The organism is Pseudomonas sp. JV449 (assembly GCF_032424295.1).
GTDB classification, from domain to species: domain Bacteria; phylum Pseudomonadota; class Gammaproteobacteria; order Pseudomonadales; family Pseudomonadaceae; genus Aquipseudomonas; species Aquipseudomonas marginalis.
Window position 1 is genome coordinate 1 of sequence record NZ_VYKD01000013.1, and the last position, 57671, is coordinate 57671.

General features: G+C 63.4%; 32 protein-coding genes (1 of these 32 running past the window's edge). 20 read left to right on the top strand and 12 right to left on the bottom strand.

The window, feature by feature from the left end:
- Both F6S08_RS12270 and F6S08_RS12275 read left to right on the top strand, forming a co-directional pair.
- Positions 1–5201 (top strand): non-ribosomal peptide synthetase (locus tag F6S08_RS12270; RefSeq protein WP_315871650.1); only part of this gene is annotated, 5201 nt, incomplete at its 5' end.
- A gap of 10 nt (positions 5202–5211) precedes the next feature.
- Positions 5212–20172 (top strand): non-ribosomal peptide synthase/polyketide synthase, encoded by a 14961-nt coding sequence (locus F6S08_RS12275; RefSeq protein WP_315871651.1) that lies wholly within the window; start codon positions 5212–5214, stop codon positions 20170–20172.
- Between the two features lie 505 nt (positions 20173–20677).
- Here F6S08_RS12275 and F6S08_RS12280 read toward each other — a convergent pair.
- Positions 20678–23113 (bottom strand): TonB-dependent siderophore receptor, encoded by a 2436-nt coding sequence (locus F6S08_RS12280; protein ID WP_065927971.1) that lies wholly within the window; start codon positions 23111–23113, stop codon positions 20678–20680.
- Between the two features lie 101 nt (positions 23114–23214).
- Positions 23215–24867, bottom strand: a complete 1653-nt coding sequence (locus F6S08_RS12285; protein ID WP_065927970.1) for a cyclic peptide export ABC transporter — start codon at positions 24865–24867, stop codon at positions 23215–23217.
- Positions 24868–25067: 200 nt separating this feature from the next.
- Between F6S08_RS12285 and F6S08_RS12290 the strand changes: the two genes are divergently transcribed.
- Complete coding sequence (locus F6S08_RS12290; RefSeq protein ID WP_065927969.1) at positions 25068–25898, top strand: N(5)-hydroxyornithine transformylase PvdF; 831 nt, start codon at positions 25068–25070, stop codon at positions 25896–25898.
- Positions 25899–26021: 123 nt separating this feature from the next.
- Here the strand turns inward: F6S08_RS12290 and F6S08_RS12295 are convergent, their stop codons facing one another.
- The 3 genes from F6S08_RS12295 to pvdM are packed head-to-tail and all read right to left on the bottom strand — an operon-like array spanning position 26022 to position 29566.
- The gene (locus tag F6S08_RS12295) at positions 26022–26894 is read right to left on the bottom strand and encodes a formylglycine-generating enzyme family protein (protein ID WP_315871652.1); all 873 of its coding nucleotides are present in this window, start codon (positions 26892–26894) and stop codon (positions 26022–26024) included.
- A gap of 32 nt (positions 26895–26926) precedes the next feature.
- The gene (locus F6S08_RS12300; RefSeq protein ID WP_065947712.1) at positions 26927–28198 is read right to left on the bottom strand and encodes an aminotransferase class V-fold PLP-dependent enzyme; all 1272 of its coding nucleotides are present in this window, start codon (positions 28196–28198) and stop codon (positions 26927–26929) included.
- Positions 28199–28216: 18 nt separating this feature from the next.
- The gene (gene pvdM / locus F6S08_RS12305; protein WP_065927966.1) at positions 28217–29566 is read right to left on the bottom strand and encodes a pyoverdine-tailoring dipeptidase-like protein PvdM; all 1350 of its coding nucleotides are present in this window, start codon (positions 29564–29566) and stop codon (positions 28217–28219) included.
- 142 nt (positions 29567–29708) lie between these two features.
- On the opposite strand from pvdM, the gene F6S08_RS12310 reads away from it, so the two are divergent.
- Positions 29709–31340 carry a PvdJ/PvdD/PvdP-like protein gene (locus F6S08_RS12310; protein WP_315871653.1) on the top strand — a complete coding sequence of 544 codons (1632 nt, stop codon included), beginning with the start codon at positions 29709–29711 and terminating at the stop codon, positions 31338–31340.
- Here the strand turns inward: F6S08_RS12310 and F6S08_RS12315 are convergent.
- On the bottom strand, positions 31276–32559 hold the full coding sequence (locus tag F6S08_RS12315) for a methionine gamma-lyase (protein ID WP_315871654.1): 1284 nt from the start codon (positions 32557–32559) through the stop codon (positions 31276–31278). The genes F6S08_RS12310 and F6S08_RS12315 overlap by 65 nt on opposite strands.
- Positions 32560–32682: 123 nt before the next feature.
- Here F6S08_RS12315 and F6S08_RS12320 point away from each other — a divergent pair, with 123 nt between their 5' ends.
- Both F6S08_RS12320 and F6S08_RS12325 read left to right on the top strand, forming a co-directional pair.
- Positions 32683–33153, top strand: a complete 471-nt coding sequence (locus F6S08_RS12320) for an Lrp/AsnC family transcriptional regulator (RefSeq protein ID WP_065947715.1) — start codon at positions 32683–32685, stop codon at positions 33151–33153.
- A 100-nt stretch (positions 33154–33253) separates the two neighbouring features.
- Positions 33254–33691 carry a carboxymuconolactone decarboxylase family protein gene (locus F6S08_RS12325; protein WP_065947716.1) on the top strand — a complete coding sequence of 146 codons (438 nt, stop codon included), beginning with the start codon at positions 33254–33256 and terminating at the stop codon, positions 33689–33691.
- A 182-nt stretch (positions 33692–33873) separates the two neighbouring features.
- Here F6S08_RS12325 and F6S08_RS12330 read toward each other — a convergent pair whose 3' ends face one another.
- Positions 33874–36021 (bottom strand): TonB-dependent siderophore receptor, encoded by a 2148-nt coding sequence (locus tag F6S08_RS12330; protein WP_065947717.1) that lies wholly within the window; start codon positions 36019–36021, stop codon positions 33874–33876.
- Positions 36022–36212: 191 nt separating this feature from the next.
- Between F6S08_RS12330 and F6S08_RS12335 the strand changes: the two genes are divergently transcribed.
- Positions 36213–36992 (top strand): acetoin reductase, encoded by a 780-nt coding sequence (locus F6S08_RS12335; RefSeq protein ID WP_065927962.1) that lies wholly within the window; start codon positions 36213–36215, stop codon positions 36990–36992.
- 69 nt (positions 36993–37061) lie between these two features.
- On the opposite strand, the gene F6S08_RS12340 is transcribed toward F6S08_RS12335, so the two are convergent.
- Positions 37062–38921, bottom strand: a complete 1860-nt coding sequence (locus tag F6S08_RS12340; RefSeq protein WP_315871655.1) for a sigma-54-dependent Fis family transcriptional regulator — start codon at positions 38919–38921, stop codon at positions 37062–37064.
- A gap of 309 nt (positions 38922–39230) precedes the next feature.
- On the opposite strand from F6S08_RS12340, the gene F6S08_RS12345 reads away from it, so the two are divergent.
- The 3 genes from F6S08_RS12345 to F6S08_RS12355 are packed head-to-tail and all read left to right on the top strand — an operon-like array spanning position 39231 to position 42354.
- Entirely contained in the window at positions 39231–40208 is a 978-nt protein-coding gene (locus tag F6S08_RS12345; RefSeq protein ID WP_065927960.1) for a thiamine pyrophosphate-dependent dehydrogenase E1 component subunit alpha, read from the top strand.
- Between the two features lie 26 nt (positions 40209–40234).
- Entirely contained in the window at positions 40235–41254 is a 1020-nt protein-coding gene (locus tag F6S08_RS12350) for an alpha-ketoacid dehydrogenase subunit beta (protein WP_027606544.1), read from the top strand.
- Positions 41251–42354 (top strand): acetoin dehydrogenase dihydrolipoyllysine-residue acetyltransferase subunit, encoded by a 1104-nt coding sequence (locus F6S08_RS12355; protein WP_315871656.1) that lies wholly within the window; start codon positions 41251–41253, stop codon positions 42352–42354. The genes F6S08_RS12350 and F6S08_RS12355 overlap by 4 nt, the downstream gene beginning before the upstream one ends.
- Before the next feature lie 114 nt (positions 42355–42468).
- Here the strand turns inward: F6S08_RS12355 and F6S08_RS12360 are convergent, their stop codons facing one another.
- A complete protein-coding gene (locus tag F6S08_RS12360; RefSeq protein ID WP_065927958.1) occupies positions 42469–43356 on the bottom strand; it encodes a helix-turn-helix domain-containing protein in 888 nt (295 codons plus the stop codon).
- 138 nt (positions 43357–43494) lie between these two features.
- Between F6S08_RS12360 and F6S08_RS12365 the strand changes: the two genes are divergently transcribed.
- Genes F6S08_RS12365 through F6S08_RS12380 form a run of 4 tightly spaced genes read left to right on the top strand, consistent with a single transcriptional unit; the run spans position 43495 to position 47730 of the window.
- Positions 43495–44853 carry a glutamine synthetase family protein gene (locus tag F6S08_RS12365; protein WP_065927979.1) on the top strand — a complete coding sequence of 453 codons (1359 nt, stop codon included), beginning with the start codon at positions 43495–43497 and terminating at the stop codon, positions 44851–44853.
- Positions 44854–44875: 22 nt separating this feature from the next.
- Positions 44876–45964, top strand: coding sequence for a polyamine ABC transporter substrate-binding protein (locus tag F6S08_RS12370; RefSeq protein ID WP_065927957.1), 1089 nt, complete (start codon positions 44876–44878; stop codon positions 45962–45964).
- On the top strand, positions 45961–47256 hold the full coding sequence (locus F6S08_RS12375; protein WP_065927956.1) for an NAD(P)/FAD-dependent oxidoreductase: 1296 nt from the start codon (positions 45961–45963) through the stop codon (positions 47254–47256). Before F6S08_RS12370 ends, F6S08_RS12375 begins: the two co-directional genes overlap by 4 nt.
- A gap of 57 nt (positions 47257–47313) precedes the next feature.
- Positions 47314–47730, top strand: coding sequence for an SRPBCC family protein (locus F6S08_RS12380; RefSeq protein ID WP_065927955.1), 417 nt, complete (start codon positions 47314–47316; stop codon positions 47728–47730).
- Positions 47731–48052: 322 nt separating this feature from the next.
- Here the strand turns inward: F6S08_RS12380 and F6S08_RS12385 are convergent, their stop codons facing one another.
- On the bottom strand, positions 48053–49447 hold the full coding sequence (locus F6S08_RS12385; RefSeq protein WP_065927954.1) for a sensor histidine kinase: 1395 nt from the start codon (positions 49445–49447) through the stop codon (positions 48053–48055).
- A complete protein-coding gene (locus F6S08_RS12390) occupies positions 49425–50108 on the bottom strand; it encodes a response regulator transcription factor (protein ID WP_027606536.1) in 684 nt (227 codons plus the stop codon). Before F6S08_RS12390 ends, F6S08_RS12385 begins: the two co-directional genes overlap by 23 nt.
- Before the next feature lie 324 nt (positions 50109–50432).
- On the opposite strand from F6S08_RS12390, the gene F6S08_RS12395 reads away from it, so the two are divergent.
- Positions 50433–51338, top strand: coding sequence for a hypothetical protein (locus tag F6S08_RS12395; protein ID WP_115486280.1), 906 nt, complete (start codon positions 50433–50435; stop codon positions 51336–51338).
- Positions 51339–51561: 223 nt separating this feature from the next.
- Here F6S08_RS12395 and F6S08_RS12400 read toward each other — a convergent pair whose 3' ends face one another.
- The gene (locus tag F6S08_RS12400) at positions 51562–52470 is read right to left on the bottom strand and encodes a MurR/RpiR family transcriptional regulator (RefSeq protein WP_010211026.1); all 909 of its coding nucleotides are present in this window, start codon (positions 52468–52470) and stop codon (positions 51562–51564) included.
- Between the two features lie 284 nt (positions 52471–52754).
- Between F6S08_RS12400 and iolC the strand changes: the two genes are divergently transcribed.
- The 5 genes from iolC to iolD all read left to right on the top strand — a co-directional run.
- Positions 52755–54692, top strand: a complete 1938-nt coding sequence (gene iolC, locus F6S08_RS12405; RefSeq protein ID WP_065947721.1) for a bifunctional 5-dehydro-2-deoxygluconokinase/5-dehydro-2-deoxyphosphogluconate aldolase — start codon at positions 52755–52757, stop codon at positions 54690–54692.
- Positions 54693–54793: 101 nt separating this feature from the next.
- Positions 54794–55687, top strand: coding sequence for a myo-inosose-2 dehydratase (gene iolE, locus F6S08_RS12410; RefSeq protein ID WP_065927951.1), 894 nt, complete (start codon positions 54794–54796; stop codon positions 55685–55687).
- Positions 55684–56472 carry a 5-deoxy-glucuronate isomerase gene (iolB, locus tag F6S08_RS12415; protein WP_065927950.1) on the top strand — a complete coding sequence of 263 codons (789 nt, stop codon included), beginning with the start codon at positions 55684–55686 and terminating at the stop codon, positions 56470–56472. The genes iolE and iolB overlap by 4 nt, the downstream gene beginning before the upstream one ends.
- A gap of 23 nt (positions 56473–56495) precedes the next feature.
- Positions 56496–57311 (top strand): TIM barrel protein, encoded by an 816-nt coding sequence (locus F6S08_RS12420; protein WP_065927949.1) that lies wholly within the window; start codon positions 56496–56498, stop codon positions 57309–57311.
- Between the two features lie 10 nt (positions 57312–57321).
- Positions 57322–57671: the 5' end (the start) of a 3D-(3,5/4)-trihydroxycyclohexane-1,2-dione acylhydrolase (decyclizing) gene (gene iolD, locus F6S08_RS12425; RefSeq protein ID WP_065927948.1), read on the top strand. Its footprint extends 1582 nt past the window's final position; only the first 350 of its 1932 coding nucleotides appear in the window; its start codon is at positions 57322–57324; its stop codon lies beyond the right edge, outside the window.

The window sequence follows — 57671 nt, forward strand, 5'->3', positions numbered from 1 at the left end:
CCGCCGAACGTTTTGTCGCCCACCCGTTCATCCAGGGCGAGCGCCTGTACCGTACCGGCGACCTGGCACGCTACCGCGCAGACGGCGTGATCGAATACGCCGGGCGTATCGACCATCAAGTCAAGCTGCGCGGCCTGCGCATCGAACTGGGGGAAATCGAAGCGCGCCTGCTGGAGCACGCGTGGGTCCGTGAGGCTGCCGTGTTGGCGGTCGACGGTAAATACCTGGTGGGCTACCTGGTGCTGCAGGACGCTGGCGATGATTGGCGCGAGGTCCTCGGCGCCCACCTGGCCCAGCACCTGCCGGACTACATGGTCCCGGCACAATGGATGCTGCTGGAGCAAATGCCCCTGAGCCCCAACGGCAAACTCGACCGCAAGGCGCTGCCCAAACCCGAAGCCACCCACCACTACGAGGCCCCGCAAAGTGCCCTGGAGCAGCAGATCGCGGCGATCTGGGCCGAGGTGCTGGGCGTCGAACAGGTAGGCTTGAACGACAACTTCTTCGAGCGCGGCGGTGATTCGATCATTTCGATCCAAGTGGTCAGCCGCGCCCGCGCCGCCGGTATCCATTTCACCGCCAAGGCGTTGTTCCAGCACCAGACCGTGCGCAGCCTGGCGCGGGTGGCGCAGTTGCGGGTTGCCCAGGTGTTTGACCAGGGTCCGGTGCAGGGCGAGACGCCGTTGCTGCCGTTCCAGCAGCTGTTCTTCGAGATGGACCTGCCGGACCGCCACCACTGGAACCAGTCCTTGCTGCTGACGCCACGCGAGCCGGTGCGGGCAGATCGACTGCAAGCGGCCTTGCACGCCATCGTCCACCACCATGATGGGCTGCGCCTGAGCTTCAGCCAGCCCGCCGAAGGGTGGCGGGCCGAGCATGCAGCCGCCATCCCGGAGGTGTTGTGGCAGGCCGCGGTGGCGGATGCCGACGAACTGGCCGCGCTGTGCGAAAAAGCCCAGCGCAGCCTCGACCTGCAACAGGGGCCCTTGTTGCGTGCGGTGCTTGCCGAACTGGCCGATGGTTCCCAGCGCCTGTTGCTGGTCATGCACCACCTGGTGGTGGACGGCGTGTCCTGGCGGGTGTTCCTCGAGGACCTGCAAAGCCTCTACCGTCAACAGCCGTTGCCGGCCAAGACCTCGTCGTTCAAGGCCTGGGCCGAGCGTTTGCAGGCCCATGCCCGCAGCGAAGCGGTACAGCCGCAAAAACACTTCTGGCTGCAACAGCTCCAGGGCGTGCCTACCGATCTGCCCTGCCGTGATCCCCAAGGCGCGCGTCCTGGCCGCCTGGCGCAGACAGTGGTCAGCCGACTGGACGCCGAGCACACCCGGCAATTACTGCAACAGGCGCCTGCGGCCTATCGCACCCAGATCAACGATCTGCTGCTGACCGCCCTGGCGCGTGTCATCTGCCAGTGGACCGGGCAGGCTTCCAGCCTGATCCAACTGGAAGGCCATGGCCGTGAAGACCTGTTCGAGGATATCGACCTGACCCGCACCCTGGGCTGGTTCACCAGCCTGTTCCCGGTGCGCCTGACCCCGGCCGAATCCCTTGGCGCCTCGATCAAGCAGATCAAGGAGCAACTGCGCGCCGTGCCGGACAAGGGCCTGGGCTTCGGCGAGCTGCGCTACCTCGGCGACGAGGCCACGCGCCAGGCATTCAGCGCATTGCCGGTGCCGCGCATCACCTTCAATTACCTGGGCCAGATCGACGCCAGCTTTGACCAGCCGGACGGTTTGTTTGTACTCGCAGCGGAAAGCGCCGGAGCCGAGCAGAGCCCGGAGGCGCCGCTGGGCAACTGGCTGACCCTCAACGGCCAGGTATTCGGCGGTGAACTGCACATGGGCTGGACCTTCAGCCCGCTGATGTTCGAGGCGTCGCAGATCGATGCCTTGAGCCAGGCCTTCAGCCGTGAGCTGACGGCATTGGTGGAACATTGCTGCACCCCTGGCAACCACGGCGTGACGGCCTCGGACTTCCCGTTGTCACGCCTGAACCAGCAGCAGCTTGAGTCCTTGCCGCTGGCCGCCGATGGGATTGACGACATCTACACCTTGTCGCCCATGCAGCAAGGCATGCTGTTCCACACCCTGTACGAACAGGCCGCCGGCGACTACATCAACCAGATCCGCGTGACGGCCGAGGGCCTGGATGTGGCGCGCTTCCAGCGGGCCTGGGATGCCACGGTGCAGGCCCATGACGTGCTGCGCAGCGGGTTTTTTTGGGAGGGCCAGCTGGAGTGGCCATGCCAGGTGGTGTACCGCGAGGCACGGCTGCCCATCGAACTGCTCGACTGGCGCGCCATGCCGGAGCCGGAGCTGGCGTTGCAAGACCTGCAGCAAGCCCAACGTCGCCAGGGCTTTGAGCTGGCCAAGGCACCGCTGGTCCGTCTGGTGCTGGTGCGTACCGACGAGCAACGCCATGAGCTGATCTACACAAGCCATCACATCCTGATGGACGGTTGGAGCAATTCGCGACTGTTCGGTGAAGTGCTGCAACGTTACGCCGGCGTGGCAGTGCCCGAAGCGGCCGGACGCTATCGCGATTACATCGGTTGGTTGCAGCAGCGTGATGCCGGTGCGACCGAAACCTTCTGGCGCGAGCAGTTGAGTGCACTGCAAGCGCCGACTCGCCTGGGCCGCAGCCAGCCCATGGCGGCGGACGGGCATGGCGAGCACGCGCTGAGCCTGGATCGCCCCCTGACAGGGCGCCTCGAGGCCTTCGCCCGCAGCCATAAGGTCACGCTCAACACCCTGGTCCAGGCGGCGTGGCTGGTCCTGTTGCAGCGCCATAGCGGGCAGGCGGTGGTGTCGTTCGGTGCCACCGTGGCCGGGCGCCCGGCAGACCTCGTGGGGGTGGAGCAGCAGATTGGCCTGTTCATCAATACCCTGCCGGTGATCTGCGCAGTGGAGGGCGAGCAAACCGTGGCCGACTGGTTGCAAAGGGTGCAGGCGCAGAACCTGGCGTTGCGCGAGCATGAACACACCGGGCTGTACGATATCCAGCGCTGGGCCGGGCAGGGCGGTGAAGCCCTGTTCGACAACATCCTGGTGTTCGAGAACTACCCGGTGTCCAAGGCCCTGGAACAGAGTGGCGGCAGCGGTATCCGTTTTGGCCTGCCGGATTCCCGCGAGCAGACCAACTTCCCGCTGACGGTGCTGGTGGACGTCGGTGACACGCTGTCGGTGCAGTTCAGCTTTGCGCGTGCGCACTTCGATCCGGACACGGTGCAAACCTACGGCCGCCATCTGCTCAACCTGCTTCAAGCCATGCTCGAGGACGGCCAGCAGCGCCTGGGCGAACTGGCGATGCTCGATGTGGCCGAACGCCGGCAAGTGGTACAGGACTGGAACGCCACGGCGCGGGACTACCCGTTGCAGCACTGTGTGCATCAGCTGATTGAACAGCAGGTGACGCGCACGCCGGACGCCACGGCACTGGTATTTGCCGAGCAGCGCTTGAGCTACGCCGAGCTGAACCGCCGCGCCAACCGCCTGGCCCATCGCCTGATCGAGGCCGGCGTAGGGCCGGACGTACTGGTGGGCCTGGCAGTGGAGCGTTCCATCGACATGGTCGTCGGTCTGCTCGCGGTGCTCAAGGCCGGTGGCGCCTATGTGCCGCTGGACCCGGAATACCCGCGCGAACGCCTGGCCTACATGCTGGACGACAGCGGGGTGAAACTGCTGTTGACCCAGGCGCACTTGCGTGGACAGCTGCCGATTCCTCAAGGCCTGGAAACCCTGGTGCTGGGTGAGTCTGCCTTCGAGGGCTGCAGCGACGCCAACCCAGGCATCGCCCTGGACGGTGAAAACCTCGCCTACGTGATCTACACCTCGGGCTCCACCGGCCAACCCAAAGGGGCGGGCAACCGCCATTCAGCCCTGGCCAATCGCCTGCAATGGATGCAGGAAGCCTACCGCCTCGATGTCAGCGACACGGTGCTGCAAAAGACCCCGTTCAGCTTCGACGTATCGGTGTGGGAGTTCTTCTGGCCGTTGATGACCGGCTCGCGCCTGGTGGTCGCCGCGCCGGGGGATCATCGCGATCCGAGCAAACTGGTGCGCCTGATCAATGCCGAGCAGGTCACCACGCTGCACTTTGTCCCGTCGATGTTGCAGGCCTTCCTGCAGGAGCCGACGGTTGCGACTTGCCATACTCTGCACCGCATCGTGTGCAGTGGTGAAGCGTTGCCGGTGGATGCCCAGCAGCAGGTCTTCGCCAAGCTGCCCCAGGCCGGTCTCTACAACCTGTACGGCCCGACCGAAGCCGCCATCGACGTAACCCACTGGACCTGCGTGGACGAAGGCCGCGATGCGGTACCAATTGGCCGCCCGATCGCCAACCTCGGCTGCTACATCCTCGACAGCCACTTCGAACCCGTACCGGTCGGTGTGCTCGGCGAGTTGTACCTCGGCGGCATCGGCCTGGCCCGGGGTTACCACCGCCGCCCGGCACTCACCGCCGAACGTTTTGTCGCCCACCCGTTCATCCAGGGCGAGCGCCTGTACCGTACCGGCGACCTGGCACGCTACCGCGCAGACGGCGTGATCGAATACGCCGGGCGTATCGACTATCAAGTCAAGCTGCGCGGCCTGCGCATCGAACTGGGGGAAATCGAAGCGCGCCTGCTGGAGCACGCGTGGGTCCGTGAGGCTGCCGTGTTGGCGGTCGACGGTAAATACCTGGTGGGCTACCTGGTGCTGCAAAACGCCGGGGACGACTGGCGCGATGTGCTCAGCGCCCATCTTGCCCAGCAGTTGCCGGACTACATGGTGCCCGCCCAATGGGTGCTGCTGGAGCAGATGCCTCTGAGCCCCAACGGCAAACTGGATCGAAAGGCCTTGCCCAAGACGGACGCCAGTTTGCTCGCGCGGGAGTATGTCGCGCCGCAGAGCGAGCTGGAACAGCAGATCGCCGCGATCTGGGCCGAAGTCCTGGCGGTACCGCGCGTGGGGTTGAACGACAACTTCTTCGAACTGGGCGGCCACTCGCTGCTCGCTACTCAGGTGGTGGTGCGCCTGCGCGAGCAGCTGCACGCCGAATTCGACGTCAAATCGATCTTCACCACCCCGACCCTGGCCGATTTCAGCGCCTATGTGGCAGGCCAGCAGACAAATAATTCGCCGGTGCAGGACGCATTGGCTAAATCCTTGGAGGCTCTCAAACGTCTATCAGCAGAAGATTTGGATAAATTGACTTCCTGAGGGGCGTGGCGTGCAAGCATTAATCGAGTCGGTAGGGTCACTTTCGGCGCAGCAAAAGAAAGCGTTGGCGGTAATGCTCAAGCAGCAAGGCATCAACCTGTTTGAGATTGCCCCGGTTTTCAAGCGCCAGGAAGGTGAGCCTCTTCGGCTCTCTTATGCCCAGGAGCGGCAGTGGTTTTTGTGGCAGTTGGAGCCGCAGAGCACCGCCTATCATGTGCCAAGGGCCTTGCGCCTTACCGGCCAACTGGACGTGGCCGCGTTGCAGCGCAGCTTTGACACACTGGTGCTGCGCCATGAAAGCCTGCGCACGCATTTGCAGGAGGACGGCGACAGTGCCTTGCAGGTGATTGCCGATCAGGTACGGGTGGATATTGCCCTGGTCGACGCCGAGGAATCCGAACTCAAGGCGCTGGTGGAAGCCGAGATCGCCCAGCCATTCGATTTGCAGCAAGGCCCGCTGTTGCGGGTCAAGCTGCTGCGCCTGGCGCCCCAGGAGCATGTGCTGGTGCTGGTGCAGCATCACATCGTCTCCGATGGCTGGTCGATGCAGGTGATGGTCGACGAGCTGGTGCAACTGTACGCCGCCTATGTGCAGGGCCAGGACCTGCAACTGCCGGCCTTGCCGATCCAGTACGCCGACTACGCGCTATGGCAGCGCAGCTGGATGGAGGCGGGCGAGCGTGAGCGCCAATTGGGTTACTGGAAAGGCATGCTCGGCGGCGAGCAACCGGTCCTCGAAATGCCCATGGACCGTCCACGGCCAGCGCTACAGAGCTACCGCGGGGCCAGGCTGGACCTGACCCTGGAAGCCTCTCTGGTGGCAGACCTCAAGACCTTGGCGCAGCGTGAAGGTGTGACGATTTTCATGCTGTTGCTGGCGTCGTTCCAGGCTGTGCTGCACCGCTACAGCGGCCAGGCTGACATCCGCATCGGTGTGCCGGTGGCTAACCGTAATCGGGTGGAGACCGAGCGCCTGATCGGCTTTTTCGTCAACACGCAAATTCTCAAGGCCGATATCGACGGCCAGATGACATTTCGTGAATTGCTGCAGCAGACCCGCCAACGCGCGGTCGAGGCCCAGGCCCATCAAGACTTGCCGTTCGAGCAGTTGGTGGAAGCGCTGCAGCCCGAGCGCAGCTTGAGCTACAACCCGTTGTTCCAAGTGATGTTCAACCACCAGACCGACACCCAGCGCGGTGGCGGCAGTGTAACGGGGTTGCAAGTGCAAGGGCTGGAGTGGGACAGCAAGACGTCGCAGTTTGACCTCAGCCTCGACACCCAGGAATCGGCTGACGGTATCCAGGCGTCGCTGACCTATGCCACTGACTTGTTTGATGCGCCTGGCCTGGAGCGTTTCCTTGGCCATTGGCATCGCCTGTTGCACCGGGTGGCCCAGGATTGCGGCGGCCGTATCGGTGAGTTGCCCCTGTTGGATGATGCACAGTGGCAGCAACAGGTGCACGGCTGGAACCACACGCCCATGGCGTTTGCGCAGGACGAGGGCGTGCATCGGTTGCTGGAGGCCCAGGCGCAAGCGCGCCCCGACGCCATTGCCCTGGTGTGCAACGGCCAGGCGCTGAGTTACGGCGAGCTGAACTGTTGCGCCAACCGCCTGGCCCATCGCCTGCGCGCTGCGGGTGTCGGGCCGGACGTGCTGGTGGCGGTGGCCCTCGACCGCTCGGTGGACATGGTCTTGGCCTTGCTGGCGACGCTGAAGGCCGGTGGCGCCTACGTGCCGCTCGATCCGCAATTCCCGGCGGACCGGCTGGCCTTCATGCTGGAAGACAGCCGCGCTCGCGTGCTATTGACTGCCGGCGACCTGCACGAACGCCTGCCACTGGCGGCTGACCAGCAATTGCTGCTCATGGACGCACAGGAAGATGCGCGCTACAGCAGCGCCAACCCCGATATCGAACTGACGGGCGAGCACCTGGCCTATGTGATCTACACCTCCGGTTCCACCGGCAAGCCCAAGGGCGTGATGGTGCGTCATGGCGCACTGAGCAGCTTCACCCATGGCATGGCCAGCACCCTGGCCATTGGCGCTGACGCGCGGCTGTTGTCGTTGACGACGTTCTCGTTCGATATCTTTGCCCTGGAACTCTACGTGCCGCTGGCGACAGGTGCGACGGTGGTACTGGCCGACAAGCACGTGTCCCTGGACCCTGAGGCGATTCTGGATCTGGTACAGCGCGAAGCGATCAGTGTGGTGCAAGCCACGCCCTCGAGCTGGCGCATGCTCCTGGACAGCGAACGCCGCGCCTTACTGCGCGGGGTCAAGTGCCTGTGCGGCGGCGAGGCGCTGCCGGCCGACCTGGCCCAGCGCATGCTGGCCCAAGAGGGCGCGGTGTGGAACCTGTATGGCCCGACCGAAACCACCATCTGGTCGGCGGCCCATGAGTTGGTCGAGCCGGTGCCCTTTGTCGGTCGGCCAATCGCCAACACCTCGTTGTTTATCCTCAATGCCGAGCTCACTCCGAGCCCGGTAGGCACCAGCGGTGAGCTGCTGATCGGCGGTGTCGGCCTGGCCCGGGGGTATCACGGCCGGGCTGCGTTGACCGCCGAGCGTTTTGTGCCCAATCCGTTTGCGCGCAACGGTGAGCGGCTTTATCGCACAGGCGATCTGGCGCGCTATCGCGCGGATGGCGTGGTCGAGTACATCGGCCGCGTCGACCATCAGGTCAAGGTGCGTGGGTTCCGTATCGAACTGGGAGAGATTGAGGCGTGCCTGCGTGAGCAGCGTGCGATCCGCGAAGCCGTGGTGGTGGCCGAGCATGACCAGTTGCTGGCCTATCTGGTGACCGACACCTTGACGCCGGAAGCCGATCAGGGCGCCTTGCGCGAAGCGTTCAAGGCGGCACTGCGCGAGGTGCTGCCGGATTATATGGTGCCGGCGCAAATGCTGTTCCTGGCCCGCCTGCCGCTGACCCCGAACGGTAAGCTGGATCGCAAGGCGCTGCCTAAGCCAGACGCCAGCCTGCTGCAAAAACACTATGTGGCGCCGGTCGGTGAGAAAGCCCGGCAGGTGGCCGCGATCTGGGCCGAGGTGCTGGGTGTGCCACAGGTGGGCCTGGAGGACCATTTCTTCGAGCTCGGCGGTCATTCGCTGCTGGCGACCCGCATGGTGTCCCGTGTGCGCCAGGCGCTGGGTATCGAGGTGGCACTCAAAAGCCTGTTTGAGCAACCGGTGCTGGGCGCCTTCGTGGCGTCATTGGGGGATGCAGGCGCCGAGGTCGCGCAGATCACCCGCGCCGATCGCACACAGCCGCTGGCCCTGTCGTACGCCCAGGAGCGCCAGTGGTTCCTCTGGCAGCTGGAACCCGACAGCGCGGCCTATCACATTCCTGCCGCGCTGCGCCTGTCGGGTGCGCTTGACCGTGTGGCCCTGCAACGTGCGTTCGACACTCTGGTGCAGCGCCATGAAACCTTGCGCACGGTATTTTTTTCCGACGTGAGCCAGACCGTTCAGCGTGTGCTCGAACAGGCTGCGCCGGTCATTGAACACCAGGTCGTGGGCGCAGCCACCTCCGGCGAATTGCAGGGGTGGGTGGAGCGAGAAATCGCCCGGCCATTCGACCTGCAGGCCGGCCCGTTACTGCGCATCAAACTGCTGCAACTGAGCGAGCGCGAGCATGTGCTGATACTGGTCCAGCACCACATCGTGTCGGATGCCTGGTCGATGCAGGTCATGGTCGATGAACTGGTGAGTTTGTATGCCGGTTACAGCCAGGGGCTCGAGCCAGTGCTGCCGCTGCTGCCGATTCAATACGCGGACTACGCCCAGTGGCAGCGTGGCTGGATGGAGGCGGGCGAAAAAGCCCGGCAATTGGCCTACTGGCGGGCCCGCCTGGGGGATGTGCAGCCGGTACTGGAGCTGCCGCTGGACCGCCCGCGCCCGGCGATACAACGTTACGAAGGTGCGCGCCTGGATGTGCTGGTCGAACCTGCCGTGGTCGAGGGCTTGCGCGCCCTGGCGCAGCGCGAAGGCGTGACCATGTTCATGCTGCTGCTCGCGTCCTTCCAGTCGATGTTGTACCGCTACACCGGCCAGTCGGACATCCGTGTCGGCGTGCCTATCGCCAACCGTAACCGCCTGGAAACCGAGCAACTGATCGGCTTCTTCGTCAATACCCAGGTGCTCAAGGCCGAGATCGACGGGCACATGACCTTTGCCCAGCTGTTGCAGCAGGTCAAGGAGCATGCGTTGGGGGCGCAGGCCCATCAGGACCTGCCTTTCGAACAGTTGGTCGAGGCCCTGCAACCCGAGCGCAGCCTGAGCCACAACCCGCTGTTCCAAGTGATGTTCAATCACCAGTCCGACGCCCATGCCAACCGTGGCAGCCAGCAATTGCCGGGGCTGCAGGTGCAGGGGCTGGAGTGGGACAGCCATACGGCGCATTTCGACCTGAGCCTGGACACCCAGGAGTCTGCCGAGGGCCTGCACGCTTCGTTGACCTACGCGACCGCATTGTTCGACGCCAGTACCCTGCAGCGCTTCGCCGCGCATTGGCAAAACCTGCTGAAGAGCGTGGTAGGCACGGCCCGGCAGTGTGTCGCCGACTTGCCGATGCTGGGCCGCGATGAGCAAGCGCAGATGCTCTATGAGTGGAATCCGCCGCAACCCGCGCGTGCCGCCCACAGCAGCGTGCTGATTAAATTCGAGCAGCAGGTGGCGAGCCGGCCCGACGCCGTCGCCCTGATCATGGATCAGCGGCGCATGAGTTACGCCGACCTCAACCAGCGCGCCAACCGCCTGGCCCACGCCCTGATCGAACAGGGCGTGGGCGCCGACAGCCTGGTCGGCGTGGCCGTGGACCGTTCGCTGGAAATGATCGTGGCCCTGCTGGCCGTGCTCAAGGCCGGCGGCGCCTATGTACCGCTGGACCCGCAATACCCCCGCGACCGCCTGCAATGCATGATCGAAGACAGCGGCTTGCAGCTGTTGCTGACCCAGCATCCCTTGCTGGAGCGCCTGCCGATCAGTGCCGACCTGGCGTTGATCTGCCTGGAGTCCGATCCGCAGTGGTTGGCCGAGTACCCGTCGAGTAACCCCGAGGTGCGCGCGTTCCCGGCCAACCTGGCCTACCTGATGTTCACCTCGGGTTCGACCGGGCGGCCCAAGGGCGTGGGCATCGACCAGGCTTCGTTGGCACGCCACGTCGAGGTGTTTACCGAGGTGTTTGCGCTGACCGCCGCTGACTGCGTGCTGCAATTCGGTACATTCAACTTCGACGGTTTCGTCGAGCAACTCTACCCGGCGCTCTGCTGCGGGGCCGCGGTGGTGGTGCGTGGCGGCGAGCTGTGGGATAGCGACACCTTCTACACCCAACTGATCGAACATGAGATTTCGGTGGTCGACCTCACCACCGCCTACTGGCACCTGATTGCCCGGGACTTTGCCGAGCGAGGTGTGCGGGACTATGGGCGGTTGCGCCAGGTGCATGCGGGCGGCGAAGCCATGCCGCCGGAAGGTTTGGCTTCCTGGCGCGATGCCGGCCTGGGCCATGTGCGCCTGCTCAACACCTACGGCCCCACCGAGGCGACTGTTACGGTCACGGCCCTCGATTGCGCGGGTTATGTCGATGGCCGCGAAGCCGTCACGCAAATGATGCCGATTGGTCGCGTACTGGACGGCCGCGCCATCTACCTGCTGGATGCCAGCCTCAACCCGGTGCCTGTGGGCGTGGCCGGCGAACTGGTGATCGGCGGGCCATTGCTGGCGCGGGGGTACTTCAACCGCGCGGCGCTGACCGCCGAACGCTTTATTCCCGACCCCTTTGACCCCGCTGGCGGCGGTCGCCTGTACCGCACCGGCGATCTGGCGCGCTACCGTGCCGATGGTGTGATCGAGTACATCGGGCGCATCGACCATCAGGTCAAGGTGCGTGGATTCCGTATCGAACTGGGTGAAATCGAATCGCGCCTGCTGGCCCAGGATGCGGTCCGCGAAGCGCTGGTGATTGCTGCCGACCAGCAACTGATCGCCTACCTGGTCATCTCCGCGGCCGAGTCCGAGCAGGACGCACTGCGTGAGCAGCTTCGCACGGCCTTGCGCGATGAGCTGCCGGACTACATGGTGCCGGCGCACTTCATGTTCCTGAAGGCACTGCCGTTGAGCCCCAATGGCAAGTTGGATCGCCATGCCTTGCCACGCCCGGATGCGAGCCAGGCGCTGCACAGTTGGGTGGCGCCGGTCAGTGTGCTGGAGCAGCAGGTTGCCGCGATCTGGGCGGATATCCTCGGTGCTGAACGTATTGGCCTGACCGATCATTTCTTTGAGATGGGCGGGCATTCCTTGCTGGCCATGCAAGTGGCGTCGCGCCTGCGGCATAACCTGGGGATCGAGTTGCCGCTGCGCGTGCTGTTCGAACAAGCGCGCCTCGACGGCTTTGTCGCGGCCCTGCAAAGCGAGGGCAAGCAGGTCGGTTCGACGGCGCCGGCGTTGGTGCCGTCTTCCCGCGATGTGCCCTTGGTGTTGTCGTACGCCCAGGAGCGCCAGTGGTTCCTCTGGCTGCTGGAGCCCGACAGCGCCGCCTACCATGTGCCCAGCGCGCTGCGCCTCAAGGGCCAGTTGGACCTGAACGCGCTGCAACGCAGCTTCGACACGCTGGTAGCGCGCCATGAAAGTCTGCGCACCCATTTGCATCAGGGTGATGAGCAGACCGTGCAGGTGATTGCGCCGCAGGCCACGGTCGACATCGTTCTGGTCGAGAGCGACCCGACCCGGCTCAAGGCCCAGGTGCAAACCGAGATCGCCCGCCCGTTCGACCTGCAGGCCGGACCATTGCTCAGGGCCACGTTGCTGCGCCAGGGCAAGGACGAGCATGTACTGGTGCTGGTGCTGCACCATATCGTCTCCGACGGCTGGTCGATGCAAATCATGGTCGATGAGTTGGTGCAGTTGTACAGCGCCTACAGCCAGGGCCTGGATCTGCAACTGCCGGCCTTGCCGATCCAGTACGCCGACTATGCCCGCTGGCAGCGCGAGTGGATGGACGCGGGCGAAAAAGCCCGGCAGCTTGCGTACTGGCAAGGTTTGCTGGGCGGCGAGCAACCGGTGCTGGAATTGCCTTTCGACCACCAGCGCCCGGCCGAGCAAAGCCATCGTGGTGCGCGCCTGTTTGTCGAGCTGCCGCCCGCGCTGGTTGCCGACCTCAAGGGCCTGGCGCAACGCGAAGGCGTGACCCTGTTCATGCTGTTGCTGGCCTCGTTCCAGGCGCTGATGCACCGTTACAGCGGCCAGGAAGACGTGCGCGTCGGGGTGCCGATTGCCAACCGCAACCGGGTCGAGACCGAGCGGCTGATCGGCTTCTTCGTCAACACCCAGGTGCTCAAGGCCGATATCGATGAGCAGACTTCGGTCACGCAACTGTTGCAGCAGGTCCGCCAGCGTGCGCTGGAAGCCCAGGACCATCAGGACCTGCCGTTCGAACAACTGGTGGAGGCGCTGCAACCCGAGCGCAGTTTGAGTCTTAACCCGTTGTTCCAGGTGATGTTCAACCACCAGACCGAAGCGCGCCTGGGCGGCGCCGAACTCGCGCTGTCCACACTGCGCGTCGAAGGCCTGGAATGGGAGAGCCAGACCGCCCATTTCGACCTGGACCTGGATGTGCATGAAGGCACCGACAGCATCTGGGCCACCTTGGGTTACGCGACCGACCTGTTCAACGCCTTGACCATCAAGCGCATGGCCTGCCATTGGCAAAACCTGTTGCAGGCGATGGTTGCCGACCAACAGCAATCCATCAGCCAACTCAACCTGCTGGGCCAGGATGAGCAACGACACATCCTGCAGCTGTGGAACCAGACTGACGCCGGCTTCTCGGCCGAGCGTCTGGTACACGAAATGGTTGCCGACCGCGCCGCCGAAAACCCCGCTGCGGTGGCGGTCAAGTTCGATGCGCAAACCCTGAGTTATGGCGAGCTGGACCGCCAGGCCAACCGCCTGGCCCATGCCCTGATCGCCCGTGGCATCGGCCCCGAAGTGCGCGTGGCAATTGCCATGCCGCGCAGTGCCGAGAGCCTGGTGGCGTTCCTCGCGGTGATGAAAGCCGGCGGTGTGTATGTGCCGCTGGATATCGAATACCCACGTGATCGCCTGCTGTACATGATGCAGGACAGCCGCGCGAAGTTGCTGCTGACCCACACCAGTGCGTTGCCGCAACTGCCGATTCACGAGGGCCTGGACAGCCTGGCCATCGATCGCACCGAGGCGTGGGCCGACTACAGCGACACCGCGCCGGAGGTAAAACTGCACGGCGACAACCTTGCCTACGTGATCTACACCTCCGGCTCCACCGGCCTGCCCAAGGGCGTGGCGGTGTCCCACGGCCCGTTGGTGGCGCACATCATCGCTACCGGCGAGCGTTATGAGACATCGCCGGCCGATTGCGAACTGCACTTCATGTCGTTCGCCTTCGACGGCTCCCACGAAGGCTGGATGCACCCGCTGATCAACGGCGCCAGCGTGCTGGTCCGTGACGATAGCCTGTGGTTGCCCGAGTACACCTACGCGCAGATGCACCGTCACAACGTGACCATGGCGGTGTTCCCGCCGGTGTACCTGCAACAACTGGCCGAGCATGCCGAGCGCGACGGTAATCCACCGAAGGTGCGTGTGTACTGCTTTGGCGGCGATGCGGTGGCGCAAGCCAGCTACGACCTGGCCTGGCGCGCGCTCAAGCCGACCTACCTGTTCAACGGCTACGGCCCGACCGAAACCGTGGTCACTCCGTTGCTGTGGAAAGCGCGCAAGGGCGACCCCTGCGGCGCCGTCTATGCACCGATTGGTACGCTATTGGGCAACCGCAGCGGCTACGTGCTGGACGCGCAACTCAACCTGCAACCCATCGGCGTCGCCGGTGAGCTGTACCTGGGCGGCGAGGGCGTGGCCCGTGGATACCTGGAACGTCCGGCGCTGACCGCCGAACGCTTCGTGCCGGACCCGTTCGGCAAGCCGGGCAGTCGCGTGTATCGCAGCGGCGACCTGACCCGTGGCCGCCCGGATGGCGTGGTGGATTACCTCGGGCGTGTCGACCACCAGGTGAAGATCCGTGGTTTCCGCATCGAACTGGGGGAAATCGAAGCGCGCTTGCGTGAGCAGGACGGTGTCGGTGAAACCGTGGTGGTGGCCCAGGACGGCCCGACCGGCAAACGGCTGGTAGCCTACGTGGTGCCGGCCGACGCCAGCCTGGTCAACGAAGCCGAATTCCGCGACCACCTGCGCCGTGCCCTGAAAACCCGCCTGCCGGACTACATGGTCCCGGCGCATTTCATCTTCCTGGCGCAAATGCCGTTGACCCCCAACGGCAAGCTCGACCGCAAGGGCCTGCCGCAACCGGATGCGAGCCTGTTGCAACAGGCTTACGTGGCCCCGCAGAGCGAGCTGGAACAACAGCTCGCGACGATCTGGGCCGAGGTGCTGCGCCTGCCGCAAGTGGGCCTGAACGACAACTTCTTTGAGCTGGGTGGTGATTCGATCATCTCGATCCAGGTGGTCAGCCGTGCTCGCCAGGCGGGTATTCGGTTCACGCCCAAGGACCTGTTCCAGCACCAGACCGTACAAAGCCTGGCCGGTGTCGCGCGCCAAGGCGTCGAAGGCGTGACGATCAGCCAGGCCGCGCTCAGTGGCGAAACCTTGCTGCTGCCTATCCAGCAAGCGTTCTTCGCCGATGAGATCGCCGAGCGTCATCACTGGAACCAATCGGTGGTATTGCAACCCCATGAACACCTCGACGCCACGACGCTGACCCAGGCCTTGCAGGCGTTGATCGTGCATCACGATGCGTTGCGTTCGCAGTTCGTTGACGGTGCGGGTGGCTGGCAGGGCGTCTATCGCGATGCCGAACAGCACCAGGCCGACGCCGTGCTGTGGCACCGCACGCTGCAGGACATCGACGAACTCGCGGCCTTGGGTGAAGAGGCACAACGCAGCCTGGACCTGGGCCACGGCCCGCTGATACGGGCGGTACTGGTCGAGTTGGACGGTGGAGCACAGCGCTTGCTGTTGGTGATCCACCACCTGGTGGTGGATGGTGTGTCGTGGCGGATCCTGCTGGAGGACCTGCAAACGGCTTACCGTCAGCTCGCCCGTGGCGTTGCCGTGGTATTGCCGGTCAAGACCAGTTCCACCCGCGACTGGGCACACCGACTGCAGCAGTACGCCCAGGGCGATGCGCTGACCGGCGAACTGGCATGGTGGCAAGCGCAGTTGCACGACGCCGAGGTCGACCTGCCAGCTGCCAGACCGGGTGCCAGCTTGAGCAACCGGCATGCCGGCAGTGCGACCACGCACCTGGACAGCACTCACACCCGGCGTCTGTTGCAGGATGCACCGGCGGCCTATCGCACCCAGATCAACGATGTGTTGCTGACCGCCCTGGCCCGGGTGATCGGGCGCTGGACCGGCCATGCGTCGACCCTGATCCGTTTGGAAGGCCATGGCCGCGAAGACCTGTTCGACGATATCGACCTGACCCGTACCGTCGGCTGGTTCACCAGTCTCTACCCGGTCAAACTGACGCCGGCTCTGACCCTGACGGACTCGTTGAAGGGGATCAAGGAGCAACTGCGCGCCATTCCCGACAAAGGCATCGGCTTTGGTGCCTTGCGTTACCTGGGACAACCGCAGGTTCGCGAAGCCCTGGCGCGCTTGCCGCAGCCACGCATTACCTTCAACTACCTGGGCCAGTTCGATGCCAGTTTTGATGACAGCGAGGAGCCGGGCCTGTTTGCGCCTTCCGGTGACGCTGCAGGGGCCGATCAAAGCCCTGAGGCATCCTTGGGCAATTGGTTGGAAATCAACGGCCAGGTGTATGGCGGCGAATTGAACCTGACCTGGAGCTTCAGCCAGCAGATGTTCGACCCGGCCAGCATCCAGCAATTGGCCGATGACTATGCCCAGGAACTCAAGGCACTGATCGCGCATTGCTGCCAGCCTGAAAACACCGGTGCCACGCCGTCGGACTTCCCATTGGCGCGCTTGAGCCAGGCACAGTTGGATGGCCTGTCGTTGCCGTTGAACCGGGTCGAGGACATTTACCCGTTGTCACCGATGCAACAGGGCATGCTGTTCCAATCCTTGTATGGGCAGGGTTCCGGCGACTACATCAACCAGATGCGCGTCGATGTGCAAGGGCTGGATGTAAGCAGGTTCCAGGCGGCCTGGCAGGTTGCCGTGGAACATCACGATATCCTGCGCACGGCGTTTCTCTGGCAGACCGAGCTGGAGCAGCCGTTGCAAGTGGTCTACAAGACGGTGCGGGTGCCTTTGCTCGAACACGACTGGCAGCACCGCGCGGACCGCGCGGAAGCACTCGACGCACTGGCCGAAGCCGCCCGGGCCGAAGGCTTTGTGCTTGAGCAGGCCCCATTGTTGAGCCTGGTGGTGGTGCGTACCGGTGCCGACAGCCATCATCTGATTTACACCAACCACCACATCCTGATGGATGGCTGGAGTTCATCGCAGTTGTTCGGCGAGGTGCTGCAGCAGTACGCCGGTGAGGTGTTGCGCGCGCCGAACGGGCGTTACCGTGACTACATCGCCTGGCTGCAGACACAGGACCCGGTCACCAGCGAAACCTTCTGGAAGGCGCAGCTGGCGGGGCTGCAGGAACCTACCCGGCTGTCGCGCGGTGCCAGGCGCGAGCAGGGTGTGTCCCAGGTCAACGGCATTCACCGGCTGGTACTGGAGCAGTCGGCCACCGAGCAGCTCAAGGCCTTTGCCCAGCGGCACAAGGTCACCTTCAATACCCTGGTGCAAAGTGCCTGGCTCCTGCTGTTGCAACGGCATACCGGCCTGGACACCGTAGCGTTCGGTGCGACGGTGGCGGGACGTCCGGCCGAGTTGCCGGGCATCGAGCAGCAGGTCGGTTTGTTTATCAACACCTTGCCAGTGGTGGCGACGCCGAGCCCGCAGTTGAGCGTGGACGCCTGGCTGCAGCAGGTGCAGGGGCAAAACCTGCGTCTGCGCGAGCAAGAGCACACGCCGTTGTTCGACATCCAGCGATGGGCCGGGCTCGGTGGCGAAGCGCTGTTCGACAGCATCCTGGTGTTCGAGAACTACCCGGTGTCGGCGGCGTTGGAGCAGGGCGCCCCGGCGGGCCTGCGTTTCGGCGCAATGGACAGCCTGGAGCAGACGCACTATCCCTTGACCGTATTGCTGGCCATGGGTGAACGCCTGGCCGTGGAGTTCAACTACGACCCGGCTGCGTTCGGCGAGCAGGACATCGTCCATCTGGCCGAGCACTTCGAGCAGGTGTTGCAGGCACTCACTCTTGCGCAGGTGGAGCGCCTGGCGGACCTGCCATCCCTGCCGCAGACACAGCGCAAGGTGATCGTCGAGGACTGGAATGCGACGGCGCGCGAGTACCCGCTGCCGCGCGGTGTGCACCAATTGATCGAAGATCAGGTCGCCCTGACGCCGCAGGCTCCCGCCCTGGCATTTGGCACGCAGCGGCTGAGCTACGCCGAGTTGAACCGCCGCGCCAACCGCCTGGCCCATCGTTTGCTCGAAGCCGGCGTAGGCCCGGACGTGCTGGTCGGCCTGGCGGTGGAGCGTTCCATCGAAATGGTCGTCGGCCTGCTCGCGGTGCTCAAGGCCGGTGGCGCCTATGTGCCGCTGGACCCGGAATACCCGCGTGAGCGCCTGGCCTACATGCTGGACGACAGCGGCGTGAAACTGCTGCTGACCCAAGCCCATTTGCTTGAGCAATTGCCGATTACCCAAGGCCTGGAAACCCTGGTGCTGGGCGACGCCGGGTGCGAAGGCTACAGCGACGCGAACCCGGGCGTCGCCCTGGACGGCGAAAACCTCGCCTACGTGATCTACACCTCGGGTTCCACCGGGCAACCCAAAGGCGCGGGCAACCGCCATTGCGCACTGACCAACCGCCTGTGCTGGATGCAGGAGGCCTACGCGCTGGATGCCCGCGATACCGTGTTGCAGAAAACCCCGTTCAGTTTCGACGTCTCGGTGTGGGAGTTCTTCTGGCCGCTGATGACCGGCGCACGCCTGGTGGTCGCCGCACCGGGGGACCATCGCGACCCTGACAAACTGGTCGGCCTGATCACGCGTGAACAGGTCACCACACTGCATTTTGTGCCGTCGATGCTGCAAGCGTTCCTGCAGGATTCGAACGTGTCTTCCTGCGCCAGCCTGCAGCGCATTGTGTGCAGTGGCGAGGCGTTGCCGGTGGATGCGCAACAGCAAGTGTTCGCCAAACTGCCGCACACCGCGCTTTACAACCTGTACGGCCCGACCGAAGCGGCCATCGACGTGACCCACTGGACGTGCGTGGATGAAGGCCGCGACGCAGTGCCGATCGGCAAGCCGATTGCCAACCTGGGCTGCTATGTCCTGGACAGCCATTTCGAGCCGGTACCGGCCGGCGTGCTGGGTGAGCTGTTCCTGGGCGGCGTGGGCCTGGCGCGCGGTTATCACCGGCGCCCGGGCTTGACCGCCGAGCGCTTTATCGCGCATCCGTTCATCAAGGGTGAGCGCCTCTACCGTACTGGAGACCTGGCGCGCTACCGCCCTGACGGTGTGATCGAATACGCCGGGCGTATCGATCATCAGGTCAAACTGCGCGGCTTGCGTATCGAGCTGGGTGAAATCGAAGCACGCCTGCTGGAGCACGAATCGGTGCGCGAGGCGGCGGTGCTGGCGGTGGACGGCAAGCACCTGGTGGGTTACCTGGTCTTGCAGGCGCAGGGCGAGGGCTGGCGTGAAACCCTCAGTGCACACTTGGCTGTGCAGTTGCCGGATTACATGGTGCCGACGCAATGGTTGCTGCTGGAACAGATGCCCCTGAGCCCCAACGGCAAGCTGGACCGCAAGGCATTGCCGAAACCGGACACGCAGTCGACCCAGCGGTTTGAAGCACCACGGACCGAGCTTGAACAGAAAGTCGCCGCGATCTGGGCCGATGTGCTCGGTGTGGAACACGTCGGGTTGAATGACAACTTCTTTGAATTGGGCGGCCATTCGCTGTTGGTGCTGATGCTCAAGGAGCGGATTCGCAAGGCCAGCGGCATCGGCCTTTCGGTCAGCCAGTTGATGCTCAACCCGACCGTACGCGCGCAGGTCGGCTGTCTCGCAGGCATCACTCGCCGCTCGCTGCTGGTGCCGCTTAACAGCCGCACCGAAGGCACGCCGCTCTATCTGTTCCACCCCAGCTACGGTTCGGTGCATTGCTACAAGGCCATCGCCCTGGCGTTGCGTGAGCAGCGGCCGGTGGTCGGGGTGATCTGCCGTGCGTTGGCCGAGGAGGGCGCCGAAGTGCCGGCCTGGTCCAGCATGGTCGAGGATTACTCCGCGCAATTGCTGGAAGCCCAGCCCGAAGGGGCCTTCCGCCTGGCGGGCTGGTCGTTGGGCGGCAACCTGGCGGTAGAGGTTGCCTATCACCTGGAACAGGCGGGCCGACAGGTGGAGTTTGTCGGTTGGATCGATTCGTCGCCGCCGCGCTGGCTCACCCCGTACTGGGAAGCGGCAATCGTGACCGACGACAGCGAGATATCCGACAACGAACGGCGCGTGGACTTGCTCGGGGTGATGTTCCCGGCGTTTGCAGAGGCTGTCCATGCCACCTGGCAGGACGTGCAGGCCACCCACGCCGATGCAGGCACGCAATGGGCACGCTTCGTCGAATGGGCCGAGGCCACCCTGGGTGACGCCTTCCTCGACATCAGGCAAGCGCTGTTGGAGGGCAACGAAGCGCAGGTGTCCTGGGACGTCGACCGTACGTTGGTCAAGCGCATGGAGCAGGCTGACTTCAAGCCACTCAAGGCGCCTGTCAGTTGCTGGTGGGCCGCCATGAGCCGGGCCGGTCAGCACCGGGCGTTGATCGAAGCCAGCATGCAGCGGGTGATTGGCGAGGGCTGTGTGGTGCGGTCGGTGGTGATTGAGGTGGACCATGAGCGCATCATCGACAACGCTGAATTTGTACGCAGCCTGGTGACGGCCATGGCGTAACCGTCACTTGGGCAGAAAGCCCCGGCTCACGTGGTGTGAACCGGGGCTTTTTTGTGGTGCGCCAGGCATGGCGCGTAGCGCCGTGACTGGCGCTGTTTAGCTCATTGTGGTGGTGAGCCAAACGACTTGGAGGTGCAAGTCCTCTACACACCCGGCAAGGGGAAGTGCTAGCCAGAGGCAAGGTTGTCGCGGGTGACTGCGAATCTGAAGGAAGCCCGAGGCAAAATGCTGGCCTGACGAACAGGAAGCGGATGAGGCGGCGCAGCGGGGTAAGACGGCCACAATCGTCAAAGCCCAATACTTACACGGATCGCTGTGACGTATATCCGCATAACCTGAACCGCCGTATACGGAACCTTACGTACGGTGGTGTGAGAGGACGGCGGCTGTGAGGCCGCCTCCTACTCGATGGTGGGTTATGGGGGGAGGGCGGTGAAGCATCGCCCATAAAAAACACCCTGGGCAGGCGGGCTGCGCAGGGTGTCTGGAGGTTGCCGGGGTTAGATCAGAAGTCCCAGCGGGTCGACAGCATCACGTTGCGCGGGTCGCCCGAGTAGGACGACGTGTAGAAGCCGATGTTGGTGTAGTAGCGCTTGTCGAACACGTTGTTGACGTTGATCGAGGCGGAGAGGTTCTTGCTGATCTGGTAGCGCGCCATGGCGTCGACCAGCCAGTACGGGTCTTGAGAGAATCGCTGGGTGACACTCTTGCCGCGGTTGTAGACATCCTGCCACGCCTCACCTTGCCAGCGCGCGCCGCCGCCGAGGGTGAGCTTGTCGAGGGCGCCGCTCAGCTTGTAGCTGGTGTAGAAATTGAGCTGGTCCTGAGGTTCCCAGGTGGAGAACTTCTTGCCATCGTCATCGCGGATCACCTTGTGGGTGTAGCCCGCCTGCACCTGCCAGCCTGGCAGCAGCTCACCGGAAATCTCGGCTTCATAGCCCTTGGTCTTGGCCTGGACGCCCATGTAGGCCCACTCGACAGGCGAGTTGGCCGGCATATTGTTGTTGTACTCGGTGTCTTCCTCGGCGCGATTGGACTCATGAATCTCGAAGTAGGCAAGGCTGGCATTCAGGCGGCCGTCATAGAACTCACCCTTCACACCCAGTTCATAGTTTTCGCCTTCGTCAGGCTCGACCATCTTGTTGTTGCGGTCGGGTCGCAGCTGCTGCGGCATGAAGATCGAGGTATAGCTGCCGTACACCGAGAAGTTTTTATTAAGGTCGTACACCACGCCCGCATACGGGATGAGTTTGCCGGTCTCGCGCGAGTCGTTGGTGCCGGTCAGCCGGTAGTCGGTCAGGCGCGAACCAAGCAACAGGGACAGGTCGTCAGTGAGGCTCAGGCGTGTCGAGAAGTAGACCGCTGCCTGGCGGGTGATGTCGTCTTTCTCGGTAGCGCGGCCCCAATCCGGCTCCAGGCTGTCGCCGTCCCATGAATAAAGAGGGAAGTCATTACTGTCCTTATAGGTCGCACTGTAATAGTCGTTGCCTTCCCAGTGCGAACGCGAAACCGATGCCCCCACCACCAACTGGTGCTCGCGACCGCCCAGGCTGAACGGCCCGGAGAGATAGAAGTCGCCGTTATTACTGATGGTCTTGCCAGTGTACTTGGCGGCATACACCGAGGCTCTGTCGGTGGAATTTTGCTTTGGAGAAGCGTAACCCAGCGGTGCGTTATAGCCATTGAGCTGGTTGCTGTAGTTGGCCTTGGCGATCCAGCCGTTATCCAGCGCGTGTTCCAGGGTGGCGAAAACGCTGCGGCTGTATTGCCCCCAGCTGCTCCACTTCGGGCCATTGTTGTAGCCACGGTCAAAGCTGATCTCGTTACCCACGCCATCAAACAACGAGCGGCTGCCGGACCAACTCGAACCCTTGGGGTCGCTATCCTGATAGTCGGCGCCGATGGTCAGCAGGGTGTCCGGCGACAGGTCGAATTCGAGGATGCCGTAGTAGACATTGGTCTTGCGTTCATAGTGGTCGATGAATGAATGCTTGTCCTGGTATACCGCCACGGCACGCCCGCGCACGTTGCCGCTTTCGGTCAGCGGGCCGCTCACGTCCAGCTCCGAGCGGTAGTTGTCCCACGAGCCGGCGCCCAGGCCCACATGCCCCTGGAACTCGGCAGTGGGCTTCTTGCGCACCAGGTTGATGGTGCCGCCCGGGCCGCCGGCGCCGGTCATCAGGCCGGTGGTGCCCTTGAGGATTTCGACACGGTCGTAGATCGCCATGTCGCTCAGGGTCTGGCCGGCCGAGTAACCTTCGTTGCGGGTGGTCGGCACGCCGTCGTACTGGAAGTTCTGGATCGGGAAACCCCGGGAATAATAGTTGGTGCGCTCGCTGTCGAAGGTCGAGACGGTGATGCCCGGTGTGTGGCGCATCACGTCGTCGATGCCGTTCAAGCCGAAGTCATCCATGGTCTGGCGGGTGACCACGGAAATCGACTGGGGCGTCTCGCGCGGTGTCAGCACCATCTTGGTGGCGGTGGCGATGGTGCCTGGTGTGTAGGAGCCGGAACCTTCGGTGATGGTGCCCAGTTGGTTGGCGTTGATCTGGGTGGCGCCAAGCTCGAGGGCGTCGCTACCGGAGCCGGGCGCGTTGATGATCATCGAGCTGCCTTGCAGGCTGTAGCTGACGCCGGTCCCTCCCAGCATTTGCTCGATAGCCCGTACCGGGTCCATCTTGCCGCTGACCGCCACGCTGTGCTTGTTTTGCACGGTTTCCGGGCTGTACAGGATTTGCAGGTTGGTCTGTTGGCCAAATACCTGCAGTGCAGTACTCAACGGCTGCGCGGGGATGTTCAATTCGAACTCTTGCGCCTGCACATAACTCGCCATCGACAGGCTGGCCGCCAGGGCCAGGCTATTGGGCAGAGCGTTGAATTTCAGGGCCCGCCGCATGGAAAGTGCGGTGCTCAATGGGCTGAGGGCAAGCCGTACTGGCATGGTGTTGTTTCTCTTTTTTAAGTGTTGGCAGATGGGTACTTAATGCGGTTAATTCTCATTGCTGCATATGAGACGTTCGCACTCGCATAAACCGGAAAAAATTATGCGGGCTCCAACTCCGCAACGACTTTCCCTGCACTCAAGCGCACCAACTGGTCGGCGATATCGAAGTAGCGGTCGTCGTGACTGATCACGATGATGGTCTTGCCCAGGCGCTTGAGGTCCGGCAGCAGCTCGGTATAGAACACGCGGCGGAAGGCCGGGTCCTGGTCGGCGGCCCATTCGTCGAACACCAGCACCGGGCGCTCTTCCAGCCAGGCATTGACCAGTGCCAGGCGCTTGCGCTGGCCGGTGGAGAGGTCGGTGGTGCTGAATACGCCGTCCTTGACGCTGACCTTGTGCGCGATTTCCAGGCGCTCCAGGTACTTGGCGGCGCTGTCCAGCGACTGGGTGGCGCTGCCCTGGACCAGGTCGTCGAACAGGTAGTAGTCGGCGAACACCGTGGTGAACAGCTGGCGATAGTCATCGCGCGCCGGGTCGGTCACCGTTTCGCCATTGAGGCGGATTTCCCCGGCCTCGGGTTGATACAGGCCCAGCAGCAGCTTGATCAGGGTGGTCTTGCCGCAGCCGTTCTCGCCGACGATAAACACGATATCACCCTGCTTGATGCTCAGGTTGATCGGCCCCAGGTGGAACGGCTGGCTGCCTTCCACCGGCGGCGGGCTGTAGCTCACGCCGCGCAACTCCAGGCTGTGCACCACCGGTGTCGGCGCTTCGCTGCCGTCCATCAGCAGGTGTGGTTCGGGGGAAGAGAAGCGTTCGGACAGTTCGGTGATGCGCGCAAACGCAATGCGCGCCTTGCCGATGATCGGCAGGTAACCCACCACGTGTTCCAGCGGGCCCTTCATGTACAGCAACACCAGCACAAAACCGGTGATCACCGCCGGGTCCGGGTTCGGGTTGTAGGCCTGCATCGCCAGCGCCAGGCCGATGACCACAAAGAACAGCATCGAGCCGAAGGTCTTGGCGACGATATAGATGTTCACCGAACGCACCTGGATATCGCTGATACGGTCGGCGGTTTCCTGGATGCGGTGGGTGTTCATGCGGTAGCGGCGGGGCCGGTGGATGCGCAACTCCTTGGCGCCGGAAGCGATTGCCGAGTAGTAGCGTTGCAACTCGTCTTCCTGGTCGCGGGCCTCGTCGAAGCCGCGAATGCCCTTGGCGCCGGCGATGAACTGCACGCTGCTGCCGATGATGATCGCCACCACCATCATCAGGAACATCGGCACCGACAGGTACGCCAGGTACCCCAGGCAGCCCAGGGTCACGGTGGTGGCGATGGCCAGCGGGGTGAAGGCAAAGGAGAAGTCGCTGATGGTGTCGACGTCGTGGGTCAGCACCGGGATCAGGCGGTGGGAGCGATACTGCTCGATCTGCTCGATGGGCGCCGACAGCACCTTTTCGCCGAGATCCTTGCGCAGGGCGGCGATGATCCGCTGGCCCACGTAGTTGGTGCCGATATCGGAGACGATCGAACTGGTCAGCGCCAGCACGCACAGCGCAGCAAAGCTCAGGATCACGCCCTGGGTCATACCCGTGGAAGAGTGCAGCGCGTTGTTGATGGTCGCCAGCAACAGCGTGATGGCCAGGCCGCCGGCCATGCCCAGGGCGATGGAGACCGTCACGATGGTGCGAAACGGCCTGAGCAATGCAAGCAAACCTTTGAAGGCGCCGCGCTTGGGGTCGGTCATAAGTACTTCCCGGAAAGTGAAAAAGAGGGGGCTGGGCACACAGACCCTTACCCATGACAAACGAAGTGTTGGCGCGACGATTTAGCTCGGTGTGCCCGGCGGTGCGGTTGGTGGATAAATTGACCGGCATCTGGTTCGTTCTTGTGGTGTAGGCGCACGCGTATCGGCGCGTGCCTGATCTTTCCAGCGAGAGCGAAACAATGACGAAAAAGAACCTGGTGTACGTGTGGTCCCTGCGCAATGCCGCTGCCGACAAGGCCGGCCAGCCGGTGGCCTACAAGGACCACGAGCGCTACATGAAGTCGGTGCTGGAGTTTCTGGTGGGGTCGCTCAACGACACGTCCCTGGGTGACGCCTACAACCTGGTGGGCGTGGTGTATGACGACGATGAGCAGAACCCGCGCGACCAGCAGTTGGTGGTCGACTATGGGTTTGCCTATAAACCGGGGCGCCAGTGGCTTTATCCGGCGGATTTGCAGGTGCAGGGCCACCTGGTCAACGACCTGCTGTTGAGCGTGCCGTCCACCTATCGCCGCCTGCCACGGGGCAGCGCCGAGCATATCGCCGGCAAGCAGGACTTCGAACGCCGCCTGCATGACACGCTGGTGGAATTGAAGGCCGATATTGTGGTGCTGGACGGCCTGCTGGTGATCCTGGACGAGCTGGTGCGCCCCGGTGCGCCGTTTGCCCGTAGGATCATGAACATTCACCCCGGTATCACCCGTATCGAATCGCCCTATGAGCGCCGTGGGGCCTATGCGACCTGGAATGCGCTGTACGGTGCGCGTGGGTTGACGGTTACGGATTGGGTGACCAAGGCCACCACGCCATCCGAGCCGCTGTACCTGACCGGCGCCTCCTTCCACTACGTGGACAACGGCATCGACTCCGGCGAGGTGTTCCACGACGTACTCAAGACCGAGATCTCGCCGGACGACACCATCCTCGAATTGCGCTGGAACAACTTCAACAACAGCCTGTTCCCGGCGCTGCATGAAGGTTTGGAGTTGTTGGCGCAGAAGGGGGTCTAAGCCGCGCACGATTTGACTGTGGGAGGGGGCTTGCATCCCGATTACGGAGTATCAGTCAATGGCGATGTCGACTGCCGCACCCCATCGGGAGCAAGCCCCCTCCCACATTAAATCCCGTCAGCTTTAGAGATCGCGCACTACCCTGAAGCCAATCCAATCCCCCCGCGTTTGCGGGTAGATGTTGTTGCGGTTGCCCGAGCGTGAAAACACCGGCGCTTCGCCCCAGTCATTGCCACGAATCTGGTAGCCCTCGCAGTTCGGCTCCATCCACGCGCTGCCATCCGTCGGTGCGCCGACATAGTTGGGGTGCTCGCAGTCGGCCACCCGCTCATAGACATTGCCATGCATGTCGTACATGCCAAACGCATTCGGCGGGTAGCTGCCTACCGGCGAAGAATAGCTGTACCCGTCCGCCGGCCCGTAGGTGTTGGCATGCTCGGCGATGCTGTAGCCCTTGCCCTCGTCGAACGGGAATGGGAATGGTCCGGCGGAGCCGGCGCGCGCGGCGTATTCGCGCTGGGCCTCGCTGACCATGTGGTACTGCTGGCCGGTTTTTTTCGACAGCCAGGCCACATAGTGCTTGATGTCGTCCATGTCCATGCACACCGCCGGCTGGCGCGGGCCCTGGGGATAGCGTGGCTTGCTGGCGATGCATTCGCGGCCGGGGCGGGTGTCGCCGTCGGCGATCTTCACTCCGGTCTGGCGGATATAGCTGTCCCATTCGCCGGCGGTGATGTGGAAGCGGCTCATGGCGAACGGCTTGGCGAAGGTCACGTCATGCATCGGGCCTTCGTCCGGCTCACGGCCGACTTCGTCTTCCGGCGTCCCCATGGTGAAGGTGCCGGCGGGCAGTACCACCATTTCCGGACAGTCCTTGCAGTCCTTGAACACTTTGCCCGGTTGCGGCGTGGCGGCCTGGGCCAGGCCCGGCAGCAGCGCGCCGCACAGGGCGGTCAGTGCCAGGGTCGTCAGGGGGTTGAGTCGCAGTGGCGTCATAGGGACCTCTCGTGCAAAGGGAAAAAGGCGCGTCACAACCGCTGGCTGAGCAGGGTCATGAAACGCTGGATTTCGTCGGAGTTGTTGAGCAGGCCGGGCGCCGTGCGGATCACCGGGCCGACGTCGCGGTCCACCGCGTCGATCACCACGCGGTTCTTCTGCATGTAGGCTGCCACCCGATCACTGTCCTGGCCCTTGACCCGGAAGAAGGTAAAGCCGGCAGACAGTTCTGGGCTGCGCGGCGTGACCAGTTCGATCTGCGGGTGCGCCAGCAATTGCTCCTTGAGTTCGGCGTTCAGTCCATGGATGCGCGCCTGGACCGGCGCCTTGCCCAGTTGCAGGTGCAGCTTGAAGGCCTCATCCGCCGCCCAGCGATGCTCGAAAGCGTGATAGCCGCCGGGGGTCATGATGGTGGCGAAGTCCTTGTCTTCGGAGAAGGTCGGCACCATGGGCGTGACGTAGGTGTTTTCAGGGTTGCGCGCACACACCAGCCCGGTACCGCGCGGACCGAACATCCATTTATGGGTGCCGGCGATAAAGAAGTCGCAATGCATGTCTGGGAAGTCGAGGTTTTCCACACCGAAACCATGCACGCCATCCACCACATAGAGGAGGCGGTCCTTGTCATCGCGGTTGCGGTTGTGCGCCGCCACCAGCTTGCCGATCTCGCCGATGGGCAGTTTTACGCCGCTGCCGGACTGTACCCAGGTCATGCCCAGCACGCGGGTGTTGGGGCGGATATTACGCTGGATATTGGCCAGCACCTCGTCGGCAGAAACCTGGCTGGCCCGCTCGAACAGCTTGATCCGGCGAACCTGGGTGCCTTCCTTGAGCACGCGAAAATCCAGCACGTTCTGGGTCGCGTAATGCTCATGCACGGTGGTGAGGATTTCCTGGTCCGGGCGCACCTTGATGCCGCCATAGATCATCGCCAGGCCTTCGGAGGTGCTGCCGGTCAGGGCGATCTGCGCCGGGGTGGCCTTGAGGTAGCGGCCGGCCCATTCGCGTACCTGGCCTTCGCGCTTCCAGGTTTCCTCCAGGTCCCAGTCCATGGCAAGCCCTGGGTTGCGGTCGATCTGGGCGCGGTAACGCTCGATGGCCTCGCGTACCGGCCTGGGGTGCGAGGCCACCAGGAAGTTGGAGAAGTGCAGGTAATCCGGGTCCTGGTTGAACAGCTGCTTGAACACCGTCCATGGGGCATCCGTGGTGGTGGCAGCCAGTGCCTGCGGGATGAGTGCAGCGCCCAATGGCAGGCTGGCGGCGAATATCCCGGCCTGCTTGAGAAACGTACGGCGGTCAGTCATGGACTTGCTTCTAGGTGATTAGCGGTTGGCCAAGGGTTTGGCGGCTTTTTGTACCTGGTCCCAGACCCGCAGGAAGTTACCTCCCCACAGCTTGGCGATGTCGGCTTCGGAGTAGCCGCGCTGGATCAGTTCGGCGGTGACGTTGCGGATTTCGCCGACGTTGTTCCAGCCGTCGATGCCGCCGCCGTCGTTGAAGTCCGAGGCGATGCCGACGTGATCGATCCCGATCTTGCGCACGGTGTAGTCGACGGCGTCGCCCCAGTCCTTGAGCGTGGCCTTGGGCTCCTCCTCAAGAATCCCGTACAGCCCTTGGGCGTACTGGCCGAACTTCTGCTCCGGCCATGCCGCGATGATCGCGTCCCCCGGCATCAGGGCCATGGCCAGGTTGGGCAGCGGCGGCAGGTCGAAACGCGCGCGCAGGGTGTTGAGTTTGTCCTGGGTCGGCTGGCTCAGGGGGCGTATGTAGGCCGGGAAGCCCACCACCTGCACCACGCCGCCACTGTTCTTGATCAGTTGCAGTTCCTTGTCGCTGAGGTTGCGCGGGATGTCCACCGACGCGCGCGGTGCCGAGTGGGACGCCACCATCGGCGTGCGACTCAGCTGCGCGACTTGCTCCAGGGCCTTGGTCGACATCTGCGACACGTCAATGATCACCCCCAGGTCATTGAGGCGCTGCACCGCTTGCTTGCCGATGTCCGACAGGCCTTCGAGCGCATCGACGGAATCATTGAAAAACGGCAGTGGGCGCGATGAGTCGGACCAGGCGTTATTGCCGATATAACTGAAACCGAACATGCGCATGCCCCGGGCGGCCCACAGGTCCAGCTGATTCAGGTCATTGCCCAGCGGGTAGGCGTTGAGCATGCTGATAAAGATCGCGAACTTGCCTTCGCCATGCAGGCGTCGAAAGTCATCCGGGGTATAGGCGATGCCGACTTGATTGGGAAAGTCACGCACCATGCCGGAGATGATCTTGTAGCGCACCTCCTGCTCGTGGCGGGCTTCCTCGACAAAGCCGTCAGTAGGCTTGTGCGGGGCGTTGGGGCCATTCCAGATTTCCGGCCAGCCGAAGATCGTCAGGGCTGCGCCGGACAAGCGCCCGCGTGCCGCCTTGGCCAGGTCGAACTGGCCGCTGCCGTCCTTGTCCGCCTCGTTGCCGGCGGTGCCAAAATCCATGGGAACGGTGATATGGCTGTCGAACGACAGCAAGCGGTCCTGCAGTTCATTGGCCTGCTTGATCACGGCCAATGGGTAGCCGGCATTGCCCTTGAACCAATGATCCCAGGCCAGGAAGCCTGCGCCGGCACCGATGGCCAGTGCCAGCGGCAAGCCGATGTACAGCGCCTTTTTCGAACGTGGTTTTGTCATTGCCATCTCAGTCAGTTGAGGCCTTCGCTATCAGGGAAGAACGAGTGGTGCGCGGGGAAATTTAGGCGGCACGGGCAGGGCGGTAAATTTCCCCGGCCTGCAAACGTTCTAGCTCTGATAAAGCCGTTTCCTAAGGTAGACAATGACCATCTCTCGACGTGGGTTCATCGCAGGCCTGGCGCTGACCGGCGCGGCTGTGCCTGCCGCCTTCTATGCCCATCGCGAGTTGACGCGCGAAGAAGAATTGCCCATCACTCCCGGCGAAGCCACCGTGGACCTGGCCGACACCGCCGGGCAGCACCTGGCCAACACCTTGCGCGGGGTGTGGAGCCTGCGCCTGGAAGGCCGCGACGCCGGCCTCAAGGGCCTGCCGCTGCAAGGCCTGGAACTGCTGCTCGACATCGCCCCCCGTGGCCGTGGCCTGCGCGGCTACCTGGACACCGCCGCCAACCTGCGCGCCGACGGCGAACCGCGCTACCGCGTGCTCGGTGACCTGCTGACCGGCGAGGGCGCCTTGCTCTACTGGCGCCTGATCGACCGCGATGCCCTCGACGGCAGGCCCGCCTATGAGTTCAAGATGACCCTCGATGAAGTCTGGGCCGACTTCGCCAACGCCGGCAGCGGCACCCTCAGCGGGCACATCCTCGACCTGGATCGGCCCCTGGCCTTGACCGAACGTGACCACCGCTTTATCGCCCACAAACAGCTGTTTCCCGAAGCCCGCCAACGCATCGGCCTTAACCCGACCCTGCTGGCCTGGCTGATTGCTCCGGAGCACCGCCTGTTTCACCAGCTGTGGCACGCCACCCGTGACCAATGGCACAAACTCTCCGAAGAAAAACGCGACGCCCTGCGCGGCATCGGCTGGCAACCCGGCCCGCGCGGCAAGGAGCGTGACGCCCGTGGCAAACACAAAGACCGCAACGGCTCGGGCATCGATTTCTTCTTCATGCACCGGCATATGCTCGGCACCGCGCGTTCCATGCAGGATCTGCCCTCGTGGCCTGTATTCCCCGAACCGCAACCGGCGCTGGAGCGCGACCGCTTGGGTTTCCTGCGTTACTTCGACAACCACGACGGCTTCGCGCTGCCGCCCACCTGGTCAGCCCCGGACGACAGCGAATACACCCAGTGGGTCAGCGACATCAAGGCCGCCGAGACCTACCACAGCAACTTCCAGGTCTGGGAATCGCAGTACCGCGACCCGCGCTACCTGGCCAAACTGACCTTGGGCCAACTCGGCTCCGAAATGGAACTGGGCCTGCACGACTGGCTGCACATGCGCTGGGCCTCGGTGCCCCGCGACCCGTCCAACGGCGCGCCGGTACCCCTGGCCCGCGACCCGGCAGACTTTGCCCCACGCTGGTACGCGGCAGAAAACGACTTCCTCGGCGACCCGTTTTCATCCCATGTAAACCCGGTGTTCTGGCACTTCCACGGCTGGATCGACGACCGTATCGAAGACTGGTACCGCGCCCACGAACGCTTCAACCCCGGCGAAGTCAGACGCCTGGACGTCAACGGCGTGGCCTGGTTCGCAGCGGGACGCTGGGTCGAAGTCGGCGACCCGTGGCTGGGCCCGGACACCCATGGCTGCAGCACCACCCCGGGGTTGCAGATGGGCAAGTCGATGGAGATGGACCCGGAGACCATGAAGCTCGCCTTGCGCATTACCTTTGGCGAGGACGAGCACCTGTTGCAGGGCCTGTTCAAGCGCGTGCCGAAGCGGCCTTGGTATGCGCGGCATTTGAAGGTGAAGGCGCGAGAGGCTTGAGCGTTTGGCGTGGCACGGTGCGGGTGCACTTGGCCAGCGCCTGCTGCACGTCCGCCAACAGGTCGGCGACGTCCTCAAGCCCCACCGATAAACGCACCAGGCCTTCGCTGATACCGTGATGCGCGCGTTCTTCAGGGGTGTAGGTGCTATGGGTCATGCTCGCCGGGTGCTGGGCCAGTGACTCGGCGTCGCCCAGGCTGACCGCGCGGGTGAACAGCTTGAGGGCATTCATGAAGCGTCGTCCGCTGTCGATCCCGCCCTTGAGTTCGAAGGCGATCATGCCGCCGGCCTGGCTCATCTGCCGCGCCGCCAATGCGTATTGCGCGAAGCTGCGCAGCCCCGGATACGTCACCCACTCCACGGCCGGATGCGCCTGCAAGGCTTCGGCCACGGCCTGGGCGTTGCTGCAATGGCGGTCCATGCGCAGGGCCAACGTCTTCAGGCCGCGCATCAACAGGGAGGCGTCCTGGGGCGACATCACCGCGCCGGTCAAGTCCTTGAGGCCTTGCAGGCGAATGCGCTGGGCCAGGGCCTGGTTGCTCACGGCAATGCCGGCGGTGATGTCGCCATGGCCGCTGAGGTACTTGGTGGCCGAGTGCACCACCACATCGGCGCCCAGTTCCAGGGGCCGTTGCAGGTACGGCGTGCAGTAGGTGTTATCGACCACCACGGTCACGTTCGGCTGTTGATGGGCGAGGGCGGCCACGGCGGCGATGTCCACCAATTGCAGGGTGGGATTGGCCGGGGTTTCGCAGTAGACCATGCGGGTGGCGGGGCTGAGTGCCGCTTGCAGGGCCGCCAGGTCGGTGAGGTCCACGTGACGCACCTTGATGCCGAATTCGCCGATACCGTGATGCAGCAGGGCGAAGGTGCAGCCGTAGAGCGTCTGGCTGACGATCACCTCATCGCCTGGGCGCAGCAGGGTCCAGAACGTCGCGGCAATCGCGCCCATGCCCGAACTGAACGCCACCGCCGCTTCGCCGTTTTCCAGGCTGGCCATGCGGGACTCCAGCAGCGCCAGGGTCGGGTTGGAAATGCGCGTATAGAAATGGCCGCCGGCCTCACCGGCAAAACAGGCGGCGCCGTATTCGGCAGTGGGAAAGGCAAACGTGGCCGACAGGTAGATCGGCGGCACGAGTGCGCCGTGGTGGGCCTTGGGGTCGTAGCCGTGGTGGATGGCACGGGTGGAAAAGCCGAATGCATTGTGTTTAGTGTTCATGTCGGGCGCTCCTTATTTCCTACAATGCTATGCTTATAATCACGGCTGGATTTTCCAAACTTTGCCGAGAAATCCCTTGTCCTGGGATGAAAACTCGCTAAAAACAATAAACAGAGGCACGTCATGCCCATCACGCTGGATCGCACCGACAAGGCGTTATTAAACGCCCTGCAAGGCAATGCCCGTTTAACCGTGGCCGAGCTGGCCGAGCGCGTGTCCCTGACCACTTCACCGTGCTGGCGACGGGTCAGGAACCTGGAGGAAAGCGGGGTGATCAGCGGCTACCAGGCGATCCTCTCGCCCAAGGCGCTGGGATACGGGGTGACGGCGTTTGTCAGCATCATGATGGAGAGCCACACTCAGGAAATCGCCCGGGCGTTCGAGCAACGCCTGTTGGATATTCCGGAAATCGTGGCCTGTCATAACGTGTCGGGACGCTATGACTTTTTGCTCGAAGTGGTGGCCAGGGATCTGGAGTCGTTCGGCGAGTTTGCGCGGGAGGTGTTGCAGACGCTGCCGTGCGTCAAGGAGATTTATTCGAGTTTTTCCTATAAGTCGGTGCGACCGTTGCGGGTGATTCCATTACCAGGTTGATCGCACCATTGGTCACCTGTTCTTCCTCGTAATTGGCTATTTCTCCCGTATGGCCCGGTGGCTAACCTAGCCACCACTTCCCACCGTTCCGGAGTTCCGCATGCAAGCCCGTACCGATTTCTACACCGCTTCCCCAGACGCCATGAAAGCCATGCTCGCCCTGGAAGCCGCCGTCGGCAAACTCTCCATCGAGCTGCCACTGCTGGAACTGATACGCCTGCGTGTGTCGCAGATCAACGGCTGTGCGTTCTGCCTGGACATGCACACCGCCGATGCCCGCAAGGGCGGCGAGACCGAGCGTCGCCTGTACACCCTGTCGGCCTGGCGCGAAACGCCGTTCTTCACCCCGCGTGAGCGCGCGGCATTGGCCTGGACCGAGAGCCTGACGCTGCTGAGCCAGACCCACGCGCCGGACGCAGACTTCACGGCGCTCGCCGCCGAGTTCAGCCCCCAGGAGCAAGTCGACCTGAGCGTGGCCATCGCCACCATCAACAGCTGGAATCGCCTCGCGGTAGGGTTTCGCAAGATGCCTAAATAAGAAAGGTTGAAGACGGCTCTTTTGTGGTGAGCGGGCTTGTCCCGCGCTGGGCTGCGCAGCAGCCCCAAAACCAGGCGCAGAGGAGTGCCTGATATACCCCATTCGTCTTCATCAGGGGCGCTTCGCACCCCAACGCGGGCGGTGCGACGATTCGCCAAGCCCGCTCGCCACAGCAGTAAGTGTCAGAAGTTCACTGAAGCACTCAGGCGCGCCGTCAGCGGCGCGCCCTGGAACAGATAGTCATCGCCCATGTACTCGCCCGCGTCGCGCCAGTAGCGCTTGTCGAACAGGTTGTCGACGCTCAGGCGCAGCACCGTCTCGTAGCCGTCGACCTTGGTGGTGTAGCGGCTGCCGACGTTGACCACCGCATAATCCCCCACCTCCACATTGCCGCTGCGGTTGGCGTACTTCTTGGCGCTGTATTGCACGCCGCCGAGCACCGCCAGGCCATTGACCCACGGCAACGCATAATCGGCGTACACACTGGCGCGCAGCTTGGGCACGTTGATCGCCTGGTGGTCTTCGTATTCCGGTGTGCCGCTGCCGCTTACCCGTGCACGAATCGCCGCCACGCTGGTGGAAATCTGCAGGCGGTCGGTGGCCCAGCCGTTGGCCGACAACTCCACGCCGGTGTTCTTCTGCTCGCCCTGTTGCACATAGGTAAAGGTAGCGGCGCCATCCGGCCTGGCGTACTGGTAGGCCTGGCGTGTCTGGAACACAGCGGCGGCGAAGCTGATGCGGCGCCAGTCGTATTTCACCCCGGCCTCGATTTGCCGCGAGGTGGTAGGGGCCAGGGTTTCATCGGCGTTGCTGGCAAACCACGGCGCAGTGCCGCCCAGGGACAGGCCTTTGCTGTAACTGGTGTACAGCGAGATATTTTCTACGGGTTTGTAGATCAATGCCGCCTGGGGCAGAAACACGTATTGCTGGGTATGGCGGGCCTGGTTGCCAGTGACACCGTCGAAGGCTTTTTCATCCAGGCGCACTTCGCGGCCACCGAGGATGGTTTGCCATTGCTCGTTGAAGCGGATGCGGTCGGTGACGAACAGGCCGTACTGGCGGCTGTCGAGGGTGCGATGGCTGTCGTTCAACGGCTTGTCGGTGGGCGTGAACGTCGGCGCGTCAGCGTCGATATTGGCCGTGCCGATGTACTCGTTGACGGACTTGCGCTTGTCGATCACCCGGCGAAACGCGCTGGTGCCGAAGGTCAGTTCATGGCCGATGCCGGCGGTGTCGAACAGGCCGGTCATCGCCGCCTGGACTTCATCGTCACGGCGGGTATCGTCGGGGCTGCGGTAGTCGTAGACGTCGTAGTTGCCTGCGGGCGTAAAGTGGTTGCCGACACCGTTGGTGTCGCCGCCCCAGGCAAACGAACTGTAGTCATCGATCACCACCTTGCTGCGCGCGGCGCTGACGCTGCCTTTCCACTGGTCGCTGAAGCGGTATTCGAAGGTGCCGTTGAGGTTCAGCGAATCGATGCCGACCTGCCTGGAGCCGCTCTGGTGGCCCAGCAGTTTTTTCGGCGAGGCGTCGTGGGGCACCTCGGTGCCGCCCAGCAACTGGTAGCCCGGTACCGAGCGCTGTTGCTTGTTCTGGTATTCCGCGTCCAGTTGCAGCACCGCGTCGGGGCTGATGTTCCAGTCGAAGGCCAGGGACACGAAGTCGCGCTGGCCGTTGGCGTGCTCCACATAGGAATTAAGGTCTTCATGGGCGACGTTGGCGCGCAGGCCGAATTGCTGCTCGCTGCCAAACCAGCCACCCACATCGGTGGCGATATAGCCACTGCCGCGGTCATCGGTGGACACCGTCACCGAGCGCACATCTTCCGGGCGCTTGGTCACGTAGTTGATCACGCCGCTGGGTTCGGAAATCCCGCTCTGCAAACCGGCCAGGCCCTTGAGCACTTCCACCTGCTGCTTGTTTTCCAGGGCGACGTTCTGCTCGCCGGTGATGGTGCGCCCGTTGATCTTGTAGCTGCTCGCCGCATTCAGCGAGAAACCGCGCACCACGAAATTCTCGTAGTAGCCGATGGGGGCGTAGCTGTCGCCCACCGAGGCGTCGTTGCGCAGCACCTCACTGAGCAGGCGCGCTTGCTGGTCCTTGATCAACGCGGCATTGATCACTGTGATCGAGGCCGGGGTGTCCAGCAGCGGCGCCTCGTTGAAGCCGCCGACCGAGGCGGTGTCTGCGCGATAGCCTGACGCGTCCTCGCCCTGGACCTGCACCGCCGGCAGCTCGAGTTGTGCCGCCCAACTGTTGCCGATCCCGCCGCTGAGCAGCAGGCCGAGGGCGAAACGTGTACTGACGACAGGACGAAAACGCAAAACCATGGGGGAGGGCCTTAAAGCGCAGGGCGGGGGGCGCATAAGCTAGGCATAACGGCCAGGTTTTACAAGCGTTCGGTACACGGGCGTGCGCTGAGACAGGGCGTCTCAACGCCTATGCCAAACCCGTTGCGCCTCGACAGCCCGTGCGCGTACCTGCGATAGACAACGTTCTCTCATCGTTGCAGGAGATTGTCATGAGTATCGCTGGAAAAGTTGCGCTGGTGACTGGCGCCGGGCAGGGCATTGGTCGGGCCATCGCCCTGCGCCTGGCACAGGACGGTGCCGACATCGCCCTGGTCGACATCAATGGCGCCAAGCTCGAAGCCGTGGCCGCCGAAGTCGTGGCCCTGGGGCGCAAGGCCTCGGTGTTTATCGCCGACGTGTCCAAGCGCGACCAGGTGGTGGCGGCGGTCGAACACGCACACCAGACCCTCGGCGGCTTCGACATTATCGTCAACAACGCCGGGGTCGCGCAGATCGACGCGCTGCTGGACGTCAGCCCGGAACAGGTCGAGCGCACCCTGGGCATCAATGTGCAGGGCGTGTTGTGGGGCATCCAGGCTGCCGGCAGGAAATTCAAGGCGCTCAAACAGAAGGGCAAGATCATCAATGCCTGCTCCATCGCCGGCCACGAAGGCTTCGCGCTGCTGGGCGTGTACTCGGCCACCAAGTTCGCCGTGCGCGCCTTGACCCAGGCGGCGGCCAAGGAACTGGCGAGCGCCGGGATCACGGTCAACGCCTACTGCCCGGGCGTAGTGGGCACCGATATGTGGGTGGAGATCGACAAGCGCATGGCCGAGATTACCGGGGCTGAAGTGGGTGCGACGTATAAGAAGTACGTGGATGGGATTGCCTTGGGCCGTGCGCAAACGCCGGAGGATGTGGCGGGGTTGGTGGCCTACCTGGCGGGACCGGACGCGGATTACATGACCGGGCAGGCGCCGTTGATCGATGGCGGGCTGGTTTACCGCTGATCTCCCAAGGCCGACGGTATTAAATGTGGGAGGGGGCAAGCCCCTCCCACATTGTTGACCCCCGTTGTGTCAGTGCTTGCCGGGCATGTCGATGCCCAGTTGGTTGACTCGGCGGTAGAGGGTGGCTCGGGAAATGCCCAACGCCTGCGCCGTCGGCAACGGCTTCCAGCGATGCCGGATCAACGCGTCCAGTACCACCTGGCGTTCCGGGCTCACGCTAGGTTCCGCGGCTGGCGAAACCTGCTCCCCACGCACTTCCACCGGCAAGTCCGCCAACTGGATGGTGCCGCCTTCACATACCGCACAGGCATACGCCAGCGCGTGGTGCAGCTGGCGCACATTGCCCGGCCAGGCATAGCCCAGCAGGCGTTCCAGCGCGGCTTGGCCGATGCCGACCGAGACGCCGCTGCCGCGTGCTTGCTGCTCCACCAGCCGGTTGATCAATGCCAGCTTGTCGCTACGCTCGCGCAGCGGCGGCAGGTAGAAGCGTGCGCAGCCGAGGCGGAAGTACAGGTCTTCGCGAAAGCGCCCGTCGCCGACCAGCACGGCCAGGTCGCGGTGGCTGGCGCAGATCACCTGAATGTCTACCGTGCGGGTCTTGGCCCCGCCCAGGGGCGCGACTTCACCCTCGGCCATCACCCGCAGCAGGCGCGTCTGCAACGCCAGCGGCATATCGCCGATTTCATCGAGGAACAGGGTGCCGCCATCGGCCTGCACCAACAGCCCCGGCATGCCTTTGCTGGACGCACCGGTAAAGGCCCCGGCCACGTAGCCGAACAGCTCGCTTTCAATCAGGTTCTCGGGGATCGCCGCGCAGTTCACCGCCACAAAGGGCCCTGTTCGCCGGGCGCTGCGTTCGTGCAGCTGGCGGGCGAACACTTCCTTGCCGGCGCCGGTTTCCCCCTGCACCAGCACCGGCAGGTTGCGGTCCTTGACGCGTACGGCCAGGCGCAGGTGTTCTTCCACCCGTGGGTCGACCTGTGTGTGCGCAACGGGCCGTGACGGTTTGCGGCGCGGCGCGTTGACCCGCACGTGCAGCACGCCAGGCTCGCCCAGCCATTGCAGGTGTTGGGTTGATTGATCGGTGGCCGAGCGCAACGCATCCAGGTCGAACACTTCGCCGATATGCTCCGGCACCTGGCCGAAACGCCGGCGCAGTGCGTGGCGCGCCTTGCTATTCAGCGCGTGCAGGCGCCCGTCCTGGTCCCAGGCCAGCAGCAGGTCGGGCTGGCTGTCCACGTAGCCCGGTGTGCTGTGGGCCTGGAGCACCCAGTGCTCGCGGGCGCTGTGCATAAAGAAGGCGTTTTCGATGGCCAGGGCACTCTGGGCCACCATCTGCCGCACCAGGTGCTGGCTGCGCCGGTCATCCGGGGATTTGAGCGCCGAGGCATCCATCACCCCCAGCAGGTTGCCCTGGGAGTCGAAGATCGGCGCGGCGGAGCAGGTCAAACTGATGAAGGCGGCGCGGAAGTGGTCGCGCTTGTGCACGGTCACTGCGGCCTTGCTGGTCAGCACCGTGGCCACGCCGCAGGTGCCTTCCTCGGCTTCCGACCAGCAGGTGCCGAGGTACAGGCCGGCTTTGCGGCAGTCGCTGCGAATGGTGGTGTCGACGCGGTGGTCGATGGTCTGGCCCTGGGCGTCGGTGAGCATCACGCAGTAGTCGGCGTGGCGCACCCGGTGGTGCAGTTGCCCGACTTCCTCGCCGGCGATGCGCATGAACAGCTCGGCGCGTTCGCGGCATTCCTTGAGCAAGGGTTCGGTAAGGATGCGTGGCCCCTGCAGCGAGCCGGGGTCGAGGTGGTGTTGTTCAATGGAACGCCGCCATGAATCGAAAATCAGCGACGGCACCGGCGCCTGGGGCAGGCGATCGGCATTGCGGACCACGCGACTGACGCAGTCGACGTGCTCCCTGGAGTTCGCGGCGAGCATAAGGCCTCCGGTTCTCGATCTTTGTTGTTATGCCCGCCATTAAGCGCCCGTGGGCGCGAGGGGACAAGGGCGACCTGACCAACAGCCCCGCGTGAGACGCGGCGTCTCATTCCGGCCGAGACGCCGCCTGCACAGTGCAATGCACCGTCTCATTCTGCACAGGCATACCGTCCCGGCACAACCGCACGGCACTGCTCTGGATCAAGGCTTTGCCAGGTTTCATCGCACCTTGGCACAGGCTGTGCTGAACCGCTTGCAGCTGGCCGCAGCCAGCCTTTTGTGTGTCGAGACAACCTGGAGAACAACAAGATGTCCACCCACCTGTCCACCGATCAATTGCTGCATGCCTACACCGTGATGCGCACCATCCGTGATTTCGAAGAACGCCTGCATGTGGAATTCGCCACCGGCGAGATCCCCGGTTTCGTGCACCTGTATGCCGGCCAGGAAGCCAGCGCAGCGGGGGTCATGGCCCACCTCAACGATGAAGATTGCATCGCCTCAAACCACCGTGGCCATGGCCATTGCATCGCCAAGGGCGTGGATGTGTTCGGCATGATGGCCGAGATCTACGGCAAGAAAACCGGCGTGTGCGGAGGCAAGGGCGGCTCCATGCACATCGCCGACCAGGAGAAGGGCATGCTCGGCGCCAACGGCATTGTCGGGGCGGGTGCGCCGTTGGCGGCGGGCGCCGCGCTGGCCTCCAAGCTCAAGGGCAGCCAGGGCGTGGCGGTCGCATTTTTCGGCGACGGCGGCTCCAACGAGGGCGCGGTGTTCGAGGCGATGAACCTGGCGTCGATCATGAAACTGCCGTGCCTGTTCGTTGCCGAGAACAACGGCTATGCCGAGGCCACCGGTTCCGGCTGGTCGGTGGCGTGCAAGGACATTGCCGAGCGGGCGGTGGGCTTCGGCATGCCGGGGGTGATTGTCGATGGCAATGACTTCTTTGCCGTACACGCGGCGTTGGGCGTGGCCGTGGAGCGTGCACGCAAAGGCGACGGGCCGACCTTGGTGGAAGTCAAGCTGAGTCGCTTCTACGGCCACTTCGAAGGCGATGCACAAACCTATCGTGGCCCGGACGAGGTGAAGAACCTGCGCGAATCCCACGACTGCCTCGCACTGTTCCGCCAGCGCTGCAATGCCGAAGGCTGGCTTGACGCGGCCCAATTCGAACGTATCGACGGCGAGGTCGCGCAGTTGATCGACGACGCCGTGCGCCTGGCCAAGTCCGATCCCAAGCCCCAGGCCGCCGACCTGCTCAGTGATGTCTACGTCGCCTACCGCTAATAACTACAAGACTCGGAGAGAATTTCATGGCTCGCAAAATCAGCTATCAGCAGGCAATCAACGAAGCCCTGGCCCAGGAAATGCGCCGCGACCAGAGCGTGTTCATTATCGGCCAGGACGTCTCCGGCGGCACCGGTTCCCCCGGCGAGCAGGACGCCTGGGGCGGTGTGCTCGGCGTGACCAAGGGCCTGTACCCGGAGTTTCCGGACCGCGTACTCGATGCGCCGTTGTCCGAAGTCGGCTACGTCGGCATGGCCGTCGGCGCCGCCACCCGTGGCATGCGCCCGGTGTGCGAATTGATGTTCGTCGACTTTATCGGCTGCTGCCTCGACCAGTTGCTCAACCAGGCCGCCAAGTTTCGCTACATGTTCGGCGGCAAGACCACCACGCCGCTGGTGGTGCGCGCCATGTACGGTGCCGGCCTGCGCGCCGCCGCCCAGCATTCGCAGATGCTCACCTCGATGTGGACGCACATTCCCGGCCTCAAGGTGGTGTGCCCGGCCACGCCGTATGACGCCAAGGGCATGCTGATCCAGGCGATCCGCGACAACGACCCGGTGATCTTCCTCGAACACAAGATGCTCTACAGCCTCCAAGGTGAGGTGCCGGAAGAGCTTTACACCGTGCCGTTCGGCGAAGCCAACTTTGTGCGCGAAGGCCGCGACGTGACCCTGGTGACCTACGGCCGCATGGTGCATATCGCCCTGGAAGCCGCCGCCAACCTGGCACGCCAGGGCATCGACTGCGAAGTGCTGGACCTGCGCACCACCAGCCCGCTGGACGAAGACAGCATCCTCGAGAGCGTGGAGAAAACCGGGCGCCTGGTGGTGATCGACGAGTCCAACCCGCGCTGTTCCATCGCCACCGACATCAGTGCGTTGGTGGCCCAGCAGGGCTTCTCGTTCCTGCGTGCGCCGATCGAGATGGTCACCGCGCCGCACACGCCGGTGCCGTTTTCCGATGCGCTGGAAGACCTGTACATCCCCAACGCCGCGAAGATCGAGGCCGCGGTGCTGAAGATCGCCGACAAGAGGAACGCCGCATGATCCATACCTTGACCATGCCCAAGTGGGGGCTGTCGATGACCGAAGGCCGCATCGACGTCTGGCTCAAGCAGCCCGGCGACCGGGTGGAGAAGGGCGAGGAAGTGCTGGACGTCGAGACCGACAAGATCTCCAGCAGTGTCGAGGCGCCGTTCAGTGGCGTGCTGCGCCGCGTGCTGGCGCTGAGCGACGAGACCTTGCCGGTGGGCGCGCTGCTGGGGATCGTGGTGGAAGGTGAGGCCAGCGAGGCGGAGATCGATGCGGTGATCGAAAGCTTCAACGCCGGGTTCGTCTCAAGCAGCGCCGAAGCCGAAGCCACCGGGCCGAGTGCGCAGAAGGTCGAGGTGGGCGGGCGCTTGCTGCGCTATCTCGACCTGGGCGACGGCGGTACGCCGCTGGTGCTGGTGCATGGCTTTGGCGGCGACTTGAACAACTGGCTGTTCAACCAACCGGCCCTGGCCGCCGAGCGCCGGGTGATCGCCGTGGATTTGCCGGGGCATGGCGAGTCGGGCAAGCATCTGCAAACCGGTGACGCCGAAGAGCTGAGCCAGGCCGTGCTGGCCTTGCTCGATCACCTCAAGCTCGAGCGCGTGCACCTGGCCGGGCACTCCATGGGCGGCTTGGTCAGCCTGACGCTTGCCGGCCAGGCGCCGGCGCGCGTTGCCTCACTGACCCTGATCGCCAGCGCCGGGCTGGGTGCGGACATCAATGGCGATTACTTGCAAGGTTTCACCGAAGCCAATAACCGTAACGCGCTCAAGCCGCAACTGATGCAACTGTTCAGCGACCCGGCGCTGGTGACGCGGCAGATGCTGGAGGACATGCTCAAGTTCAAGCGGTTGGAAGGGGTGGACCAGGCGCTTCGTCAGCTCAATGCCCAACTGTTCGAGGATGGGCGCCAGCGCCTGGATTTGCGCAACGTAGTGGGGCAGCAACCGAGCCTGGTGATCTGGGGCAGTGACGATGCAATCATCCCGGCCGGCCATGCCCAGGGGCTGGAGGCCCAGGTGGAGATTCTGCCGGGGCAGGGGCATATGGTGCAGTTGGAGGCGGCGGAGCGGGTTAACCAACTAATCTCAACCTTCCTAAAATCCCAACCTTGAAATGCAATTCAATGTGGGAGGGGGCTACACCCCGATTGCGGTAGTTCAGATACAGATATGTTGACTGACCCATCGCCATCGGGGCAAGCCCCCTCCCACATTTTCAGATGCATTTCAAAGTGAGTGCTTGAGGGTTTCGCTCGGCAGCTCTTTGAACAACGCTCGATAGCTGTTAGAGAACCGCCCCAAATGCCAGAACGACCAATTCATCGCCACCTCGGCCACGGTCGTTCCGGCACCGCTCAACAATTCCCGCCGTGCCCCGTTCAACCGGCGCAGGCGCAACCACTGCGCCGGGCTCATCCCGGTGTAGGTCTTGAACCCTTGTTGCAACTGGCGCAGCGGTACGCCGGCAATCCGCGCCAGTTCCAACAGGTTGACGGTTTCGTCCGGCGCATCCGCCGCCCACTCGCCTATGCGCGCCATCAACCGGCGTTCTTCACTGCGCTTTTGCAATGAGCTGCGATCCAGGCACACGCAGGCGTTGTCGAGGATGAACAGGCAGTCGTCGAGCAGTTGCTGAGTGAGGGAAACGGGGTCGATGACCGTGGACAAGCGCGTCAGGGTGCCACTCAGCCAGCGGCTGAACAGCGCGTTCTGCTGGCAGGTCAGCGGCGCCATGAACAGGCCTTCCAGCGTCTCCACATCCAGGCCGTGGCGCTGCACGAATTGCGGCCCGAACACCACCGCCACTTCGCGGTAGTTTTCCGGGGTGATCCAGGTGTTGCGGCTTTCGCCATTGAGCAGATACAGCGCGTTGTCGCTGCCATCGAAACAGAACGCCAGCGCGCCCGGCGGTGCGTTGAAGTGCTGCTCCACACGGGTGTTCATGCTCTCTTCGTACACCTGCACACCGTGCAGGTCGAGGTAGCGGACGCGCCCGGCAAAATGCCCCGGGGACATCTGCTGGTACTGCTGCACCCAACCGGGTGTCGCACGGCATTGGGCGGCCACATCAGCGGTGGTGAAGGCCTGTACGCGCAAAGCGGTTGCCTGGGTCATGGGTGATCCGTGCGCACTCTATTGGTGCGTTGTGCTGCGTGCAAAGTGGATAGATGGCCTGTGAAGGCTGGCCCAAGATAGACCTCAATGCGCCGCGAGTACAAGCCGGCGCAGCACCCACCCCATGATGAGGTCCTTATGAACGCCCCCTTCGATCAGCTGTCCGCCTGGCTGAAAGAACACAAGATTACCGAAGTCGAATGCGTGATCAGTGACTTGACTGGCATCGCACGCGGCAAGATTGCGCCCACCAACAAGTTCCTGCATGAGCGAGGCATGCGCCTGCCGGAGAGTGTGTTGCTGCAAACGGTAACCGGGGACTTTGTCGACGACGAGATCTACTACGACCTGCTGGACCCGGCCGACATCGATATGGTCTGCCGCCCGGTGGCCAACGCGACCTACGTGGTGCCGTGGGCCATCGAGCCCACCGCGATTGTGATCCACGACACCTTCGACAAGCATGGCAACCCCATCGAACTGTCGCCGCGCAACGTGCTGAAGAAAGTCCTGCAGCTTTACACCGACCGGGGCTGGCAGCCGATTGTCGCGCCGGAAATGGAGTTCTACCTGACCCAGCGCTGCGAAGACCCGGACCTGCCGCTGAAAACCCCGATTGGCCGCTCCGGGCGTGCCGAAACCGGGCGCCAGTCGTTTTCCATCGATGCCGCCAACGAGTTCGACCCGCTGTTCGAAGACGTCTACGACTGGTGCGAAGCCCAGGGCCTGGACCTCGATACGCTGATCCATGAAGACGGCCCGGCGCAGATGGAAATCAACTTCCGCCACGGCGATGCCCTCGACCTGGCCGACCAGATCACCGTGTTCAAACGCACCCTGCGCGAAGCCGCGCTCAAGCACAATGTGGCCGCCACCTTCATGGCCAAGCCGGTGGCCGACGAGCCCGGCAGCGCCATGCACCTGCACCAGAGCGTGGTGGAGATCGCCACAGGCAAGCCGGTGTTTGTCGACGCCGACGGCAACATGAGCCCGCTGTTCCTGCACCATATCGGCGGCCTGCAGAAGTACATCCCCAAGCTGTTGCCGATGTTCGCGCCCAACGTGAATTCGTTCCGCCGCTTCCTGCCGGACACCTCGGCGCCGGTCAATGTGGAGTGGGGCGAAGAAAACCGTACCGTCGGCCTGCGCGTGCCCACCTCGAGCCCGGATGCGATGCGCGTGGAAAACCGCCTGCCGGGCGCCGATGCCAATCCCTACCTGGCCATTGCCGCCAGCCTGCTGTGTGGCTACCTGGGGATGATCGAGCAGATCGAACCCAGCGCCCCGGTAGAAGGCCGCGCCTATGAGCGCCGCAACCTGCGCCTGCCGTTCACCCTCGAAGACGCCCTGGCGCGGATGGAGGACTGCGACACGGTCAAGCAGTACCTGGGCGACAAGTTCGTGCGCGGCTACGTCGCGGTCAAGCGCGCCGAGCACGAGAATTTCAAGCGGGTGATCAGTTCCTGGGAGCGTGAGTTCCTGCTGTTGAGCGTCTAAAAAACACAAAAGGGGTATCGATATGCGTCTTGTGAACAAGCTTCTTCCGCTGGCCCTGGTGGCCGCGTTCAGCGGTGCCGGCCAAGCCGCGCCGACGGTGAGCGTCTACAACTGGACCGACTATATCGGCGAGACCACCCTGGCGGATTTCCAGGCCAAGACCGGGATCAAGGTGATCTACGACGTGTTCGATTCCAACGAAACCCTGGAGGGCAAGTTGCTCGCCGGTCGCACCGGCTATGACGTGGTGGTGCCTTCCAACCACTTCCTGGCGCGCCAGGTAAAGGCCGGCGCGTTCCTCAAGCTCGACCGTTCGCAGTTGCCCAACTTCAAGAACCTCGACCCCAAGCTGCTCAAGCTGCTGGAGAAAAACGACCCGGGCAATGCGCACTCGGTGCCGTACCTGTGGGGTACCAACGGCATCGGCTACAACGTCGACAAGGTCAAGCAGGTGTTGGGTATCGATCATATCGATTCCTGGGCGGTGCTGTTCGAACCGGAGAATCTCAAGAAGCTCAACCAGTGCGGCGTGGCCTTCCTCGACTCGGCGGATGAGCTGTTCCCGGCGATCCTCAACTACATGGGCAAGGACCCGCGCAGTGAGAACCCCGAGGACTACCAGCAGGCCGAGGCCAAGCTGTTGACGCTGCGGCCGTACATCACCTACTTCCATTCCTCCAAGTACATTTCGGACCTGGCCAACGGCGATATCTGCGTGGCGTTCGGTTATTCCGGTGATGTATTCCAGGCCGCCAACCGCGCCAAGGAAGCCAGGAACGGCGTGAATATCGCCTACTCGATTCCCAAGGAAGGCTCCAACCTGTGGTTCGACCTGCTGGCGATCCCGGCCGATGCGAGTCACCCGAAAGAGGCCCATGCCTTCATCAACTACCTGCTCGACCCTGAAGTGATCGCCAAGGTCAGCGCCTCGGTCGGTTACGCCAATGCCAACCCGGCCGCCAAGGCCTTTATGGACCCTGAACTGGTGAATAACCCCGAGGTGTACCCGCCGCAGGAAGTGCTCGATAAACTCTATATTTCCACCACGCCGACTCCGGCGACCATGCGCCTGATGACCCGCGCCTGGAGCAAAGTGAAGACCAACAAATGATCCCATCCAGCGACCACGCCCGTTCCTACTACCTTGCGTCGGCGAATGCCATGCCGGAGCGCCCGGCACTGGGCGCCGACCTGAGCGCCGATGTCTGTGTGATCGGCGCTGGTTTTACCGGGGTCAACACCGCTATCGAACTGGCCCAGCGCGGGCTCTCGGTGATCCTGCTGGAGGCCCGGCGTATCGGCTGGGGCGCCAGCGGGCGCAATGGCGGGCAGTTGATTCGCGGGATCGGCCACGATGTGTCGGGGTTCGCCAAGTACGTGGGCGAGGAGGGCGTGCGTTACCTGGAACGGGCCGGGATCGAGTCGGTGGCCCTGGTGGGCGAGCGCATTCGCGAGCACGGGATCGACTGCGACTTGCGCTGGGGATTTGCCGAGCTGGCCAACACCCCGGCGCAGTTCGCTGCGTTCAAGGGCGAGCAGGACAGCCTGGCGCGCCTGGGTTATGTGCATGAAACCCGCCTGGTGGGCCCGCAGGACATCCGCGACGTGGTGGATTCGACGCAGTATGCCGGCGCCTTGGTGGACATGGGCTCCGGGCACCTGCACCCGCTGAACCTGGTGCTCGGCGAGGCGCAGGTGGCCGAGTCCCTTGGGGTGCGGATCTTTGAGCACACCGAAGTGCTGGAACTGATCCACGGCGACACGGTGCAGGTGCGTTGCGCTGGCGGCACGGTACGCGCGGCCAGCCTGGTATTGGCCTGCAATGCGCACCTGGAGGAACTGGAACCGCGCCTGAGCGGCAAGGTGCTGCCGGCGGGCAGCTACATCATCGCCACCGAACCGCTGTCGGTTGCACAGGCCAATCAGTTGATCCCGCAGAACCTGGCGCTGTGCGACCAGAAAGTCGGCCTGGATTACTACCGGTTGTCCGCCGACCGTCGCCTGTTGTTCGGCGGCGCCTGCCATTACTCGGGGCGCGATCCCAAAGACATCGCGGCCTATATGCAGCCCAAGATGCTCAAGGTGTTCCCGCAATTGGCCGACACCGCCATCGCGTTCCAGTGGGGCGGCAGGATCGGCATCACCGCCAATCGATTCCCCCAGGTCGGGCGGCTCAAGCAATACCCGAACGTGTTCTACGCCCAGGGCTATTCCGGGCATGGGCTCAACGTGACCCACTGGTGCGCGCGGCTGCTGGCCGAAGGCATACACGCGGGCCACAGCCAGGGCCTGGATATTTTCAGCCAGGTGCCGCACATGACCTTTCCCGGCGGCAAGGCGTTGCGCTCGCCGCTGCTGGCGTTGGGAATGGCGTGGCATCGCTTGCGGGAATTGATGCATTGAAGTCCGGGGCGTGGCAGGCTGTGCACGACGTTTTCCTACGACTTTTGGAGATTTAGCGTGCCAACAGCATCTGCAGTGATTGAAATCCCGGTATCGGCCGAGACGGTCTGGCACTTGGTGGGTGGCTTCAACAGCCTGCCGGACTGGCTTCCGTTTATCGCCAAGAGCGAGCCCGGTGAAGGTGGCCGCGTGCGCCATCTGACGACCGCCGACGGGGGTGTGATCGTCGAGCGTTTGCAGACCTTCGATAACGTCGGGCGTACTTACAGCTACACCATTGAAGAGTCGCCGTTTCCGGTGAGTGCCTATCTTGCGACCGTGCAGGTTGAGGCGTTGAGTGATTCGTCGGCGAAAGTGACCTGGTCCGGTGTGTTTACCCCGGCGGCGGGTACTACGGAGGCGGCGGTGGAAGAGCTGTTTGCCGGGATGTACAAAGGCGGGGTCGAGGCGTTGCGCGCCAACTTCCCGGCCTGATTCGTTCTACCAGGCAATGCAAGACTACTGTGGGAGGGGCGATAGCTATCTTCACAACTTTCAGAGACTGGCGAGTTCCCCTGTGGTGAGCGGGCTTGTCGAATCGTCGCACCGCCCGCGTTGGGCTGCGCAGCAGACCCAAAACCAGGCGCTGCGGTTTACCTGACAGAACACAGGGAGCCTGATTGGGGCTGCTTCGCAGCCCAACGCGGGCGGTGCGACGATTCGACAAGCCCGCTCACCACAGTTACAGTGTTCCTCCTTAACTGACTGGCATTGGGGCAAGCCCCCCTCCCACAGTTTGACCTCACTGGCTTATGGATCAGGCTTCGGGCATCAGCTGCTGGCGACACTCCAGCACCAGGCGCGCGCCGCCTTGCTCGCTGGTGCCGACTTCCAGCTTGAACCCATGCAGGTTGATGATCGCCGCCACGATCGACAAACCCAACCCAAACCCGCCTTGCTGGTCGCCTTCATCCACCCGATAAAAGCGCTGGAACACCGCATCGCGTTCCGCCGCCGGTATGCCGGGCCCGGAGTCGTGCACTTCGATGCGCGTGCTGCCGGCATCGTTGAGTCCCCGCAGGATCACTGCGCCGCCCGCTGGAGAGAACTTGATGGAGTTGCTCAGCAGGTTGGCCAGGGCTTCGAACAACAGGGCGCGGTCGCCGGTGATCCATGGCAGGGACTCGGGGACTTCGAGTCGCAACTGCAATTCGCCTTCCTCGGCCAGGGGCAGGTAGAAGTCATGCAACTCGCGCAGCAGCGGCAGCGGGTCCATGACCAGGAAACCGGAACGGCGCTGGTGGTCTTCCAGCTCGGAGATACGCAGCAGCCCGCGAAAGCGCGCCATCAGGGTGTCGGTCTCGGCGATGGCGTCGTCCAGTTTCACCGCGTAGCCGGAGTCCTGCTCGGCCTCCTGGCGGATGCGATAGAGCTGCGCGCGCAGGCGGGTCAATGGGGTGCGCAGGTCGTGGGCGATGTTGTCGCACACGCCCTTGACCTCGTTCATCAGCTTCTCGATGCGATCGAGCATGGCGTTGACGATGGCCGCGAGCATGTCCAGTTCGTCACGCCGGTTGGACAGCGGCAAGCGGTGGGTGAGGTCGCCGGCGACGATGGCTTCGGCGCTGGCCTGGATCCCGCGGATCCGGCGCAGCGGGCGGCGACGCAACAGATGCCAGCCGGCGGCGCCGGGGATAATGGTCAGGGACAGCGCCCATAGCAGGGCATGCCAGATGATCCGCGTCACCCCGAACAGCGAGCCATTGGCGCGCACCAGTACCAGCCAGCGGCCGTCGTCGGTATGGCTGGCGACGGCGTCGCAGCTGTCCTTGGGCAGTTTGGGGTCGTCGGAGTCGACGCAATTGGCCAGGGCGTGGATCTTGCCGTCCAGCGGCAGGTCGGGGGGAATCGCGCGGATTGGCCCACTCAAGGGGCGGAACTGCTCATCGAACAGGCCGTAGGCGTCCACGCCCTTCATGTCGAAGGTCATGCTGGTGGTCAACGCTTCCACCAGTTCTTCGCCGTCGAAGCGCTGGAACAGGTGCTGGCGTTGCATCAGCGAATGGCGCGACAGGTCACTCAGGTAACCCGAGACCTCGTAATACAGCACCCCCATGAGGATGCAGCTCCAGGCCACGAACAACGAACTGTACAACGCCAGCAAGCGGCTGCTGGATGAGCGCCAGCCCTTAGAGGGGTTCAGCAATGACATAACCGGAACCTCGTACCGTGCGGATCAGCGGCGGGAGGCCCGGTGGATCGATTTTCTTGCGCAGGCGGCCGATGTGCACGTCGATCAGGTTGGTGCCCGGGTCGAAGTGATAGCCCCAGACTTCCTCGAAGATCATCATCCGCGACAGGATCTGCCCGGTGTTGCGCATCAGGAATTCCAGCAGTTTGTATTCGGTGGGCAGCAGGCTCAGGGGCTGGTCGGCACGGCTGGCTTCGCGGCTGATCAGGTTCAGTTCCAGGTCGGCCACGCGCAGGGCGGTTTCGAATTCCTTGACCGTGCTTTTGCGGCGCAGCAGCACTTCGACGCGGGCGGCCATTTCGTCGGAGGCGAAAGGCTTGGTCAGGTAGTCATCACCGCCGGCGCGCAGGCCACGCACGCGCTCGTCGACGTCGGAGAGGGCGCTGATCATCAGGATCGGCGTCGATACGCCGATGGTGCGCAGGGTGGTGACGATGGCCAGGCCGTCGAGTTCCGGCAGCATGCGGTCGAGGGTGATCAGATCGTAATCACCACTCACGGCGCGGACCAGGCCTTCGCGGCCGTTGTCCACCCAATCTACGTCCAGTCCATGGCTACTCAGCTCGGCGACGATCTCGCGGGCCGTTACGGCGTCATCCTCGATGGTCAAAATGCGGGTCATAGGATTACCTGGTGAGCGATTCACACTAGAAGTGGGGGCATTTTGCCAAGAAACGGCTGAACGCTTCCTAAATAAAACTTCATGTTGGCAAAACTGACACAACTTTCATGACGGGTACCGGCCGGGGAGCAATCTCCTCCCACAGGGAATGCATTACGCCCGCCTGCAACAATCATTTCTTGCAAGTTGCATGGTTCAGGCAAGTTCAATTTACTTAACCTGTTGAAATACAACGGATTTAATTTTAAGCGCGACTGGCATGCTGCCTGCACTGTCCCTTTTGAGACTTGTAACACTATTTTTCCTGCCGGGAGCACCATAACAATGATCACATCGTCATCCACGCTGCAAGAGTCGAGCGCGCGCTCCGGGGTTTCCTGGGGGGCTATCTTTGCCGGGGCCGCTGCGGCGGCTGCGTTATCCCTGATTCTGGTATTGCTGGGCTTCGGCCTGGGTTTCTCGGCGGTGTCGCCGTGGGCCGACAGCGGCATCAGCGCCAAGGGGCTTGGCATTTCCACGATTGTCTGGCTGGCCTTTACCCAGATCGTCGCCTCGGGCCTGGGGGGTTACATCGCCGGCCGGTTGCGGGTGAAGTGGGCCAATATGCATGGCGATGAAGTGTACTTTCGCGACACCGCCCATGGTTTCCTGGCCTGGGCCGTCGCCACGCTGATCACTGCCGTGCTGGTGGTCGGTTCGGTCAGCAGTGTGGTCACCGGCGGCGTGAAAGCCGGTGCCAGCGTGGCAGCCGGTGCGGCCAGCGGTATCACCCAGGCCGCAGGCAGCGCAGCCAAAGGCGTCAACGGCGGCGATTTTGACTACTACGTCGACAGCCTGTTTCGTGACGATCGCCCGGTTGCCGTCAGTGATGACGCTGCCCATGGCGTGGTTGCGCGCATTTTTACCCGCACCCTGAGCAACGACGGCCAACTCGCCCCTGAAGACCGTGCCTACCTGGCCCAGTTGATCAGCCAGCGCACCAACCTCAGCCAGGCCGATGCCGAAGCGCGTATCGACAAAGTCTACGGCGACGCGCGTAAAGCCGTCGAAGACGCCAAGCTCAAGGCCAAGCAAGCCGCTGAAACGGCCGCCAAAGTCGCCGCTTATACCTCGCTGTGGACCTTTGTCGCCCTGTTGATCGGCGCCTTCTTTGCCAGCTTCGCTGCAACCTTTGGTGGCCGTCGCCGCGATGCCGTGGTGTACGTCGAAACCGAAACCTACGTTCGTTAATTCAAGGAGAACACCATGCGCTCATTACTTCTGTGGTTCCTCGGCGTGCCGATCCCGGTGATCATCCTGATCGCAATTTTCATGCACTGATCCCCGGCCTATCTCGGTCCATTGTGGGAGGGGGCTTGCTCCCGATAGCGGTGTATCAGTTGATGTTGCTGTCGACTGACACTCCGCTATCGGGGCAAGCCCCCTCCCACATTTGATTTGCGGTGTTTGATAGTCAGTCATCAAACCCGACCTGCTCGTGAATCTCATCCACCTTCAACTCCAACCGATACGCCACGGCAATAAACAACGCCTGGCACAGGCACAAGGTGGCGCTCAATGAGCGGAAGGCAAACGACGAGCCTTCATTCACCAGCAGCACCGCGTTGGCCCGCTTGGCCAGGGGCGACAGGTTGCTGTCGGTGATGATCAGGGTCTTGGCCTGATGGTGCTGGGCGATCCGCAGGCAGTGCTGGGTCTCTTTGCCGTAGGGCGTGAAGCTGATGGCGATCACCAGGTCATTGGCGCGCACGCTGCGCATCTGCTCGCGATAGCTGCCGCCCAAACCGGAAATCAGGTGGATGCGCTTGTTGGTGTGCTGCAGGTTGTAGACCAGATAATCGGCCACCGCGAACGACCGGCGCACCCCAACCACGTAGATATTGTCGGCGTTGACCACCAGGTCGACGGCCTTGTCGAAGGCCACATCATCCAGTTCCAGCCCCAGGCGCTCGATACCCGAGAGGGTCGCGTTGACGCACTCGCGGGCCAGGTCGCCGCCGCTGGCTTTCTGCGACTTGTTGGCGATCATGCTGCGGATGCGCTGCTGGTAGTTCTGCACCGGTGTGGTCTTGTGGGTGTAGGCCTCGCGAAACAGCGCCTGCATCTCACTGAACCCACTGAAGCCGAAACGCTGGGAAAACCGCACGATCGCCGAGGGGTGCACTTCGCATTCGCGGGCGATGTCGCTGATGCGGTCGACCATGATCCGGTCGCTCTGCTGGCTCATGTAGCTGGCGATGCGCTTGAGCTGGCGCGGCAGGCTTTCGTACTCGTCGGTGATCAGCTGCAACAGGCGTTCGGCATTGATCGGAGGGCTGGCGATGGTGTCTTCCAGGGTGGTCTCGGGATCGGTGCGGGACATGGGCAATCCTTCTGGCGTGTTCTTCTGATGCGCTGGTGGGTGGCGCAAGTCTACAGGGTAGGCGTAAAAAAATACCCCGGCATCACGGCCCGCGTGGCCTGCTGAAACGATGCACGGCAGCTGGCATGCCCCTATGCTGACGTATTGGAAAAAATATTCCACTAAAAATAATTCTGGAATAAATATTGATTGCCGCCGCCGGACGTTCTAGTCTGCTCCCACCAAGAGCGTTTGCCGTCGCCACGACGGCACAACGCAGGCTGATAAAAATAACAGGAGCCAGCATGGGCCAGACTCGTTTTGCCAGTGGGCGTCAATTGGATCTGATTTGCCTCGGGCGCCTGGGCGTCGACCTCTACGCACAGCAAGTAGGTGCGCGGCTTGAGGACGTGTCCAGCTTCGCCAAATACCTCGGCGGTTCCTCCGCCAATATCGCGTTCGGCACTGCCAGGCTGGGGCTCAAGTCGGCAATGTTGAGCCGGGTGGGGGACGACCATATGGGCCGTTTCCTGATGGAATCCCTGGCCCGCGAAGGCTGCGATGTCAGCGGCATCAAGGTCGACCCGGAACGCCTCACCGCCATGGTGCTGCTGGGCCTCAAGGACCGCGAAACCTTCCCGCTGGTGTTCTACCGCGAAAACTGCGCCGACATGGCCCTGCGCGCCGAAGACGTCAACGAAGCCTTTATTGCCTCGAGCAAAGCCTTGTTGATCACCGGCACGCATTTCTCCACCGACGGCGTGTACAAGGCCAGCATCCAGGCCCTGGACTATGCGGCCAAGCACAACGTCAAGCGCGTGCTGGATATCGACTACCGCCCCGTGTTGTGGGGCCTGGCGGGCAAGGCCGACGGCGAAACCCGGTTTGTCGCCGACCAGAACGTCAGCCAGCATGTGCAGAAAATCCTGCCGCGTTTCGACCTGATCGTCGGCACCGAAGAAGAGTTTTTGATTGCCGGCGGCAGCGAAGATCTGCTCACCGCCTTGCGCACCGTGCGTGAACTGACCCCGGCGACCCTGGTGGTCAAGCTCGGCCCGCAAGGCTGCACGGTGATCCACGGTGCAATCCCGGCGCGCCTGGAAGAGGGCGCCATCTACCCTGGCGTGCGGGTTGAAGTGCTTAACGTGCTGGGCGCCGGCGATGCCTTTATGTCGGGCTTCCTCAGCGGCTGGATCAATGACGCCAGCGATGAGCGTTGCAGCCAGTTGGCCAATGCCTGCGGTGGTCTCGTGGTCTCGCGCCACGCCTGTGCGCCGGCCATGCCGACCCCGGCCGAACTGGATTACCTGTTCAACAGCCCGGTGCCGATCACCCGGCCTGACCAGGACGCGACCCTGCAACGCCTGCACCGCGTCACCGTGCCGCGCAAGGCCTGGAAGCAGCTGTTCATCTTTGCCTTCGATCACCGCTGGCAACTGGTGGAACTGGCGCAACGCGGCGGCCAGGACCTGACCCGGATCAGCGAGATCAAGCAGCTGTTTATCCAGGCCATCGAACGCGTGGAGAAAAAGCTCGCCGAGCAGGGCGTCGAGGCCGATGTGGGCCTGTTGGCCGACCAGCGCTTCGGCCAGGACGCGCTCAATGCCGCCAGCGGTCGCGGCTGGTGGATCGCGCGTCCGGTGGAGGTGCAGAACTCGCGGCCCCTGGCGTTCGAACATGGCCGCTCGATCGGCAGCAACCTGATTGCCTGGCCCCAGGAACAGATCATCAAGTGCCTGGTGCAATACCACCCCGACGACGAGCCCATGTTGCGCCTGGAACAGGAAGCGCAGCTCAAGGCGGTGTACGAGGCTTCGGTGACCAGCGGCCATGAGCTGCTGCTGGAAGTCATCCCGCCCAAGGATCATCCGTCCACTTACCCGGACGTGCTCTATCGCAGCCTCAAGCGCCTGTACAACCTGGGTATCTACCCGGCGTGGTGGAAAATCGAGGCACAGTCGGCCGAGGACTGGACAAAGCTCGACGAACTGATCCAGGAACGCGACCCGTACTGCCGTGGCGTGGTGTTGCTGGGCCTGAACGCCTCGGCCGAATGCCTGTCCGCCGGCTTCCAGCAAGCCAGCCAGAGCAGCACCTGCCGTGGGTTTGCCGTGGGCCGCACGATTTTCCAGGAGCCGAGCCGTTTGTGGATGGCGGGGGAGATCGATGATGAGACGTTGATCCAGCAGGTCCAGGCGACCTTTGAGCAGTTGATCAACGCCTGGCGCAGTGCCCGAGGCTGAACCAAGTTCTTAATTTGAAATGCAATCCAATGTGGGAGGGGCTTGCCCCCTCCCACAGAAAGCAGATCTCAGTGATACCAGAAAATAATAAAGGTGCAGCCATGCCCGCAATCCGAATTGGCATCAACCCGATCTCCTGGAGCAACGACGACCTTCCGGCCCTCGGCGGTGAAACCCCGCTGAGCACCGCCCTGAGCGAAGGCAAGGAAATCGGCTACGAAGGTTTCGAGCTCAACGGCAAATTCCCCAAGGACGCCAAGGGCGTCGGCGACGTCCTGCGCCCCTATGACCTGGCGCTGGTCTCCGGCTGGTACTCCAGTCGCCTGGCCCGTCGCTCGGTGGCCGAAGAAATCGAAGCCATCGCCGGCCACGTCGAACTGCTGAAACAAAACGGCGCCAAGGTGCTGGTGTACGGCGAGGTGGCCGATTCGATCCAGGGCTCGCGCATTCGCCTGATCGAGCGTCCTCGGTTTCAGAGTGAACAGGCCTGGCAGGACTACGCCGACAAACTCACGGAGCTGGCGCGTTTCACCCTGTCCCAGGGCGTGCGCCTGGCGTACCACCATCATATGGGCGCGTATGTCGAATCGCCTGAAGACATCGATCAGTTGATGGGCCGTACCGGGCCGGAAGTCGGCCTGCTGTTCGATTCGGGCCACTGCTATATGGGCGGCGGCGAACCCATCGAGGTGTTGCGCAAGCATATCGACCGCGTCTGCCACGTGCATTTCAAGGACGTGCGCAAAGCCGTGGTGCAACTGGCGCGCAACCAGATGTGGAGCTTCCCCGATTGCATCGTCAACGGCACCTTCACCGTGCCCGGGGATGGCGATATCGATTTTGCCGAGTTGCTCGATGTGCTGATGGCCGCGAAATACGCGGGCTGGCTGGTGGTAGAAGCCGAGCAGGATCCGGCCGTGGCGCCCAGCTACGTCTATGCGAAAAAGGGCTATGACACATTGCGTGCGCTTCTCGATGAGAGGACCCAACCATGAGCTTGCTGGTAAAGAGCAGTAAACGCGGACAAACCATGGTCGCCCTGGAAGAGGGCCGCCTGGAATACGTAGGCTTTGCCGCCTACCGCCTGAGCCTTGGCGAAACATTGCCGGTGACTGCCGGCGATCAGGAGCTGTGCCTGGTGCTGCTCAGCGGTCGGGTCAATATCGAAGGCGAGGGCTTCAACTGGCAGAACCTCGGTGATCGCCAGTCGGTGTTCGAGGACAAATCGCCGTTCGCCGCCTATCTGCCGCCGGGTACCGATGCCCAGGTCACGGCGTTGAGCGACGTGCAGATTGCCGTGTGCGCCGCACCGGGTGCTCCGGGTTTCGAGCCACGCCTGATCCGTCCTGAACAGTGCAAGCGCAGCGTACGCGGCAAAGGCGCCAATACCCGCTACGTGTGCGACATCCTGCCGGATACCGACCCGGCCCATTCGCTGCTGGTGGTGGAAGTGCGCACGCCGTCCGGGCATTCGTCGAGCTACCCGCCGCACAAGCACGACACCGACGACCTGCCGCACCAGAGCTTTCTTGAAGAGACCTACTACCACCAGATCAACCCGCCCCAGGGCTTCGTGTTCCAACGGGTGTACACCGACGACCGCAGCATCGACCAGGCCATGGCCGTGGAAAACAGTGATCTGGTGGTGGTGCCCAAGGGCTATCACCCGGTCAGCGTGCCGTATGGCTACGAGTCTTACTACCTGAACGTGATGGCGGGCCCCAAGCGCGCCTGGCATTTCCACAACGACCCGCAGCACAGCTGGCTGCTGGACCTTTAAACGGTGTTGGACGGAGAATAACAATGAAGTCGCCTCTACGCTTTGCCCTCAACCGTATGGTCGCGCCCAACCTGTCCCTGCCGGATTTCATCCAGCTGGCCGTGGCCTTGAAATGCGATGCCATCGAGATTCGCAACGACCTCAAGGATCGCCAGATCGAATACGGCACCCCGGCCGGCCGCGTGCGCGAATTGTGCGCGGCCCAGGGCATCACGGTGCTGTCGATCAACGCGCTGTACCCCTTTGATGTCTGGAATGACGAGCGCCGCGCCCAGGCGATAGCGCTCGCCACCTATGCCCGCGAATGTGGTGCGCAAGGCTTGGTGATGTGCCCGTTCAATGAACCCGGCGACACCCGCAACGAAGCCCAGCGCGCCGCCGGTTTGCGCACCGCGTTGAGCCAACTGGCGCCGATCCTGCGCGAGTACGGGATTCTCGGGTTTATCGAGCCCCTGGGCTTTGAAGAATGTGCCATGCGCCGCAAGCGCGTGGCGGTGGATGCGATCCAGTCCATCGGCGGCCTGGATGTATTCCGCCTGGTGCACGACACCTTCCACCACCACCTGGCCAGCGAGCATGAGTTCTTCCCGGAACTGACCGGGCTGGTGCATATCTCCGGCGTGGAAGATGCCGAGGCGCCGCTCAATTCGATCCGCGACGGCCACCGCGTGCTGGTGGGCGAGGGCGATATCCTCGGCAATACCGCGCAGATCGACACCTTGCTCAGCAGCGGTTACAGCGGCTACCTGTCGTTCGAACCGTTTGCGACAAGCGTGCACGAGCTGGCGGATATCCAGCAGGCCTTGGGGGCAAGCATCGCCCACCTGCAGAAACGATAAGGGGCGCGACATGACCACCACCCGACTGACCATGGCCCAGGCCCTGGTGAAGTTTTTGGATAACCAGTACATCGAAGTCGATGGCGTGCAGAGCAAGTTCGTCGCCGGCGTGTTCACTATTTTCGGCCACGGCAACGTGCTGGGCCTGGGTCAGGCCCTGGAACAGGACAGCGGCGACCTGGTGGTGCATCAGGGCCGTAACGAGCAGGGCATGGCCCATGCCGCCATCGGTTTTGCCAAGCAGCACTTGCGCCGCAAGATCTACGCCTGCACCGCCTCTGTCGGCCCAGGTGCGGCGAATATGCTCACCGCTGCGGCGACCGCCACTGCCAACCGTATCCCGTTGCTGTTGCTGCCCGG

Excerpts from the sequence above, each read along its gene's own strand:
- F6S08_RS12340 (WP_315871655.1), bottom strand. The coding sequence starts at position 38,921 with ATGCTCGCCGCGAACTCCAGGGAGCACGTCGACTGCGTCAGTCGCGTG.
- F6S08_RS12395 (WP_115486280.1), top strand. The coding sequence starts at position 50,433 with ATGATCACATCGTCATCCACGCTGCAAGAGTCGAGCGCGCGCTCCGGG.
- F6S08_RS12420 (WP_065927949.1), top strand. The coding sequence starts at position 56,496 with ATGAAGTCGCCTCTACGCTTTGCCCTCAACCGTATGGTCGCGCCCAAC.
- F6S08_RS12360 (WP_065927958.1), bottom strand. The coding sequence starts at position 43,356 with ATGACCCAGGCAACCGCTTTGCGCGTACAGGCCTTCACCACCGCTGAT.
- F6S08_RS12290 (WP_065927969.1), top strand. The coding sequence starts at position 25,068 with ATGACGAAAAAGAACCTGGTGTACGTGTGGTCCCTGCGCAATGCCGCT.
- F6S08_RS12295 (WP_315871652.1), bottom strand. The coding sequence starts at position 26,894 with ATGACGCCACTGCGACTCAACCCCCTGACGACCCTGGCACTGACCGCC.
- F6S08_RS12315 (WP_315871654.1), bottom strand. The coding sequence starts at position 32,559 with ATGAACACTAAACACAATGCATTCGGCTTTTCCACCCGTGCCATCCAC.
- F6S08_RS12310 (WP_315871653.1), top strand. The coding sequence starts at position 29,709 with ATGACCATCTCTCGACGTGGGTTCATCGCAGGCCTGGCGCTGACCGGC.
- F6S08_RS12375 (WP_065927956.1), top strand. The coding sequence starts at position 45,961 with ATGATCCCATCCAGCGACCACGCCCGTTCCTACTACCTTGCGTCGGCG.
- iolC (WP_065947721.1), top strand. The coding sequence starts at position 52,755 with ATGGGCCAGACTCGTTTTGCCAGTGGGCGTCAATTGGATCTGATTTGC.
- iolE (WP_065927951.1), top strand. The coding sequence starts at position 54,794 with ATGCCCGCAATCCGAATTGGCATCAACCCGATCTCCTGGAGCAACGAC.
- F6S08_RS12400 (WP_010211026.1), bottom strand. The coding sequence starts at position 52,470 with ATGTCCCGCACCGATCCCGAGACCACCCTGGAAGACACCATCGCCAGC.
- F6S08_RS12370 (WP_065927957.1), top strand. The coding sequence starts at position 44,876 with ATGCGTCTTGTGAACAAGCTTCTTCCGCTGGCCCTGGTGGCCGCGTTC.
- F6S08_RS12285 (WP_065927970.1), bottom strand. The coding sequence starts at position 24,867 with ATGACCGACCCCAAGCGCGGCGCCTTCAAAGGTTTGCTTGCATTGCTC.
- F6S08_RS12320 (WP_065947715.1), top strand. The coding sequence starts at position 32,683 with ATGCCCATCACGCTGGATCGCACCGACAAGGCGTTATTAAACGCCCTG.
- F6S08_RS12280 (WP_065927971.1), bottom strand. The coding sequence starts at position 23,113 with ATGCCAGTACGGCTTGCCCTCAGCCCATTGAGCACCGCACTTTCCATG.
- F6S08_RS12355 (WP_315871656.1), top strand. The coding sequence starts at position 41,251 with ATGATCCATACCTTGACCATGCCCAAGTGGGGGCTGTCGATGACCGAA.
- F6S08_RS12365 (WP_065927979.1), top strand. The coding sequence starts at position 43,495 with ATGAACGCCCCCTTCGATCAGCTGTCCGCCTGGCTGAAAGAACACAAG.
- F6S08_RS12335 (WP_065927962.1), top strand. The coding sequence starts at position 36,213 with ATGAGTATCGCTGGAAAAGTTGCGCTGGTGACTGGCGCCGGGCAGGGC.
- F6S08_RS12385 (WP_065927954.1), bottom strand. The coding sequence starts at position 49,447 with ATGTCATTGCTGAACCCCTCTAAGGGCTGGCGCTCATCCAGCAGCCGC.
- F6S08_RS12345 (WP_065927960.1), top strand. The coding sequence starts at position 39,231 with ATGTCCACCCACCTGTCCACCGATCAATTGCTGCATGCCTACACCGTG.
- pvdM (WP_065927966.1), bottom strand. The coding sequence starts at position 29,566 with ATGACAAAACCACGTTCGAAAAAGGCGCTGTACATCGGCTTGCCGCTG.
- F6S08_RS12330 (WP_065947717.1), bottom strand. The coding sequence starts at position 36,021 with ATGGTTTTGCGTTTTCGTCCTGTCGTCAGTACACGTTTCGCCCTCGGC.
- iolB (WP_065927950.1), top strand. The coding sequence starts at position 55,684 with ATGAGCTTGCTGGTAAAGAGCAGTAAACGCGGACAAACCATGGTCGCC.
- F6S08_RS12300 (WP_065947712.1), bottom strand. The coding sequence starts at position 28,198 with ATGACTGACCGCCGTACGTTTCTCAAGCAGGCCGGGATATTCGCCGCC.
- F6S08_RS12390 (WP_027606536.1), bottom strand. The coding sequence starts at position 50,108 with ATGACCCGCATTTTGACCATCGAGGATGACGCCGTAACGGCCCGCGAG.
- F6S08_RS12325 (WP_065947716.1), top strand. The coding sequence starts at position 33,254 with ATGCAAGCCCGTACCGATTTCTACACCGCTTCCCCAGACGCCATGAAA.
- F6S08_RS12350 (WP_027606544.1), top strand. The coding sequence starts at position 40,235 with ATGGCTCGCAAAATCAGCTATCAGCAGGCAATCAACGAAGCCCTGGCC.